Raw genomic sequence first — 57,532 nt, 5'->3', positions numbered from 1 at the left:
GTCGGTGCGCATGGCATACATGCCCGAGTAGTGCATGGCCGCCACTCCCAATCCGGTAATGGTGCCGCCGATTATCAGGGCGAATGCCTCACCGTGCCGGTGCACCACGATCGAAAGTCCCAGCCACACAACGCCGATGGCGATAATCGCGCTGAGCAACGTGATCGGCACATTAAACCGGACAGTACTGTCCTGCACCGAAAAACCCAGCATCGCAATGAAATGCATAACCCAGATTCCGGTCCCGCCCAGCGCCACTGCCCCGGTGACGACCCATCCACCGTGGGACCCATTGCGCGCTCGCACCATACAGCGCAGCGCCAGCAACGACCCGACGACCGACATGACATAGGCCAGCACCGGAGTGAGCCAGCCATAGGTGAAGTGATCGATGTCCAGCATGCGGACTCCTTGCCAGAAAGCATTCGACTCGACGGTTCACCGGTGACGCGCCGAACACTAGCCACGAATGTCGAGGCAGTAAATTTGCCGTAGCACAGTCCGGAAAAATTAGCTGAGTTTGCTGGGCCGCATGCTCGCAGGTAGCGGAGCCCGGCGCGACCGGTCCGCTCCGCGCACGTCCGAGTATGCGGCCCTTGACATCTAGCAGCTTCCCCGCAAACTCACCAGGGCCGAAAGTCCTCCCGCATCCCGAAATTCGATGACGGATACACCGACCTATTCAAATCCACAGGCGCAGTTGTGGATTGCAAACGCCAGCTGATACGGTTCCGCACCCGTCGGGAGGAAATCACAAATCGAGGGGATGAATTTGACCTACCAAAATGCGCCGGGACAGCCGTATCCGATTCCGCCGCAGCGGAAGAAGCGCAAGATCTGGCCGTGGATTCTGAGCGCACCGTGACCATTCGATACGAGGTCACCGGCAGCGCCGACCAGGGCGACACCATCAAGCCGTCGATCACGTACTCGACCGGCGAAGCCACCACGTCGCAGGACACTTCGGCCGTCCTGCCCTGGACCAAGGACGTCACCCTGACCGGCCTGCTCAAGCTGGCCAGTCTCACCGCGCAGGCGGGTGACAGCGACGGCGCCACCGTCACCTGCCGAATTCTGCAGGGCGACAAGGTGCTCAACGAGAACACCGCCACCGGCGGCGGTTCGATCGCCGACTGCACGGCCGATCTCAGCAATATCGCCGGCCTCACCAACTGATCCAGGCCGGAAAACGAAATTACGGGGTGGTCCGAAAAGGACCACCCCGTAATTTATTTCAGCGAACTATTCCGTCCGGAAATTACCAGCCGCGCTCCGCGAGCCGGTGCGGCTGCGGGATTTCCTCGACATTGATGCCGACCATGGCCTCACCCAGGCCACGGGAAACCTTCGCCAGCACATCCGGGTCATCGTAGAAAGTGGTGGCCTTGACAATGGCGGCCGCACGCTCCGCCGGGTTGCCGGACTTGAAGATGCCGGAACCGACGAACACACCCTCGGCGCCCAGCTGCATCATCATGGCGGCGTCGGCGGGAGTCGCGATGCCACCCGCGGTGAAGAGCACGACCGGCAGCTTGCCGGTCTCGGCGATCTCGACGACCAGATCGTAGGGCGCCTGCAGCTCCTTGGCGGCCACGTACAGCTCGTCCTTGGGCAGCGAGGTCAGGCGGCGGATCTCGTCGCGGATCTTGCGCATGTGGGTGGTGGCGTTGGAGACGTCGCCGGTGCCGGCCTCGCCCTTGGAGCGAATCATGGCCGCGCCCTCGGTGATCCGGCGCAGGGCCTCACCCAGGTTGGTGGCGCCACACACGAACGGGACGGTGAAGGCGAACTTGTCGATGTGGTTCGAGTAGTCGGCCGGGGTCAGCACCTCGGACTCGTCGATGTAATCGACGCCCAGCGACTGCAGGATCTGCGCCTCGACGAAGTGGCCGATGCGGGCCTTCGCCATGACGGGGATGGAGACCGCGCTGATGATGCCGTCGATCATGTCCGGATCCGACATGCGGGACACGCCGCCCTGGGCGCGGATATCGGCGGGCACCCGCTCGAGGGCCATGACGGCGACCGCGCCGGCATCCTCGGCGATCTTGGCCTGGTCCGGCGTGACGACATCCATGATCACACCGCCCTTCAGCATCTCGGCCATGCCGCGCTTCACGCGGGCGGTGCCGATGGTGGGGGTGGTGTCGGGCGTGGTCACGGCAAACTCCTGTGTCATGAGGGCCAATCGGATCGCATCTGGTCTCCGCGGATCACCGCGTGAGGAACACCCCGATTCTAGGCGTCCAGATGAGGCCGATAGATAGCCAGTCGGACACGACTGGACTGCTCACCCGACCGGCGGTGGCCGGGGTCACAACCGGTCGGGCTATTGCGGGGCAATCCCCTGGTCGGAGAGCCGGAACTCCATGCTGACCGGAATCAGGCCCACCCCGAGCGCCTCCCGCAACCGGCCGACGGCTTCGCCGAGAATGCGCCGGCGCAGCGCGGTGATATCGGCTCCGGCCGCCGCGGTCACGATCACGTGCAACTCGGGCGCACGTCCAGGACCCGACAGCACCGCCGACGCCGAGCTCACTTCCGGATAACCCTCGATATCCGTGGCCACCGCATCCGCCGCCATGGCCGAGGACATCATCGTGGTCCCCGCCGCATCCGACGCGGACAACTCCCACCCCACCGCTCGCGGCAGGCGGAACCATTGCGCCGCCACCCACCGCAGGCACAGCAGCCCGATCACGATCGCGCCGGCGACGATCACGACCAGCACCCAACTCGGCGGCGCCCCCGTACCCGGGACCAGCCGATCCCCCGATTCCACACCGGGTACCCGGCCGCCGTGCGCGGCCACCGCATACCCGCCCGCGGCCAGCAGCAACAGACCCACCAACGCGAGCAGCGCGCGATTCAACCGCGCCGGCCGATTCGACGAAATCCCCATCACTGACCGCCCTTCCGCACCGCCCGCACTCGCGTCCGTACTTCTGGTCCCGCCACTCCGATCCGTGCCAATGCCTGCGATACCGCCTCCCCCACAACCACTTCCGCCGACCGCACCTCGGCCGTGGTGGACTCGACGGCGATCGTCGGATGCACGGATGTCGCTTTGACTCGAATATTCTTGCGGCCCAATCTGATTCGCCGGGAATCGATACCGGGCAATGCATTCACCTCATGAACCAGGGTGGAGCGCACGCTGCGGCGCGTGACGCCCGCGGCGGTGCCGTCGAGTTCAGCCAAAGGGACCACTACGGGCCGGCCGGGCAGCAGGGCGAGAACCAGCAGGATCAGGCCCACCACGATTGCCACCACGCCCGCGGCGAGTACCGCGCCATCGGTCCACCAGGTGTCATGGAGGCGGGTCGCCACACTGTCGTAGGACACCAATTGCCTGTCCCCGGTGAGCTTCTGGATCAGCGAGATCACCGTGAGCAGGCATACCGCGAACAGCGCCACGGCCACCAGCACGGCCGGGACGGCGCGGCGCGGGCGGCGGATCATCGCACCCTCGGCGCGGATCGGGCTGCGGCCGTGCGGGATTCGTGGACCAGCGCCGTCACGACGATGTCCACCGCGGTCACCGATACTCCGGCCAGTTCGCTCGCGCGGCCGATCAGGTGGCGGCGGCAGTCCTCGGTGACCCGGGCCACCGGGAGCGGATAGCGGATCGGCATCCGTACCCGCAGCACCGCGTGCTCCCCCGACACATCGGCCTGCACGGTGATATCCGGTTCCACACCGTCCACCTCGCGCGCCGCCTGCGCGGCGATCCGGCGCACCGCGCGTTCACTGACCGTGGTCCGGCCCGGCGGCTCGGCGAGCGAACCGGCAAGCCGCGCGGTCGAACCCGTAGGTCCGGCGGCTTGCCCTGCGGGTCCGGCGACATGCCCGGTGGGTCCGGACGCGATTCCCGTATGCCCCGCAGCCGCTTCCGAAGGCTCGGCGGCCGGAGCCGGAGGGGGCGGGGCGGAGGTCACCGCCGGCCCCGATCACGCGCCGAGCGCACCATTCCGGACAGGTCGAGTGCTCCGTCGAGCCAGCGGCCGATGAGCAGCCCCAGCCCGGCGAACACCAGCACGATGGCGAAGGCGCTCAAACCGCCGAAGGCGGCGGCGAAGCCGAGCGCGATGCCGATGGCGAGACAGATCGATGTGGCGTTCAACTGCGACTCCTCTGCTCGGCGATGCGGCTACTGGACGCGGGTCCCCGCGGCGGGCTGCGGGTCGTCGTCCTCGGCGATGTAGACATCGTTGACATTGATGTTCACCTCGACCACCTCGAGGCCGGTCATCTGCTCGATGGCGGCGATGACGCTGCGGCGGATGGTGCGCGCCAATTCGGCGATGGCGACGCCGTATTCGACGACGATCTCCAGGTCGACGGCGGCCTGCGTCTCGCCCACCTCGACCGAAACGCCCTGTCCCACACTGGCGGACGCACCGGGGATGCGGTCGCGGATCGCGCCGAAGGCGCGGGCGGTGCCACCGCCCAGGTCGTGCACGCCGCGCACATTGCGCGCCGCCAGACCCGCGATCTTCTGCACCACGATGTCGGAGATGGTGGTGGAGCCCTGTTCGCTGTGCAGGGCGCCGGTGCGGGCCGAACCATTACGGGCGGAACCGGATTCGGTGGTCTGCTCGGCCGTTGCCTTGCCGGTTTCGGCCTTGGCGGAATCGGTCGCTGTCATGATTTTCCTCCTGAATCCTTTGTGCTGGGCCTTGTTTCTGTGTCCTCTTCGAGGGCGCCGACACCGAGTTCGGTGACGACCAGTCGTACCGTCGCGCCCGCCCACGCCGTGCCCGAGAGCACCGGCGCCACCGCGGTGGCCACCCGTTCCAGGAGCGGGCGCAGCGGCAATTCGGTTGCGATGACCCGGATTTCGACCAGGTTCGACCCGAGCTCGATCGCGGTGCCGCGGACGGGTTTCGGCAGCCACGACACATCGGTGAGCGAGGCGGCGGGCACTACGCCGTCGACCTCGGCCACCGCGGCGGCCAAGCGGTCGAGCAGGTCTCCGTTATCGCTCATCGGGCCCCCGGTTCCATATCCACGATGGTCACCGAGACCTCGTCGACGACCACACCGGTCCGGTCCCGCACGATATCGATCACCGCGCGCTGCACGGCGGCGCCGACCAGCGCGGCGGATTGGTCCGCGCCGATCGCGAGTTCCAGCTGCACGCCCAGCGCACCGGCCGGTTCGCGGCGCACGCGCACGCCCTCGGTGGTCGCCGTCTCGTAGCCGGACCACAGTTGTTTGCCGGCGCGGCTGAGTCCGGCGACCAGGCCGCGTAACCCCGGTTCGACCCGCACGACCCCGGCGACCCGGGTCGCGGCCCAGGCGGCGACACCGGCGACCACCGCATCGGCGACGACGAGTTCGGTGCGGGCGGCGGGCGGGGTCACCGGCCTCCTTCCTGATAAACGTCCACGATCGCGATGTCCAGTCGTCCGACCAGTAGACCGGTCCGCGCCGACGCGGCGGCGGTGACACGCTCACGCACCTGCGGAACGAGACCGGGCACGCCCGCGCTGTCGACGCGCACCGCGATGGTCATATTGATGTGCACGATGCTCTCGCCGTCCGGCCCGGTGCCGACGACCTGCATGCGGCAGCGCCGCGCGCGCACCCCCGGCACGGAGTCGGCGGCGAAGCGCAGCACCACGGCGGCGGCCTGCTCGCTGACCGACACCACGCCGGGATGCGGCGTCACGAGTTCCAATGTGGCGCCGCGCCGCAGCTCGGCGCGCACCGCGGACATGATGCGGCCGAACAGGTCCGGCGGCACCGGATCGGGTTCGTCGATGAGTTCCTGCGTCGCGGAACGCAAGCCGAGCAGGCTCTCCCGGGCGGTGCGGCAGTGCGGGCAGCTCGTCTCGTGGGCGTCGCCGTTGCCGTTCTCGACGACGTCCAGGCGTTCCCAGACCCGTTCCACGCCGCGGCCACAGGGCAGGAGGTAGTCCTCTTCGGTGTCGGTCACCGCCATGGCTGCATCACCTCCGCCAATTGCACTCGGGCCCGCGCGATACGGCCACGCACCTGGGTGGCGTTCGCGCCGACGATCTCGCCGATCTCCTCGTAGGAGCGGCCGTGTACCTCCCGCAGCAGCCAGCAGGCGCGCTGTTCGGCGGTGAGTTGCTGCAGCGCGGCGGTGAGCGCCTCGAGCTGGCTGTGCAGCTGAGCGGCGTGCTCGGGCTGGGTGTCGGCGCGCGGGGATTCGGTGGTGTCCGGATCCAGTTCGGCCGCGGGCTGCCGCTTGCGGAGCGCGTTCAGGCAGAGATTGGTGGTGATCCGGTACAGCCAGCCCGCGAAGGCGTCGTCGTCCTGTAGTTGGGCGATCCGCCGCCATGCGGTCAGGAAGACGTCCTGGACGATGTCCTCGGCCTCGGCGGTATCGGCCAGCATCCGTGCTGCCAGCCGATACATCGCGCCTTGATAGCGCAACACCAACTGCTCGTAGGCCCGGACATCCCCGTCGCGCACGCGGCCGGCGAGTGTCGCATCGTCGGGCGCGGTCGCGAGGGCTGCATCGGACACGGCCACAGCACCTCCTCATCGCTACATACGGTTCGACACCGATTCGCGGAGATCGTCACGCAGCATTATGGGTGACGGTTGTCTCAGAAGTTGCTATGGCCCGGTGACGCCCGGCTAGCCGTCCTTGCCGATCACGAACATGGTCGCCCAGTACTCGGCGGCGGACGGACCCAGGTACGGCATGAGAAAGTCGTACAGAATGTAAGACACGAAATCCTTCACCTCTCCACACACGGCCCGCCACTTACTTTGCGCGGCAAACCTTCCCAGGACCCTAGCGAAGAATTCGCCGGAGATCACCGGGACGACAAGATCGCTATACCCCGAAGTTGCCGGTGCTACACCCGATAGACGTAGCGACTGGTCGGCACCAGGTCCAGATTCAAGTGCGCCCCGAACCGCACCACGCTCTCCATCAGGCGAGTGACGCGGCGCTGCAACTCCTCCTCGTCCCCGCCACTGCCGTAGAACGCGTGCGCACTGCTCATGGCCGCCATCGGGAACAACTCCTCCACCAGCGCATCCACCCGCTTGCCCGGAGTTATGGCCTCCACCACCGTGTTCTGCACATACCCGAACGTGTCCTGCGTTTCGATGGCGACGGGCGTATGCAGCACATGCCAGTTGTGCAGCCACTGCTCCCGCGTCAGGTCCTCGGGAATCCGCAATACCGCGATATTCGCCAGCGCATCCGTCCGCACCCCGTCCGCGACCTCCGGCGGCACGATCGGCCGCCGCTCATCGACGATCCACCCGTTCACCTCATCGGCAACGGCGGCCAGCGCGGCCGTCACCGGCGCATGCTCCCCCTCGGTGCGCACGCTCACGATCGCGGAGATCGGCTCGTCATACGTGCTGTGCCGCACCTGCGCCGCCGCGACGTCCGCGTCCCGGACATTCACCTGCACCTCGAACACACCCAGCCCGGCGAGCTCCTTGTGCAGTTCCACCCCCCGCAGCCGCTCGTCCAGCCCCTCGCCCCACAACGCGTACATCAACTTCATAGCCGTATTTCCTAGCCGCAGATCACCATTGACCGCCCCACGGTAACCGGGCAATCGACCAGGAATACCCGCTTTCACAAGCCCGGTCCCGCCCATCGGACCCCGACCAGGGCACGATGTTGGTCATGACGCACTTCGCGGTCACCGTATGCCTCCCCGGCACACTGACGGAGGACGAACTGGACGCAGGTCTGGGCGCCACACTCGCGCGATACGACATCGAACGTGAAGTCGAGCCCTACATCGAATACACGCGCGAAGAACTGATCGCGCTGGGTCGTCGATCCAGCGCCTGGGGCGGACCGCCGGAGCGAGCGATATGGACCGACGAGCAGGTCTATGACCACTGGATCAAACAGTACGACACCGATGAAATCGGGCCCGGTGGGGAGGTTTACACGACCTCCAACCCGGAAGGGCAATGGGATTACTGGAGTATTGGCGGCATCTTCAACCCATTCTGGAAAGTACGCGGCACACCCGAGTCTGGTCCGCTGCCCACTGATACTGCACAACTCCGCGACATCATCCGTGAATCCCTCACGTCCACCTACGCGGTCATCGATCTCGACGGCGAATGGCACCAGCGCCGCGGAGGCCAATGGAATGCTGTGGCGGACCCAGCAGAGGTCGAGGAGTGGCGACAGACCTATGAGCACATCATCGACATGCTCCCGGCTGATTCCTGGCTGGTCCAGATCGACTGCCACCGCTGAATAATTTCGAGCGGGCAATTTCAGCGCCGCCCGAGCTCCGTTTGCGGGGGCGCGCGGACGTTCATTCCCCGGATGACCGATCAGCCTGATGTACATGCATATCGCCATCAGTAACGGCATAGATCGTGCCGCTACCGCGAGCAGCATTGTTCTGCTGGACTGTGGAGCCGGAATCTTCTCCAGCAGAGGGTACTTCGGCGGGTTGGTCTGCAGTCGCATAATTCTCGACCTTGTTGTGGCTACCGCCGACGACGGGACCATATGCGCCACCTTCGATATGGATGCTGATCCGATCGCCCTTGTCGTTCACGGTGTTTCCCTTCGTTTGTGAACGATTCAACGTACGCGAGTGTAGGGGACCGCTGCTGCCCTCCCATGTCCCGACTATGCCGTGCTCGGACGCTGATTCCACTGCCTGACGGATCGCATCAATGACATGCGGTGCGGCAGCGACAGCCGCGACGGCGACCACAACCCCGATCACGGCCTTCATAAACGCCGCCAGCCCGGCTGTTCCAGCCGCAGCGCTCGCTCCCGCGCCCCCCGCACCGGCCCCCGCCATTCCTCCTCCGCTGCCGGCGGCTACTGGTGCGCTACCTACATGCGCGCTACCGGTAGCCGTAGCTGGATTCGCTGCCATATGGACAGCCGCCGGGGAAACGGTTGGTGACGTGACCGGTACGGTGTAATGCGGAAGTTGCAGGGAAACCGTCGGCGGCCCTGAGTGCGCTGGGACCAAAGCAGTCATGTGTGAGCTCGCAGCGTGCACTGTAGCCGGGTGATGTGCTGGAGCTGCAATCTGTGTCGGATCACCGGTGGTAGGTATCGCACCAATCCCGTTATGCGACAGGGGTGGTGTTACCGGTTGCCCAGCTGGCAAATACCGTTGGGCGTTGATCGCTGTTGTTGCGGCGTGCTGTTGGCCCAGTTCCAACCAACGCGCCGCGGCCTCGGCCAGCAGCGCGGCAGCGATGACCCGCCGTCCGGTCACCATATTGCGAACACCTTCTTCATGCATGAAATACGTTGCTGCAGAGCGATCCCCAGCCTGCTCGGCAGCGAGCCAGCCTCGACCGAGAAGCCGACCCCACATCCCGAATCGCCGCGCGCGAGCCATAGCCGGTGAACTCGCACGAGCCACAGTGACCGCCAACCGTGGCTCGCCAGCACGCTGAGCCAGTTCAACGACCTTTTCCAGAGCGGAACCTGCGGCCGCGACGTCGTCGGGTGCGGTGTTCCTACGTTGAACCCACTGTGTGAAGTAGGCACACAATCCGGCGATCGGGTAGGCGTCTGAATCACTGAACACCGCAGCGATATCCGCAACGCTGCGGTAGCCGTGTTCGGTGGACTCGACGAGCCCAAGTCGAACAAGACGCTCACACTGTGCCACCGAATCCTTGCGATCAGACAGCGCCCCGATATGAGATGGCGACAACTCGGCACCCTCGAGCGTCGCCAGCAAAGCCAGAATCTTCTTCGAGACATCCGGAAGTCGTCCGACCAACAACGGCACGAGCTCGCTGACCTGGCTGGGCTTGGGTAGTTCTCCACGCTGGCTGGGCTGAGCCGCAATCGCGGCTGCGCGTTTGAGTAGCAATGGCCTGCCGTCTGCGGCCTTCCAGAGTTCCTCGGCCCCGCTGTTGTCAGCGTCCGATAACGGCTGGGTGCGATTGCCGGTCAGAAGTTTCAGGCCCGAAGCCAGATCCAGTCCCTCGAGCTCTATCACCGTGACGCCATCGAGCATCGACCGTTCCCGGGCAGCGAAGATGAAGGTCGCATCGGGCACCGAGTCGATGAGTTCACGCATCTGTTCGAGCGACAGGCTCACATCGTCGACGTAGACGCTCACGCGTACGCCTGTCATCAGCCGGCGCAACTCGGTCTGCATCGGCAGATAGGGATGACCGGTCGTGTCGTAGCACGCCTCGAAGATCTGCTGGGCCAGATCGCTGGCCTCTCCCGAGGCAGCACTCACAAACACCACACCATCGGGACCTGGTGCGAACGTCCGCGCCGCATATCGCAGCAATGCGCTCTTGCCGACACCCACCGGACCACATAGCTGCACCGCGCCACCCGCTCGGGTCGCCTCGGCCAGTGCCGCGAGCTCGGTCGCACGGCCAAGTGGTGTGGGCTGGCGCGACGGAAGCAACTCAACGTGCTCATAACGCGCAGGACGTGGCTTGTCACCCGGCATCAGGACACTGACCGATGATGCCTCCGCCCTGATAATGACATTCTGATTCCCTGCGACGACCGGGCCGGTTGCATCGCCGTGAACCTCAATCTGATATTGACTCCCCCGAGCCCTGTCGGCCGACTCTTGTTGTTCGGCAGTATTATCCGGGTCGCTCATGACTGATACTGCTTTCCCCATATGGAATTGGCGGACTGCTGATTTCCGGTCCGCGAATGGCTATCTCAGTGACGATAGATCCGCCTTCGCGGGGTGATGCCGTCGAAAGATTGGATTCCCCCTCCTGTTGCACTTCCGTGCTAGCCGTTGAAAGCTATGCGGTTCAACAGCCCCATATCTTCGATCCGGATGCTGCGGTATCCCGTGGATATCGCGCCCGATTCACGAAGGCCGCGCAGGGCCTTGTGTACCGTCGGCTCGGCAGCGCCTGACAGGGTGGCCAGCTCTGGCTGTGTCAGCGGCCAGCGGATCACCGCACCTGCGCCGACGGGCTCGCCATACGTCATCGCGATCTGATGCAGTACCCGGGCCAGTCGTGTCGCGACGTCGCAGCCGGTGAAGTCGATACGGCGGCTGTTGGCGACGCGCAACTTGGTCACGATCGCCTCGTTGACCGCCAACGCGATCGCCGGTTCGCGCCGCAGACAATCCAGGAAGTCGGCCCGAGTGACCGTTCGCGCCACAAGTGGGCCACAGGTAGTGACCGTCGCCGATCGGGGCCGTCCGTCCACACCGGCGAACTCACCCACCAAATCGCCACCCATCCGCACAGCCAACAGGGCCTCACGCCCGTCATTCGTGTGACCTGTCGCCTTGACTACACCATCTAGCAGGATCAGTACGAAGGTGCTCTCCTCCGACTCCCGCATGAGGACACGATCGGCCGGGAACCACACCCGCACCCCCAACGTCAGCATCCGCTCGCGCAAAGACAGGGAGAGTCCACCGAGCAAACTCGAAGCGGGCCAAGCCCATTCGTCACGCGGTTGTCGACCACCCGAGCCCAGCCCCCCGGCGTTCATACACATAAGTCTATTCCCGAGTACCCGGCCGACAGATCGAATCCCGAATCTTCTCTTTCTACGAGGTGCAGCTCGCGAATCGGCGCGATAGTGGTGTGACGAGGACGGGACAGCCCACCGTGGCCGTCGGATCGGGGAGGTCACATGGATCAACAGAAGCAATACCGGGCGTTGCTGGCCGTCGACATCGAAGCATCAGCAGGACGCGGGAACCAGGCGCTCCAGGTAATCCGCGAAGGGCTTTTCAACGCACTACGAGAGTCGTTGCGGCACAGTGAGATCGACTGGGATTCCTGCACACGTCACGATCTTGGCGATGGGCTACGGGTGATCGCGCCCGCCGGCACCTTGAAATCGCAGATGATTCATCCCCTGCTACACGAGCTATCCGTGCGCCTGCGCGCCCACAATCAGCTAGCGGCGGCGCTGGCCCAGATCCGTGTCCGCGTGGCATTACACGCCGGCGAGGTAAGCCTTGACGGGGATGGCCAGGCCACCGGACAGCCACTCGAAGTACTGGCCCGGCTACTGGATGCGACACCGGTCCGCATGGCCCTGACGCAGTCACCGCAGACAGTCACCTCCGTTGCTGTGTTGTCACAACACTTTTTCGCAGACACCGTCGGTCATGGATATCCCGGAATCGACGGCGATGCCTTCCATCGCGTTCCGATCCACGTGAAGAAATACACGGCAGATGCGTGGCTATACCTGCCAGATCCAGCCTTTGCGCTGCCGCCAACGCTGAGCACACCAGACGACGAGAGGCCGATGACGCCGACGCGGCCGCCATCCAACTCGCCGGATGACGCGTTGCGCCAGAACCGTTCGACGATGAACAACAAGGCGTCCGGCCACGGAATCATCTACGCGACGCAGAACGGCACACTCAACATCAACCCTGATGACAGGACATGAAGGAATCGGCATGGAATCCGAACTGAACGTACTCGCCGAGGCCGGGGCAGTTGCGCTGGTCAAAGCCATGGCCACCGATCTGTGGCCGCGAACCAGACAGGCCATCATTACTTTGTTTCGCCACAGCGGCCATGACGCAAAGGACGTCGAGGCCCATCTCGACGACCATGCCGCCCTTCTGCAGCATGCAGCCGATCCCGACATGATTCGCCAGGAATTGGTACGGGCTTGGATTCCAGAGTTGCTACAAGTCCTGCGAACTGACCCCAACCAGCAAGAAGCACTTGCCCGTCTGGCTGACGAGATCCCTGAAGTGGTCGTCCAGCGCATAGGCCATAACGTCGACCGTTCGAAGCTCGAACAGCTCAACACCGCCCACGACCACGGGACCATCTTCGCCGTGCAAGGCGGCGACCAGCACGCGTACCCGACAGCTACACAACCTCCGGAACACCCCCAAAAGTGACGCCAGTGCCTGGCATGCAGGGCCGTGAATCACCCAGTCATCATGACCTTCCTCAATCGGAATCAGCTGGGAAAGCTAGACTTTCGCGTGTCTGACGCAACTCTCGGCTTCCGCACGCTCAACTGCCGCAGGCCCGCTCCCTGCTGCTGCGGGCCAAGGAACAGGCAGTTCAGCGGCAGGGCGCCGAACCCGTCCGGACCGATATCACGCGGCTGCGGGTGATCGAACTACACACCCTGACACCGACTTTCGCCGTCCTCGTTTTAGCCGACGCACGCAACGATAACTGGCAGGCTGGCGGCTGGGCACCGTCATCAATCTGCCGCCCGCTATCTCGCTGATCAACGTCGACTGTCGCATCCGATCGTGGTCAGTCCCAGCGGTCGAGGGTGTAGCGGGTGCGGATATTGCCGGCGGTGACGCGGAAGGTGTGGTCCATCGACCCGCCTTTGGAGACCAGCAGGCCGCAGACCTCCGCTTCGTCCTTGCCGGCGATTACGGCTTCGGTGGTGTGGGCCTCGAGGGTTTTGCGGATCTCGTGGAGGTCGCTGCGGAGGAATTCGGGGAAGAACCCGGCGCCGCTGGTGTAGCGGGTGTCCTGCGCGCCGGAGAGGGCGAAGAGGACGCTCTGTTCGCGGGCCGTGCGGTCGTCTTCGATGTACCAGGTGGCGGGGTGCGGGATCACGGCGGTGACGTCGCGGAATTCGCCGGGTCGCAGGCCCCAGCGGTCGGGGGCGGAACCGTTGACATAGACGTACCAGGTGACGGGGTTGCGCTTGGCGGGAGTGTCCCACTGGATGATGGGCGGGGCATCGGGGTTCGCGGCGGTGACCATGGCGCCGTAGCCGGCGTCGCGGGCGGGGACCTCGTATTCGATGCGCTCCGCGGAGGGGATTACCGTGCGGCGGAACTTCTCCCAGGTGATCACCACGGGAGGTGCGTCGGAATCGATTGCGGCGCGGCGCTTCTCGGCGGGGACGAGGTGGGCGAAGACGCCGGTGGAGCGCGGGGCGTCCGGGACGCGGGGCACCCACATCGGGTGCACGTCGGTCAGTTTCGCGAAGCGGCGTTCCAGGGCGCCGGCCGCGCGCAGTTCGCCGATGACCTTTTCGGCGCGGGCGATCATGGCGGCCGTGGGGGCGGCGGTCGGGCGGCGGTACTGCAGCGGGTTCATCTTCTCGGCGAAGCGCTGCTTGACGGTCTCGTGCGGGAGGCCCTCGGCGAGGTCACTGAGCAGGGTGCCGATCATGCCGCTCTTGATGTGGCAGTAGCCGGCCGGGGCGGTGGCCGCGGCGAGCCAGACGAGGTTGTCGCGCTGCCGCTGTGCGGCCTCGCCGCGACCGTGGACCTTGTCGATCGCGCGATGCAGTTCCAGCAGCCAGGTGCCCGCACCGAGGATGGCGTCCGAGCGGTACAGCTGCTCGGTACGCAGCAGGGCCACGGCCTTTTCCACGATGGGGCGCGGGAATTCGGCGAGTGCGCGCCCGAGGGTTCCCGGTCCGCATTACGCGCGGCGACAAACTGCGAGGTGGTCAGGATCGGCGACGGGGTGTGCACTATGCCCTCGGGCGGCGTGAGCGCGAGGTGCGTCCACGAACCGCGTTCGGGGCGGCCCCATTCCGTGGCGTCCGAGCGGAACACCGAGGCGATGGCGGCGCGCTCGACATGGGCGGCCAGTGCGGCCGCGGCCTGCTCGTAGCCGGGCGGCATGCCGGCGGCCGACCAGATCGCGGAGGCGGTCTTCCCGTCCGGGCCGACGACCACCAGCCCGCCGTAGCGGTGCACGAAGATCCGGCAGGTGCCGCAGACGTTCTCGGCGGCGAGCGCCGGTGTCAGGCCATCGAGAAAGACGTCGAACAGTCCCGCGGTGTCCACGGTGAACAGTGCCGCGTCCGCCCCTGCCGCCGACTCGAATCGCCGGCGTACCGCCGCGAGAAACTCGTCGTATCGGTCGTCGACAGGCTGCGCGCCCATCACCTGCTGCGTCGCCATGGTCCGTCCCCTCTTCGTTCCGCTGCGCGATAGGCCGACACTAATGCCCGATCCACCAGGATTTCGCGTGCTTTTCCGATACCGCTCAGCGGATGGAACGCACTTCCGGGTCGGCATCCGCGTCGGCCGCGGCAATGGCCTCCGGCAGCAGCTGATCCAAGTGATAGGGGTACACGGTTTCACCCGCGTGGTCCAGGTGGGCGATATCGGTGGGGGTGCACCACTGGTTGCCGATGATGGAACGCCGCTCGATGAAATCGAGACTGCCCGGCTCGGGCGTGAAATTCTTTGCGCGCAAGGCGAAGAACAGTTCCTCGGAGCGGATGAGTTCACCGTTGAAGGGGAACACCGCGACCCGGCGCCACAGCGGGCCACGCAGCGCCGAGGAGTCGGCGGCATAGCCGGTTTCCTCGTAGAGTTCGCGAATCGCGGCCTCGCGCAGGGTTTCCCCGGTTTCGATGCCGCCGCCGATGGTGAACCAGAACGGCACGTCGGGGATCTGCGGATCCACCCCGCGCAGCAGCAGGACCCGGTCCTGCTCGTCGAGCAGCACGATGCGCGCCGAGGTGCGGACGGTATCCACATCCAGCCCCGTCGACGCGGCCGCCGTTGCGCGCTCGGCGATTTCGAAATACGTGGGCAGCGGCGCGGTACCGCCGAGGTGCAGCCAGCGGACCGGTCGGCGCGTACGCAGGGCGAGGGTGTCGCGCACCGCGTCATTGTGGAAGCGGCGCGCGATCAGCACGCGCGCCTCGGCATCGGCCAGCTCGGCCACCAATTGCGGTGGCAGCAGCGCCGAATCCACGGCCGACAGCGCACCCGCGAGCTGGTTCTCGACCGTTTCGCGGTCCCGCCAGTTGGCGCGTTCGGCGCGATCGGCCAGCGCGGCGAGGCGGCGCGCCTGCTCCACCAGCTGTGGATCGTCGAGCCCGTGCAGGATGGTGGCCACCGCGCGCGCGACCACCGCGCGCCGGTCCAGCGCCGCGTCCAGGGCGAGCCGCGCCTGGTCACTGCGCACGTGCAGCCGGTCGAGTCGGTTCGCGGTGGTGTAGGCCCACACGCCCGCGGTGATGAGGACGGCCGCGATGAGCGCGAGAACCAGAATGGTGGTCGCGGAGAAAGTGATCATCCGGCGGTCCTGACGCGCATATCGCCGACCGTGACGGTCTCGTAGACGCGCAGGATCTGCTCCGCCACCACCGGCCAGTCGTATTCGCCGACAACCTGATCGGCGGTGCGGATGAATTCCTCGCGCCGCTCGGTATCGGTGAGCACGGTGTCCAGCGCCTGCGCCAGGCGCGCGGAATCACCGACCGGCACCAGCAGGCCCGCGGTCCCGTCACGCAGTACCCGCCGGAAGGCGTCGAGATCGCTGGCGACCACCGCGGTTCCGGCCGCCATGGCTTCCACCAGCACGATGCCGAAGCTCTCGCCGCCGGTATTGGGCGCGCAGTACACGTCGGCGCTGCGCATGGCGGACGCCTTCTCGGCATCGGAGACCTGCCCGAGGAACCGCAGGTGCTTCGCGTGCTCGCCGGCCTCGCGGATCAGCCGTTCCTCGTCGCCGCGGCCGACGATGAGCACCTCGATATCGGGATGCTTGCGCACCAATGCCGGTAGCGCGCCGAGCAAGACGGCCATGCCCTTGCGCGGTTCGTCGTAGCGGCCCAGGAACAGCACCGATTTACCGGCCCGCGGATACCCGGCCAGCAGCGGCGCGTGCGCGAAGGCGGGCACGTCCACCCCGTTCGGGATCTCCACCGCGTCGCCGCCGAGCGCCTCCACCTGCCAGCGCCGCGCCAGTTCGCTCACCGCGATGCGCCCGCTGATCTTCTCGTGGTACGGCCGCAGGACGCCCTGGAAAGTGCTGAGCACCAGCGATTTCGTGGTCGAGGTATGGAAGGTCGCCACAATCGGCCCTTCCGCGATTTTGAGGGCCAGCATGGAGAGACTCGGCGCGTTCGGCTCGTGGATGTGCAGCACGTCGAAGTCGTTCTCCGCGATCCACCGCCGGATACGGGTATAGGCGGTGGGCCCGAAGGAGAGTCGCGCCACCGATCCGTTGTAGGGAATCGCCACGGCCTTACCCGCGGAAACCACGAAGTCCGGCAAGGGTGTGTCGTCGGCGGCCGGGGCGAGCACGCTCACCTTGTGGCCGCGTTCGATGAGTACCTGCGCGAGCTCGACGACATGAGCCTGCACCCCGCCCGGGACATCGAACGAGTACGGGCAGACCATGCCGATTCTCATAGCGCGCCGTCTCCCCTGAACCCCTCGGTTCCGATGTCCGCCACCGGTTCCCGATACCCCAATGTCTGCTGCGCCGCCGCGATGCGAGCACGTCGCTCCGGCGACAAATCACTTTCCCACAGTGGCTGCAACATGTGCCAGTCGGCCGGGTGCGCGGCGATATTGGCGGCGAAGACATCCGCCAGCGCCTGGGTGGCGGACTGCACGCCGCCGGACGTGTCGAGGGCCGCGAAAACCTCCATGCCCCACTCCTCCCGGCCCTGCTCGTCGACCGTGAACCAGCAGTGCACGGGCAGCATGGCCGCGCCGGTGTCGATGGCCAGTTTGGCGGCGCCGGCCGGTAGCCAGGTGCGCTCGCCGAAGAAGTTCACCGGCACGCCCTTACCGGTGAGGTCACGCTCCCCCATCAGGCAGACGACCTTGTTGTCCCGCAGCCGATCCGCCAGCTGCGGGAACGGCGGCTGCTCACCGCCGGTGAGCGGAAAGACCTCGAAGCCGAGGCTTTCCCGGTAGGCCATGAAACGCTCGTACAGCGCTTCCGGCTTCAGGCGTTCCGCGACCGTCGCGAAGGTGCCGTTGTTCTGGACCAGCCAGACTCCGGCCATATCCCAGTTGCCCGAATGCGGCAGCACCAGAATTGCCCCGCGCCCTTCTTCGAGCGCCTTGAACAAATGCTCCTTACCGGCGACCTGCAGCGACTTCCCCAGCGCCACATGGTCCATGGACGGCAGCCGGAACGCCTCCCGCCAGTAACGGGCGTAGGAACGGACGCTGTCGCGGATCAGGCTATCCGGCACCGCTTCCGGCGTCGTACCGAGCACGCGGGCGAGGTTGCGCCGCAACTGATTCGGCTCCCCGCTGTGCGCGGCCTTGTTGGCTCGCTTGGCGAAGACATCCGCACCGCGGTCGAAGCCCTTGCGCACCAGGCCTTCCGGCAGTGCGCGGACCAGCCGCCACCCGGCCGCGTACGCCTTGTCGGTCATCGCGGACGTGAAATCGGTGCTCACTGCTGCGGTTCCTCCGGAGCCTTCGCCACCGTGGCGAGGATGTCGCGGGCGCCGGGCGAATTCCGCACCGCCAGCGCCCGCTGGAAAACGGTGATGATGCTGAGCACGGCCAGTGCGTACATGGCGGCATACACCGCGTACGACAGCCAGTTGATGCCGAAATAGCCGCCGATACCGGTGAATCCGGCGCCGACGAGCACGATGACCAGCCGGTCCGGCCGCTCGATCAGCCCGCCGTCGGCCGACAGCCCACTGGCCTCCGCACGCGCCTTGATGTAGGAGATGACCTGCGAGGTGATCAGCACGACCAGCGTCGCGAACAGCAGATACTTCGAGTTCTCGTGGTAGACGGCCCACCACGCCAGGCTCGCGAAGATGGCGCCGTCGGCCACCCGATCACAACTGGCGTCGAGTACCGCACCGTATTTGGTGCCGCCGCCGCGGGCCCGCGCCATCGCGCCGTCCAGCATATCGAACATGACGAACAGCCAGATCACCATGGTTCCCCAGAACAGGTGACCGGTCGGGAAGAGCGTCACCGCCGCCGCGATCGAGGCGGTGGTGCCGATGAGCGTCACCGCGTCGGGCGTCAGCCCGGTGCTCACCAGCGCTTTGCCCAGCGGCGCAGTCGCCTTGGCGAACGTTTCGCGACCGAAGAAGCTCAGCACGCCGCGCAGAATCCTTTCAGGCGTGCCCGGGGGCGCTCCGTGGTTACGCAGGCTTCCGCCTCCGCGCCCTGACCGCTCACGCCGGGTCCTTTCATGCGTCAGCTTCCTTCCATGCCTCCGCCAGCAGCGCGCGCGTTTCCCGCAACAACTGCGGCATCACTTTGACGCCGCCGACGACGGTAATGAAATTCGCGTCTCCACTCCAGCGCGGCACGATATGTTGATGCAGGTGATCGGCAAGTGAACCACCGGCGACACCGCCGAGATTCAGGCCGACATTGAATCCCTCGGGCCGCGAGACCCTTTTCATGACTCGAATGGCCTGCTGCGTGAACGCCATCAATTCGGCGCTCTCCTGCGGAGTCAGGTCTTCGAGATTGGCCACGCGGCGATAAGGCACCACCATGGTGTGGCCGGGGTTGTAGGGGTACAGGTTCAGCACCGCGTAGACCCATTCGCCGCGCGCGAGGATCAGGCCGTCCTCGTCCGACATCTGCGGGATATCGGTGAAGGGATGCCCGGTCTTCTTGGGCACGTCGGCCACCGGCTCGTCGGCCTCGCCGATGATGTAGGACATCCGGTACGGCGTCCACAGTCGCTGCAGCCGGTCCGGGTCCCCCGCACCGCGGTCGATGATGGTCTCCCGCGGCGCCGAATCCTGTTGCGTCATCCTGTTACCTCCGGGCGTGATTGGGGGCACTCCATGGTTACGCAGGCTGCCGCCTCCGTGCCCTGACCACTCACGCCGCCCCGTTCGTCTTCTCGATGAGTTCCGCGGTGGGCGAGGCGTTCTCGCGCCGCTGCACCCAATCCACCACGGTGGCAACGGCTTCGGCGACGGGAATACCGTTGACCTGGGTGCCGTCCCGGAAGCGGAAGGACACCGCGCCGTTCTCCACATCGCGCGCGCCGGCCAGCAGCATGAACGGCACCTTCAGCGCGGTGTGGTTGAAGATCTTCTTCTGCATGCGGTCGTCGCTGCGGTCCACGTCGGCGCGAATGCCGTTGTCCCGCAACTGTTCGATGACACCGTCGAGATGCTCGGCGAAGGCCTCGGCGACCGGGATGCCCACCACCTGCACCGGCGACAGCCAGGCCGGGAACGCGCCCGCGTAATGCTCGGTGAGCACACCGAAGAACCGCTCGATGGAACCGAACAGCGCGCGGTGGATCATGACCGGGCGGTGCTTGGCGCCGTCCGCGCCGGTGTACTCCAGCTCGAATCGCTCGGGCAGGTTGAAGTCCAGCTGGATGGTCGACATCTGCCAGGTGCGGCCGAGCGCGTCCTTGGCCTGCACGGAGATCTTCGGGCCGTAGAAGGCCGCGCCGCCCGGATCCGGCACCAGGTCCAGGCCGGAGTCGGTGGCCACCTTGCGCAGGGTCTCGGTGGCTTCCTCCCACAGCTCGTCCGAACCCACGAACTTCTTCGGGTCCTTGGTGGAGAGCTCGAGGTAGAAGTCGTCGAGGCCGTAGTCGCGCAGCAGCGAGAGCACGAACTGCAGCGTGGAGGTGAGCTCCGCGTGCATCTGCTCCTTGGTGCAGTAGATGTGCGCGTCGTCCTGGGTCATGCCGCGCACGCGGGTCAGGCCGTGGATCACGCCGGACTTCTCGTAGCGGTACACCGAGCCGAACTCGAACATGCGCAGCGGCAGTTCCCGGTACGACCGGCCGCGGGACCGGAAGATCAGGTTGTGCATCGGGCAGTTCATCGGCTTGACGTAGTAGTCCTGGCCGGGCTTGCGGACCGTGCCGTCCTCGTTGAGTTCGGCGTCCAGGTGCATGGCCGGGAACATGCCGTCCCGGTACCAGTCCAGGTGGCCGGAGACCTCGAAGAGGTGGCCCTTGGTGATGTGCGGGGTATTGACGAACTCGTAGCCCGCGGCGGTGTGCCGGCGGCGCGAGTAGTCCTCGAGTTCCTTGCGGATGATGCCGCCCTTGGGGTGGAACACCGGCAGGCCCGAGCCCAGCTCGTCGGGGAAGGAGAACAGGTCCAGTTCCAGGCCGAGCTTGCGGTGATCGCGCTTCTCGGCCTCTTCGAGCAGGTGCAGGTACTCGTCCTGGGCCTCGGTGGATTCCCACGCGGTGCCGTAGATGCGCTGCAGGTCCTCGCGGCTCTGGTCGCCGCGCCAGTAGGCGGCGGACGAGCGGGTCAGCTTGAACGCCGGAATGTACTTGGTGGTCGGGATGTGCGGGCCGCGGCAGAGGTCGCCCCACAGCTTCTCGCCGGTGCGCGGGTCCAGGTTGTCGTAGATGGTCAGCTCTTTGCCGCCGACCTCCATGACCTCCGGATCGTCGATGCCCGACTTGTCGCCGATGAGTTCCAGCTTGAACGGCTCCTTGGCCAGTTCGACCCGGGCCTCCTCGACCTCGACCACCCGGCGCGAAAACCGCTGCGCGCCTTTGATGATCTTCTTCATCCGGGATTCCAGCTTGGCCAGATCCTCGGGGGTGAAGGGGCGCTCGACCTGGAAGTCGTAGTAGAAGCCGTCCTTGATGAACGGGCCGATGCCCAGCTTGGCCTCGGGGAACTCCTGCTGCACGGCCTGCGCCAGCACGTGCGCGGCGGAATGCCGGATCACATTGCGGCCGTCCGGGGAATCCGCGGTGACCGCTTCGACCTCGGCATCGGTGTCGGGAATCCAGGACAGATCCCGGAGGTTGCCCTCGGCATCCCGCACGACGATGACGGCATCCGCGCCCTTGCTGGGCAGATCCGCCTCGCGCACCGCGGAACCCGCCGTAGTCCCGGCAGGCACCCGGACGAGGGCGGCTGGGGTCTGCGGGGGTGAGGTGGTCACGGCTGCGCGCTCCTTGGCATTCATGGGCGGAGGTGTGGACCCGCCCGGCTTCACGCTCGCGCTGTTCGCGAACGTATTGTTTCGGCGCGCACCATGCTATCGGCAGGCCACCGGCCACGTGCTTCGTGGTGCGGTCAGCCGCGGGCAGCGAGCTCGGCCAGCAGTGTTTCCCGTTGGGCAGCGGGTCGTTTGGGACAGCTGGTGCACATCTCGCAACCCGGCACCTCGAAGACCAGGCAGCAGGAGATGCGCCGCACGAAGGTACGGCCACCGATATCGGTGAACCGCGGCACCGGCATCCGGCCCGCCACATCCCGGGCCAGCCGGGCGCCCGCCTCCTCGGCCCCGATGTCCAGGGCCCGGTTGCCGATGGCGTCGGCCACGATCGCCCACAGCGACGCCACGCCCGCCCCGGACACCTCGGCGACCACCGGGATGACCCGGGAGAGGGTATGCCGCAGCGCATTACCCATCGCGGTGTTCGCGCAGCACTGCTCGTCCTCGGCGGCGGCGTGCAGCTCGTCGAGCGGTGTGGCGCCCAGCGCCACGGTGTACTCGTGCGGGCGCGGCAGCACCTTCTCGACGCCACCGTCGGGCCTTATCTCCAGCGAAATGTGCTCGAGCGCCGGATCGAAAGCGGGCCGCCCCGCGGCATAGGCGCCGACGATGGGTTCGACCAGCGAGGACGCAGCCATGCACCACCACAGGGTCCCGGATACCCGGGAGTCCCCGGTTCCCCAGGAAATTCCCATATCGGCAATGCGTTCGCTCAGCCATTGGGTCCGCAACATTTCCGCTCCGGGCACCACCGACATCGAAACCGCAGGCTGCGCAACCATTCCCATCCGACTCCGATCGATTCGCGCGAATACGAGCACACCCTATTCCGCCCCCAGTTTCTTCCCCCGCAGGCGCGCCCGCAAGACCGTCCGGCCCCGCATGCGCTCGTTCAGGCGAAGAGTGTGGCCGATGCGGGTATTTTTCGGATATGGCAACCGAGAGCAGCCCGACCACCGCGGACCTGCTGGTGATTTTCGGTATCACCGGAGACCTGGCTCGAAAAATGACATTCCGCTCCTTGTATCTACTCGAGCGGCGCGGGCTGCTCGATTGCCGGATCATCGGTGTGGCCGGGCGTCCGCTGACGGACGCGGCGCTGGTCGAGACCGCCCGCACCTCGATCGAGGGGACCGGGGAGAAGATCGACGAGGAGATCTTCGACCGATTCGCCGCCCGGCTGTCCTATCTGAACGGCGATGTCCAGGGCCCTGACCTGTACCAGAAGCTGGCCGAGAAGGCGGGTAAGTACCGGCAGGCCCTCTATTACCTGGAGATGCCGCCGTCGCTCTTCGGTCCGATCGTCGAGCAGCTCGCGGCGGCGAATCTGCTGGAGAACGCGCGGGTCGCGCTCGAGAAGCCCTTCGGCAATGACCTGCCCTCGGCCCAGGCCCTGAACACGCGGCTGCACAAGGTGATTCAGGAGGATCAGCTGCTGCGCGTCGATCACTTCCTGGGCAAGGAACCGGTCATCGAGCTGGAGTACGTGCGGTTCGCCAATCTGCTGCTCGCCCAGGTGTGGGACCGCGCGAGCGTGTCCTGCATCCAGATCACCATGGCCGAGAACTTCGGCGTCGAGGACCGCGGCAAGTTCTACGATCCGGTCGGCGCGCTGCGCGATGTGGTGCAGAACCATCTGCTGCAGGTGCTGGCGCTGGTCACCATGGAACCGCTGGCCGGCGGTCTCGGCGACGAACTGCGCGACAAGAAGGCCGAGGTGCTGCGGGCGATCCGGCCGGTCGATCCGAAGCATTGCGTGCGCGGCCAGTACAACGGCTACCTCGACGTGCCCGGCGTCGCCGCGGGCTCGGACACCGAATCCTTCGTCGCCATGCGGCTGGAGATCGACAACTGGCGCTGGTCGGGCGTGCCCGTCTTCCTGCGCGCCGGTAAGGCCATGGCCGAGACCGTCACCGAGATCCGGCTGATCCTGCACCGCACCCCGCGCCTGGCCTTCGCGGACGCGCCCACGAAGATCGCGCCCAATCAGATCGTGATTCGCATCGACCCGACTCCGGGCCTGCGGCTGCAGATCGCGGCCCACGACGAAAAGGGCTGGCGCAGTATCGATCTGGACACCCTGTTCCGCGACGACTTCGGCGCCCTCGCGACGCCCTACGAGAAGGTGCTGGAGGCGGGGCTCACCGGGGACAGCCGGTTCTTCGCCCGCGAGGACGCCGTAGAGGAGACCTGGCGCATCGTGCAACCGCTGCTCGACGCGCCGCCGCCGGTCACCGGTTACGCGCGCGGCTCCTGGGGGCCGAGCACGACCGCCCTCACCGCGGGGTTCCACGGCTGGCAGGAACCCTGGCTGGACAGCAACGATTAGACCCGACGCGCCGCGGATGGGCTGTGCCCGTCCGCGCGCCGGAGTACCGTCGATTCGGTGTTGGGTCTCCCGGACAAAATTCGCGGCTGTCTGTTCGATCTCGATGGCGTGCTGACCCGGACGGCCACCGTCCACGCAGCCGCCTGGAAGGAGATGTTCGACGCCTTCCTGAAGCAACGCGCCGAGCAGACACACACGGCCTTCGTGCCGTTCGACAAGGTCGACGACTACGACACCTATGTCGACGGCAAACCGCGCGCCGACGGGACGCGATCGTTCCTGGCATCGCGCGGCATCGAACTGCCCGAGGGCACCGCCTCCGACACCCCCGACATGAACACCGTCGAGGGACTCGGCTTGCGCAAGAACGACATCGTGCTGCGGATGATCCGCCAGGACGGCGTCGAGCCCTACGAGGGTTCGATGCGATACGTGCGCGCGGTCCGCGATGCCGGGCTCGGGCGGGCCGTGGTGTCTTCCAGCACCAATTGCCAGGATGTGTTGGTAGCGGCCGGATTCGACGGTCTCTTCGACGCACGCATCGACGGCATCGTCGCCCAGCGGCAGCATCTGCACGGAAAACCCGCGCCCGACACCTATCTCGCCGGCGCCCGCGCGCTCGGGCTCGAACCGGCCGAATGCGCGGTGTACGAGGATGCCCTCGCGGGCGTGGAATCCGGCCGGGCCGGCGGTTTCGGATTGGTCGTCGGCGTGGACCGGGTCGGGCAGGCCGATGCGCTGCGCGCGCACGGCGCCGATGTGGTCGTCACCGATCTCGCGGAATTGTTCGGCCGATGATCAAGCATCCGGGCTTCGTGGTCGAACCGTGGTCCATCCGTGCGGAAACCACGGATCTCAGCGTGATCGCACAGGTCGAATCGGTGTTCGCCCTGTCCAACGGCCATATCGGCTGGCGCGCGAACCTGGACGAGGGTGAGCCCAACGGGCTGCCCGGCTCCTATCTGAACGGGGTCTGGGAATCCGCCGTCCTGCCCTACGCCGAGGGCGGTTACGGGTATCCGGAATCCGGGCAGACGGTCATCGACGTCACCAACGGCAAGTTGATCCGGCTGCTGGTCGACGACGAGCCGTTCGACATCCGCTACGGCCAATTGCATTCCCATGGACGGGAACTCGATATGCGCGCGGGCGTACTGCGCCGCAGCAGCGAGTGGACCTCGCCGACCGGGCGCACCGTCCGGGTCACCTCGGAGCGGCTGGTGTCGCTCACCCAGCGCGCGGTGGCCGCGGTCTCCTACGAGGTCGAGGTGCTGGACGGCCCGGCCCGGGTGGTCCTGCAATCCGAGCTGGTCGCCAATGAGCAGCTGCCGGATTCGGACGGCGATCCGCGCAGCGCCTCGCATCTGGACGCGTGCCTGGAGTCGGAAGCGCACTCCTGCCACGACAATTGGGCCGAACTCATCCACCGCACCACCGGCAGCGGCCTGCGGATCGGCTGCGCCATGGATCATGTGCTGAGCGATCCGACCGTGAAGCAGGAATCGGAGAGTTATCCGGATCTGGCCCGGGTCACGGTGACCGCGGATCTCGTTCCGGGACAACCGCTCCGGCTGGTCAAGTTCGTCTCCTACGGCTGGTCGGCGACGCGGTCGCTGCCGGGCGTGCGCGCCCAGGTCGCGGCCGCGCTGTCCGCGGCGATCGAATCCGGCTGGGACGGACTGGTCGCCGAGCAGCGCGCCTACCTGGACAATTTCTGGGACTGCGCCGATGTGCAGGTCGAGGGCGATGCCGAGATCCAGCAGGCCGTTCGCTTCGCACTGTTCCATGTGCTGCAGGCGGGCGCCCGTGCCGAGGGCAAGGCGATTCCGGCCAAGGGCCTGACCGGACCCGGCTACAACGGCCACACCTTTTGGGACAGTGAGACTTTCGTCCTGCCGGTCCTCACCTACACCGTGCCGGAGGCGGCGGCGCACGCCCTGCGCTGGCGGCACTCCACGCTCCCGGCGGCCCTGGAACGGGCGAGCCAGCTGGGGTTGCAGGGCGCGGCCTTCCCGTGGCGAACCATTGCGGGACAGGAGTGTTCGAGTTACTGGCCCGCCGGTACCGCGGCCTTCCACATCGGCGCGGACATCGCCGATGCCGTCGTCCGCTACATCCGCGTCACCGGTGACGAAAAGTTCGAGCGCACCATCGGATTGGATCTGCTGGTCCACACCGCCCGCCTGTGGCGGTCGCTCGGCCACCATGACGGCGCGGGCCGGTTCCGCATCGACGGCGTCACCGGACCCGACGAATACAGCGCCGTGGCCGACAACAACGTCTACACCAACCTGATGGCGCAGCAGAACTTGCGCGCCGCCGCCGACACCGCCCACCTCTACCCCGAACGCGCCCGTGAACTGGGCGTCGACGAGGAGGAGATGGCCGGCTGGCGCGATGCGGCCGAGGCGATCTACATCCCCTACGACGAAAAGATCGGCGTCCACCCCCAGGCCGAAGGCTTCACCACGCACCAGGATTGGGATTTCGAGCACACCCCGGCCGACAAATACCCACTGCTGCTGCACTTCCCGTATTTCGACCTGTACCGCAAGAAGGTCGTCAAACAGGCCGATCTGGTGATGGCCATGTATCTGCGCGGCGATGCCTTCACCAGCGCCGACAAGGCCCGCAACTTCGACTACTACGAGCGCATCACCGTGCGTGATTCGTCGCTGTCGGCGTGCATCCAATCGGTGCTGGCCGCCGAGGTCGGCCATCTCGGCCTGGCGCACGACTATCTCGGCGAGGCCGCCCTGATGGATCTCGACGATCTCGAGCACAACACCCGCGACGGGCTGCACATCGCCTCGCTCGCCGGTACCTGGATCGCGCTGGTCGCCGGGCTCGGCGGCATGCGGCATCACGAGGACAAATCGATCTCCTTCGCGCCGCGACTGCCGGAGGACATCACCCGCCTGGCCTTCAAGGTCTCGGTCCGCGGTCAGCGGCTCTGCGTCGAGATCGATCATCAGCGCGCGAGGTACTCCCTCGCCAATGGTGACGGCCTGGACATCCTGCACCACGGCCGATCCGCCCGGGTCACCACTGGCGACCCGGTAGAGCTCCCGATCCCCCTCATCCCGGTACTGCCCGCGCCGGCGCAACCCGCCGGCCGCGCACCCGCGCACCGTCACAGCGTCGGCACCAACTGATCGCTCCGTGACTTCGGCGGGGGCCGAAGTGTTCTCGCCTTAGCGTCGAGTCATGACCGAAACAACCTGGAGCATCCCGTCCGCGAGCCTGCGGAAGACGACCATCGAGCCGTCCATCCTCTACTTCGGCACCCCGGTTGCCTTGATCTGCACCCAGGACCCCGACGGCTCGACCAATATCGGCCCCATGTCCTCGGCGTGGGCGCTGGGCAAGACGGTCGTCATGGGCTGGGCCACCAAGGCCTGGACCCTCGACAACCTGGCCCGCACCGGCGAATGCACCATCAACCTGGCCTCCGCCGAACTCATGGACAATGTGGAACGCCTGGCCCCACTGACCGGTCGCAACCCGGTGCCCGCCGCCGTCGCCGACACCTTCCGCTACGAACCCGACAAGTTCACCGCCGCCGGACTGACCATGGAATCCTCGGAAACCGTTGTCCCGCCGCGCATCCGCGAATACCGCCTGCAACTCGAGGCGGAAGTAACCGCCATCCACTCCCCCGCCGGCCCCGACGCCAACCAGTTCCGCATCGTCGAAACCCACGTCCGCCGAGTCCACGCCGACCCCGCAATGGTCATCGACGGCACCGACCACATCGACCCCGCCGAGTGGAACCCCCTCCTCTACGTCTTCCGCCACTACTTCACCACCGGCCCCCGCCTCGGAAAAACCTTCCGCGCCAACGACAATGCGCACTGACGCGGGCCCCGGGCGGGGTCCGCGCCAGTGCGCATCGGTTATCGCTAGTGCAGCGCCTCGGCCAGGGCCGAGCGGCGGGCCTCCGAGATCTCGGAGATGCCGTCGTGGGTCACTTCCAGGACCCGGGCGGAGCCGATGTCGAAGAAGAGGCCGCTGACGGTGAGGCCGCGGTCCAGGATGGCCTGGCGCACCACGGGGTGGAAGCGCAGGGTGTCCAGTTGGATTGCGACGTTGACCATGCTGAGCTGGTCGGCGTGGCCGAAGCCGGATTCGGCGGCGGCGCGGGCGACCGGGTGGCCCTCATGGAAGGCTTCCAGGCTGGGGTGGCCGTTGGCGAGCCAATTGTCCAGGCTGGGGCCGGTAGTGCCGCCGGCGAGCAGGGCTTTCATTGCGCCGCAGGAGGAGTGACCGCACACCACGACGTGGTCGACCTGAAGGGCGTCGATGGCGAAGGCCAGGGAGGCTTCCATCGAGGTGTCGCGGCCGTTGGCGGGCACCAGGTTTCCGACATTGCGGATGGTGAACAGGTCACCGGGGCCGCTGTTGGTGATGACGTTCGGCACGATCCGCGAGTCCGCACAGGTGATGAACAGGGAGTGCGGGTTCTGGCTGTCGCGCAGTTCGTCGAGGTGCGGGCGCACCACATGGGCGTTGCGGCGGTGGTATTCGGCGACGCCGGAGGTGACCGGGTGGTTGTCGCCGTCGCCGCGCCACGGGCTGAGCACGTCGTCGAGCGGGCCGCGGGCGCGTCCGCGCTTGGGCGGGGCGGTCACGGCATCCGCCATCTCGGCGGTGCCGAGTTCGACGAATTCGACAGTGCCACCGGTGCTTTCGTGCTGTTTCGCCCAATCCTGGATGGATTCGTAGGCGGCGTGGTCGAGGAAGTCCACACTCATCTCGACCAGTACCTCGGTGCCGACGGGCACCTTCGCCAGTTCCGACGACAGCTTCGGCAGCGCCAGGAAGGTGGCGGTGCCCTCCACGCTGACCAGCCAGCGGTCGGTGCCCGCGACCGGGGTCGCCGAGACCGCCACCCGGACCACGCGCCACAGCAGTAGCGCGAAGGCCAACAGCAGGCCGATGAGCACGCCTTCCAGCAGGTTCAGGAACACCACGCCGAGCACGGTCACGCCGTAGACCAGCAGGTCGCCGGTGCGGCGGGCGAGGCGGATGTGCGCGAGTTTCACCAGCTGGATGCCGATGACGATGAGCAGTCCGGCCAGCGCCGACTTCGGAATCTGCTGGACCAGCCCGGCCAGGGCGACCGAGAAGACCAGGATCCAGATGCCGTGCAGTAGCGCGGAGGCACGGGTCTTGGCGCCCGCCTGGACGTTCGTGGCGCTGCGCACGATGACGCCGGTGACCGGCAGGCCGCCGATCAGGCCGGAGGTGGCGTTGGCGACGCCCTGCGCGACCAGTTCGCGGTCGAAGTTGGTGCGCGGGCCGGTGTGCATCTTGTCCACGGCGACCGCGGAGAGCAGGCTCTCCACGCTCGCGATCAGCGCGATGGTGAGGGCGGCGAGCAGCACCGCGCCCCAGCCTCCGCTGGGAATCTCGGGCAGGCCGATGGCGTCGAAGATGGAGCCGCTCAGCGCGATTCGCACCGGATCGCCCGGAATGACCATCGCCAGCAGGGTGGCGACGACGATGGCGACCAGCGGGCCGGGCAGCATCTTCACCTTGCCGGGCACATACTTCCAGCTCAGCATGATGGCGATGACCACCGCGCCGATGAAGAAGTCGTCGCCGTGCAGGTTCAGGATCTGGTTGGGCAGTTCCTCCAGGTTCTCCCACGCGGAGCTGTGCGAGGATCCGCCGAGCAGGACATGGATCTGCTGCAGCGCGATGGTGATGCCGATGCCGGCGAGCATGGCGTGCACCACGACGGGTGCGATGGCCAGCGCGGCGCGGGCGATGCGGCTGAGACCGAAGATGATCTGCAGGCCACCGGCGAGCACGGTGATGAAACAGGCTGTCTTCCAGCCGAATTGGTTGATGGTCTCGGCGACCACCACGGTGAGGCCGGCGGCGGGCCCGCTGACCTGCAGGGGTGATCCACCGATCAGGCCCACCACCACGCCGCCGACGACGGCCGCGATGAGTCCGGCCGCGATGGGCGCGCCGGAGGCCACCGCAATGCCGAGTGACAACGGCAGTGCGACGAGGAAAACCACGATGGATGCGGGGAGGTCGTAACGCAGGTTCTCGAACTTGCCGAGCTGGCGACCTGGCGGTGAATCGGTGTCGACGGACATATCGCTCCTTCTCCGAGCGCTGCGGGCACCGGAGGAGATCATGTTCAGGGGGCATCGAAGAACGTTGTGGACAGCACTGGCCACACACTCACCGGACTTGAGTAATGACAGGCTAAAAGTAAAGACTTAGCAAAGCCTGAGAAAACCGCTCCCCTTGTGTAAAAGGAGCGTGAACCGTTCCTACTCGGTGAGCGGTAGTCGATCTCGCTCGATTGCGGTCCGAACGGTCTTGGCCGCGGTCAGGTGGTGTTTACTGCCGGACCACTCCAGCCGCCCATCGGGGCTGGGGGTGAGACAGGACTTGTCACCTGCCACACGCTGCACTCGGTCCGAGACGGTCGCCACGCTCGAGGGTTGGCCCAGCACACTCCGCTGTGCGTGACGGGGACCGCTCGAGTGACGCGACAGCTTCATACCGAGGCCGCGCCTACCGATCGCCACGGCCGCCCCATGATGAGCAGTAACCGTGCAACCGGGAGTCTTCGTCTGATTCTGCAAGGGTGGGCGCCAATGCCGGCTTCCCGCCTTACTTGTGTAGGCCGGATCCACCGCCACCACGGCGATGCCGCGGTGTGCGGCCATGCTGCGCAGGCGTTCACGGAACTTGCCGGTGGGTATGCCCGCGACGGTACGACGGAACCGTTTGCCGCGCCGCCCGCGGCCCATCGTTTCTCGACCCGTGGCGCGGAGATCGGCGAAGTCGAGATTTTCGATCACAATCGCGGCACAACCCGAATATTCGGCCTCGTCCAGCAAGGCCGTGATGGCTGCCCGCAGACGCCCGTCCTGTCGAGATGCCGAAAAACCCTGTGCTGCAATCAGGATGGCGCCGGGCTCACCGACCGGGTTTCCAGAGCTGTCGAGTACACATGTCGCCAGATGCCCGCAATTGAGATCCACACCCAGCACGCGCCCGGAACGAACAGTACCGAGTGGAACCGGCAGAACGGGCGCCATACTCCATGAGGCGTCGAGGTACCAGCGGTGACGGGCCGCGTCGTAACTGATGTCGTAACGCACGGCACGGTTGTTTTCGACCCGATCACGCCACTCCGAGTGCCGATGATGAAATGCGACCGCTGTGGCAATGTTCAAGTGGGTGCCGAGCCGATCGGCCAGCGCTGCAGGAACCTTGATCCGGAGGCGTCCGGTCGCCGATGTGACGCGGATGGTTTCGTTTCCACCGGACTTGCCGGTTTCTCCGTCGGCGGTCAAGAACATGCGCGCCGCATCCCATTCTCGGCGCCATTCATTCTCCGACAGGCCCGCCTGTGCGAGGTGGTTGCGTTTGCGCCACAACCGTTTCCCGCCGACAACAATCCTCGCGTGGGCGTCGGCCAGATCACGTCGGGCCCGTTCGGACCGCTCGCGCAGTACAGCCAGACGCCGAGTCTTTGCGAAGCGTTCGGCAGCGTTCCGGTAGCCGATGATCTTGCCGTCACGTTCGTTCGGCTGGAGAGCGCAGCGCGCCTCGAGGATCGCCATCGCCGATTCCATCCCGCGCACATGCGTATCCACGGCACGCATACCCGACTGGTATTGATCTTCCACCGTTCGGGTGATCGCCCCGGCCCACCGCGACGAAGTCGCGGCGGTCAGTACACGTTTACGTTCAGTTCGGTATGCGGCCTGTTGTTTACGGTTCAGCGAACCTCGCCCGACACGTGCGGCGAGCTCCTGCCGATAGAGCCCGCCGTTGAAATTACCTATCTCGCAGAGTGTTCGGGCCTCAGCGGGGGTGAGATGCAGCCGGGTGCGGATACGCACCCCCGCCGATGCAGCAACGACGTGCGGCGACTGGCGCCTGGCCTTCTCCACGGACATCAGTCTACGAACTCGAACATATGTTCGTGTCGAATTCCGAAAACTATTGCAGTCTATCGGGATCCAGCACCCCCGAGCCGAGGTTCAGCAGGCCGGTAGAGCCTCGATCGGTCGCGCGATGTCGTCGATCTCCGCTATGGCATCGACTGTCACCTCCACCACCCGGGCGGTCGCGATGTCGAAGAACAGGCCGGAGAGCACTACTCCGCGTTCCTCCACGCCGCGGCGGACCACCGGGTGGGCGGACAGGGTTTCCAGTTGGACGGCCACGTTCACCATGCCGAGTTGGTCGATGGTGGCGAAGCCGGCTGCGGCGGCGGCTTCGGCTACCGGGTGGCCGTGGCGGAAGCGGTCCAGGCTCGGGCGGGCGTGGGCGAGCCAGTGGTCCAGGTCGGAGCCGGTTACCAGTTCGGAGTGGAGGGCTTCCATTGCGCCGCAACCGGAGTGGCCGCAGACCACTACCGAGCGCACATCGAGTTTGTCGAGCGCGTAGATGAGGGCGGCCTCCATGGAGGAGTCCTTGCGCCCGGCGGGGATCAGGTTGCCGATATTGCGGACGGTGAACAGGTCGCCGGGGCCGCTGCTGGTGATGATGTTCGGCACGATGCGGGAGTCCGCGCAGGTGACGAAGAGCGAATCGGGTTCCTGACCGTGCCGCAGGACGTCCATGTGCGGGCGCATGACGTGTTTGTGGCCGCGATGGTAGGCGGCCACGCCCGCTACGACGGGGTCGGTGTGGGCGGTGCGGCGCCAGGGGCTCAGCGCCTCGTTGAGCATGTGCCGTGACGGTCCGCGCACCGGCCTGCCGTCGGCGGCGTCGGCCATGCGGGCCGCGCCCATTTCCACGAATTCGACTGTGCCGCCGTCCTCCCGGTGCTGGTGCACCCATTCCTGGATGGCGTCGTAGGCGGCGTGATCGAGGAAGTCGACGGTGAGTTCGAGGGTGACGTCCGCGCCGGGCGGCACCTTCGCGAGTTCGGCGGTGAGCTTGGGCAGGGCCAGGAAGGTGAAACTGCCGTCCACGCTCACCCGCCAGCCGCGCCCGGCGACGGGTTCGGCGGTGACGCTGACCCGCACCACCCGCCACAGCAGCAGCGCGAAGGCGAGCGCGAGCCCGACCAGCATGCCCAGCAGCAGGTTCCAGAACACCACCACGAATACCGTTGCGGCATAGACGAACAGGTCGCCGCTGCGCTGCGCCCGGCGGATATGGGCGAGCTTGATGAGTTGTATGCCTACAACAATGAGCAGGCCGGCGAGCGCCGCCTTGGGGATCTGGCGGACGACCTCGACCAGCGCCACCGAGAACAGCAGGATCCACAGGCCGTGCAGCATGGTCGAGGCCCGGGTGCGCGCCCCGGCCTTCACATTGGTGATGCTGCGGACGATGACCGCCGCCACCGGGAGCCCGCCGATCAGGCCGGAGACCATGTTGGCCGCGCCCTGCCCGATCAGTTCCCGGTCCAGATCCGTTCGGCGCGTGGCGTTCTCGCGCCGCATCCGGTCGACCGCCACGGCCGATAGTAGAGTCTCCACGCTGGCGATGAGCGCGATGGTGACGGCCATGAGCGCCACCGTGGCCCAGCCGCCGTGCGGCAGTTGCGGGAAGCGGAGTTCGTCGAGCAGTGTGCCGTTCAGCGTGATGTGCTCGACGGTGACCGGCAGCACGTAGGTCAGCCCGGTCGCGACCACCACGGCCACCAGCGGCGCGGGGATGCGACGGACCGCGGCGGGCATGCGCCGCCAGCCGACCAGGATGGCGATGACCAGCAGGCCGATGAAGAGATCACCCAGGTGGACCGAGGCGAGCTGATGCGGCAGGCCGGTGATCGAATCCCAGGACGAGCTGAGCGATTTGCCGCCCATCAGCACGTGCACCTGTTGCAGGGCGATGACCACGCCGATCCCGGCCAGCATGGCGTGCACCACCACCGGAGCGATGGCCAGTGCGCCGCGCGCGATGCGGCTGAGCCCGAACAGGATCTGCAGACCGCCGGCCAGCATGGTGATGAAACAGGTGGCGGCCCAGCCGAATTGGTTGATGGCCTCGGCGACCACCACGGTCAGGCTGGCCGTCGGGCCGCTGACCTGGAGGGTGGACCCGCCGAAGAGTCCGGCGATCGTGCCGCCCACGACGGCGGCGATCAAGCCGGCGGCGACGGGTGCGCCCGCGGCGACCGCGATGCCGATGGACAAAGGTAAAGAAACCAGGAACACCACCAGGGAGGCGGGGAGGTCGTGGCGTATCAGGTCCGGGAACCTGGACGACATCCGTGGCGGCCGTTCGGTGTCGGTGGACATATTTCTCCTTCGCCGGACCGGCTGCGCAGCCCGGTTCATCGGTCAACATGTGCTGGCATCGAATGCTGGTCGAGCTGGTGAGAGACCGCCGGTAATCGTAAAGACAAGGCAAAGAACCCGAAAAGGGTTTGCGGCGATTGGGGTGAACCGGGACCGAACTGTGACCTAGCTCACCACCGGGTCTGCTCGGCGCGCACCACAGCGGCTTTGGCCCTTTCACCCCCGCGTTGACTGCGGGTTTGCGAGAATTCCTAGAGTGTCCGACAACGCGTGGGGCGTTCGTTCGACGATCAGCGCGGCGCTGCTGACCGACTTCGCGGAGAGCCGCGATATGTCCAGGGCGGCCGCGCTGTCCGGTACCGGGATCACCGAATCGCGGCTGGCCGATCCGGATGTCGAGATCGCCGTCGAATGCGAATTCCGCATCATCCGCAATATCCTCGCCCACGCCGCCAATGAGCCCGGTCTCGGCCTGCTGACCGGTTTCACGGTGCATCTGCCCATGCTGGGCAGCCTGGGCATCGCCCTGAGCACCTGCTCGACGGTGCATCAGATGGCGGAGATCTGGTCCCGCTACGCCCGCATCTCGCTGGCCTACGCGCACTACCGCCTCGAGGACGCCGGGCAGCGGGTCTACTTGCATCTCGATGTGAGCGAGGTGCCGCCGGATGTGCGCCGCTTCGCGCTGGAACGCGATCTCGCCATGCTGCGCACCGTGCAGCGCGAACTGCTGCGCTGGGATGTCCCCGTCCAGCGGCTGGAGACCGATCTGGAACGCCATCCGGTGTACGAGGCGGTCGGCACCCTGCTCGGCATCAGCGATATCGCCTTCGAAAGACAAGGCACCCTACTGGTATTCGAAGCGGCCGACCTGGAACGCCCCGTCCCGCAAGCGCATCCGCTGCTACGGCAGCAGCACGAGCAGATGTGCGCCGACATCATCCAGCGCCGCCGCGAACGCGTCGGCCTGAGCGGTCAGGTCCGCGAGCAGTTGGTCCGCCGCGGCGGCCTCACCGATCAGGCCGATATCGCCGCCACCCTCAATATGAGCGTCCGCACCCTGCGCCGCCGACTCGCCGAGGAAGGCACCAACTTCCGCGAACTCAGCACCGAGACCACCGGCATGCTCGCCGAGGAACTCCTCGCCAAGGGCTGCACCGTCGACACCGTCGCCGAACGCCTCGGTTACTCCAGCGTCTCCGCCTTCGCGGTGGCCTTCCGCTCCTGGAAGGGCAAGCCCCCGGGCCGTTTCGCCCGCGAGAACTACAGCGCCCGCCGCACCGCCGCCGTCTGACGAGCGGACGCGCTCGACACGGCCGCTGTCCTTGCGCATTCGGGCACACCGGACGCCGGGTTCGCTTAGCGTGGGGACGTCGATGTCGAGATAGGGGTCTTGATGCGTGCCGGAATGCTGAGTGTGCCCGAGCTGGTTCGGCAGGTCGAGGCGGGGGAGCTCGACACGGTGCTGGTCGCCATGACCGATATGCAGGGGCGGTTACAGGGGAAACGGTGTTCGGCACGGTACTTCGTGGAAGAGGTGCTGAATCACGCCACCGAGGCGTGCAATTACCTGCTGGCCGTGGATGTCGAGATGACCACGGTCGAGGGCTACGAGATGTCCTCGTGGGATACCGGATACGGGGATTTCGTACTGCGCCCGGATCTCGCCACGCTGCGGCCGGTGCCGTGGTGGCCCGGGACCGCGCTGGTGCTCTGCGACGTGGAGCAGGTGGATCCGGCGGGGACGCCGGTGGCGGCGTCACCGCGGCAGGTGCTGCGCGCCCAGCTCGATCGGCTGGCCGCGCACGGGCTGCACGCCTATGTCGGCACCGAGCTGGAGTTCCTGGTCTTCGACGACAGTTACGAGGACGCCTTCCGTGGCGGCTACCGCGATCTGCGCCCCGCCAATCAGTACAACGTCGACTATTCGATGCTGGGCACGGCCCGCATCGAGCCGCTGCTGCGCCGCATCCGCAATGAAATGTCCGGTGCGGGACTGTATGTCGAGTCCGCGAAGGGCGAATGCAATCCGGGGCAGCACGAGATCGCGTTCCGCTACGACGAGGCGCTGATCACCTGCGACAACCACAGCATCTACAAGACCGGCGCGAAGGAGATCGCCGCCCAGGACGGACGCAGCATCACCTTCATGGCCAAATACAATGAGCGCGAGGGCAATTCGTGCCACATCCACATCAGCCTGCGCAATGACGAGGGGCAGCCGGTCTTCGCCGGCAACGATGCCGGCGGCACCGCGGCGATCTTCCGCCACTTCATCGCCGGGCAACTGGACTGCCTGCAGGAGCTGACCTACTTCCTGGCCCCGAACATCAACTCCTACAAGCGCTTCCAGGCGGGTAGCTTCGCCCCGACCGCGGTGGCGTGGGGTCGCGACAACCGGACCTGTGCGCTGCGGGTGGTCGGGCACGGCCCGTCGCTGCGGCTGGAGAACCGGGTGCCGGGCGGGGATGTGAACCCGTATCTCGCCGTCGCCGCCACCATCGCGGCCGGCCTGCACGGCATCGAGCACCGGCTGCCGCTGGAACCGGAGTTCCACGGCAATGCCTATCGCTCCCAGCGCCCGCGGGTGCCGCGCACCTTGCGCGAGGCCGCGCAGTTGCTCGGCGACAGTAAGGTGGCGAAGGCGGCCTTCGGTGAGCAGGTCGTGCGGCACTACCGGAACGCGGCACAGGTCGAGCTCGATGCCTACGATGCCGCGGTGACCGACTGGGAGCGGGTCCGTGGCTTCGAACGACTCTGAGCGGCAACGCCGGCCGGTGATCGGCCTGCCCACCTATTCCGAGCGCACCCGCTTCGGGGTGTGGGATGTGGACAGTGCGGTGCTGCCGCGCAGCTATGTCGATATGACGGTCCGCGCCGGGGGTATCCCGGTGCTGCTCCCGCCCACCGGGGTCGCGCCCGCCGAGGTGATCGACCGCCTGGACGGCCTGGTCCTGACCGGCGGCGCCGATCTGGAACCGGCCCGCTACGGCGCCGAACCACATGCCACCACCCGCACCCGGGCGGACCGGGACGAATTCGAGTTCACCCTCTTCGACCTCGCCCGCTCCGCGGATATGCCGGTGCTGGCCGTCTGCCGCGGCCTGCAACTGGTGAACGTCGCACTGGGCGGCACACTGCTGCAACATCTTCCGGACGTCCTGGGTCACACCGACCACGCCCGCTCCCCGGGCGCCTTCGGCGTGACCACCGTCCGCACCCGGCCCGACAGCCGGGTGGCCGCCATCGCCGGCCCGGAGGTGAAGGCGCACTGCCACCACCATCAAGCGATCGACACCCTCGCACCGCAACTCACCGCGACCGCGCACGCCGCCGACGGCACCATCGAGGCCGTGGAGACGCAAACCGGCCCGTTCCTGCTGGGCGTGCAATGGCATCCGGAGGAGAACACCATCGACGACCGGCTCATGCGAGCCCTGGTCGAACAAGCCGTGGAGTACGGAAGGGAGCGCAACCGGTGACAGCGACAGAGGTCGTCAACCCCGCGACGGAGCAGGTGGTGGCCAGTATCGAGGGGGCCGACGAGGCCGCCACCGATGCCGCCATCGCCCGGGCGCAGCGAGCGCTGCCGGGCTGGCGGGCGCTGGCTCCCGGTGATCGGGCACGGTTGCTGCGGCGCTTCGCGGAGGCCGTGGACGCCGATCTGGAGCATCTGGCCGAGCTGGAGGTGCGCAATGCCGGTCATACGGTGGGCAATGCCCGGTGGGAGGCGGGCAATGTCCGTGATGTGCTGCATTACAGCGCGGGGTTGCCGGAACGGTTGCTGGGCAATCAGATTCCGGTCGCGGGTGGCGTCGACATCACGTTTCACGAGCCGCTGGGCGTGGTCGGGATCATCGTGCCGTGGAACTTTCCGATGCCGATCGCGGCATGGGGTTTCGGGCCGGCGCTGGCGGCCGGGAACACGGTGGTGCTGAAGCCCGCGGAACTCACGCCGTTGACGGCGATCCGGCTGGGTGAGCTGGCGCTGGATGCCGGTCTGCCGGAACACGTTTTCCAGGTGATTCCGGGTCGCGGGTCGGTGGTGGGCGCGCGTTTCGTCACCCATCCGGCGGTGCGCAAGGTGGTGTTCACCGGTTCCACCGAGGTGGGCCGGCAGATCATGGCGGGGTGTGCCGAGCAGGTCAAGCGGGTCACGCTCGAATTGGGCGGTAAGAGCGCCAATATCGTGTTCGCGGACGCGGATCTCGAGAAGGCCGCCGCCACCGCGCCCTACGGTGTCTTCGACAATGCCGGCCAGGACTGCTGCGCGCGGTCCCGGATCCTGGTGCAGCGCAGCGTCTTCGACCGGTTCCTGGAGCTCCTCGAACCCGCGGTGCAGGGTGTGAAGGTGGGCGATCCGGCCGACGAGTCCACCGAGATGGGGCCGCTCATCTCCGCGGCGCATCGCGAGCGGGTGGCCGGATTCCTGGAGCCGTCGACGAAGATCGCGTTCACCGGCACCCGGCGCGAGGGTCCCGGATTCTGGTTCCCGCCGACGGTCGTACTGCCCTCCGGCCCCGAGGACCGGGTGCTGACCGAGGAGGTGTTCGGTCCGGTGGTGGCGGTGCTGCCGTTCGACGACGAGGCCGATGCGCTGCGCATCGCCAATGCCACCGAGTACGGCCTGTCCGGCTCCATCTGGACCTCCGATGTGGGCCGCGCGCTGCGGGTGGCGCGCGGGGTCGAGGCCGGGAACCTGTCGGTGAATTCGCATTCCTCCGTGCGGTATTGGACGCCGTTCGGCGGGTACAAGCAGTCCGGCCTGGGCCGTGAGCTCGGCCCGGATGCGGCCCGCGCGTTCACCGAGCTCAAGAACGTCTTCATCGCCACGGAGTAGTTCCCCCGTCATCGGAGTAAAGGAGATACGTTGCAGCGCTTACAGGATCGAGTCGCGGTGGTCACCGGTGGTGGCAGTGGCATCGGACTCGCCACCGTCCGGCGCTTCGCCCAGGAGGGTGCGAAGGTTGTCGTCGCCGATATCGACGCCGGCTCGGGTGAGGCGGCGGCCGCCGAGGTGGGCGGCCTGTACGTGAAGGTCGATGTCACCGACGAGGCCCAGGTGCGGGCGATGTTCCAGACGGCGGTCGACACCTACGGCGGGCTCGATATCGCCTTCAACAATGCGGGAATCTCACCGCCGGAGGACGATTCGATCCTCACCACCGGTCTCGAGGCGTGGCGGCGCGTGCAGGAGGTGAACCTGACCTCGGTGTACCTGTGCAGCAAGTACGCCATCGAGCACATGCTGGTGCGCGGTAAGGGTTCGGTGATCAATACCGCCTCGTTCGTGGCGGTGATGGGCGCGGCGACCTCGCAGATCTCGTACACGGCGTCCAAGGGCGGCGTGCTGGCCATGAGCCGCGAGCTGGGTGTGCAGTTCGCGCGGCAGGGCATTCGCGTGAACGCGCTGTGCCCGGGACCGGTGAACACTCCCCTGCTGCAGGAACTGTTCGCCAAGGATCCGGAGCGCGCGGCCCGCCGCCTGGTGCACATTCCCACCGGGCGTTTCGCGGAGCCGGAGGAAATCGCCGCTGCCGTAGCGTTTCTCGCCAGCGACGACGCCTCCTTCATCACGGCTTCGCAGTTCCTGGTGGACGGCGGTATCGCGGGGGCGTACGTCACGCCCCTGGATTGATCGTCACGCGACCGGCATGACCCCGGCGGCCACGTTCTGCGCCGGGCCGGCGATCCAGTAGCCGTAGCGGGCGGCGGTGTCGGCGAAGCGGGCGAAGTCCTGTGCGGTGGGCTGCAGGTCCGCCTCGCGCATGGGTCTGCCCGCTTCGCGCATGAACCGGCCCAGCTTGTTCGTCGCGACAATGAGGACTTCCGCGGGGGCGTCGGCGGTATTGCGCCAGGCGTGCGCCGCCGCGCCGCCCATGTGCAGGTAGTCGCCGGCCTCGGCGTGCAGCCACTCCGGTATCTCGTCGGAGTCGCCCGCCGGATAGCGCAGGACCTCGACCGCACCGGCCACGACCATGAACCCTTCGGTGTCCGAATGACTGTGCAGCGGAACGAATCCGGCGGGCGGCACCACACCCCGCATGACGCAGAAGTCATTGCCGGTGTCGTCCGGGTCGGTCATGAACTCGATGGTCGGGCCCAGCAGATCGATGAGGACGCCGGTGGTGGGATTTCTGTCGATGCTCATGCCTGTCAGCGTCGGCGCGTGGGCGACGCGAGGGAAGCTGCTGCGTGCGACGCCATGGATTCCTCCACAAGGTCGGCCGCACCGCAGGATCCCGCCGTCTTCGACCGCCCGTTCGGCATTTTCGATAAAGATCCGCTTGATTCTTGGGGAACACGCGGTCCGGACGTCCTGTTGTTCTCCGATATGACTCTCGGAGTGACGCTCGCCCAGACGAATGCGGTCAACTACGTCGACGACACCGTGGAGCAATCGCGCTCGGCCGCGAATCACGGCGTGAAATCGGTCTGGTTCGGACAGCGAATGGACTACGACTCACCGCTGCTCGCCGCGATCGTCGGGCGCGAGGTGCCCGGGCTGCAGGTCGGCACCTCCGCGATCCCGATCGTCGGCCGTCATCCGCTACTGGTGTCGTCCCAGGCGCAGACCGCGCAGGCCGCCACCCACGGCCGCTACCATCTCGGTCTCGCCCTCGGATCGGCTTTCGCCGCACAGGCTTTCGGGTTGCCATTCGACCGGCCGATCGCCCGGCTGCGCGAATTCCTCACCGGTCTGCGGGAATTGCTGGACACCGGCACCGCCGATTTCCACGGTGATCTGCTCACCGTCACGCCCCCGTGGCCGGCGGCGGTCGCCGGCGCCCAGCCGCGGGTCCCCGTGCTGGTGGCCGCGATGGGCCCGCAGGCGCTGCGGGTGTCCGGTGAGCTCGCGGACGGCATTCTGCCCTTCCTGGCGGGACCGAAGGCGCTGAGCGAGCACATCGTCCCGCCGCTCACCGCCGCGGCCGCCACCCCGCAGCGCATCGTGGCCTTCGTGCCGGGCGTGGTCACCGCCGAGGTCGAGGCCGCGCGGGCCAAGGCGGCCGAGCAGCTGGCGTTCTACGAGCAGGTGCCCTCCTACCGTCGCGTCCTCGACCTCGAAGGGGCCGGGCGGGCAGCGGATGTGGCGATCATCGGCGACGAGGAGACGGTGGCGGCCGGCATCCAGCGCTACTACGACGCCGGCGCCACCGAGGTCGTGCTCAGTGCCACGGATCTGGCGGGCGCCGCCGATCAGATCCGGACCTGGAAGCTGGTCGGCGAACTCTCACGGTGAGCCGGTTTCCACCGGCTCCGCGCCCACGAAGCGTTTGGGGCCGGTGAACCAGCGGCGGGCGGAGACGAGCCACCACACGGTAATGCCGCCCACCACCACGACCAAGGCTATCGGCGCGTAATTGACTGCGTTCCAAGTGAATCCGTCCACCCACGGATAGCCGTGATCGTCGGTGGGCAGGATGAACAGCAGGCTGATGAACACGACCCAGATCAGCGAGATGATCCCGATCGGGCGGTACCAGCGGCCGAGTTGCCAAGGGCCGGTGCGGAATCGGCTGCCGTATAACTGCCGCAGCAGGATCGGGATGCCGTAGGCGATGTAGAGCCCGATGGTGGCGACCGAGGTGGCGGCGGCGTAGGCCGTCGGGGCGTCGGCGGCGGGCACCAGCATGGACGGGATGAGCAGGATGAACGCGAACACCGAGATGAACAGGACCGCGTTCACCGGCACCCGGCGCGCCGACAGTTTCGACCACAGCCGCGAGCCGGGCACCGCGCCGTCGCGGGCGAAGGCGAACAGCATGCGGGAGGCGGCCGTGACCGAGGCGTAGCCGCAGAACAATTGGGCGACCGCCGCGATGACGAGCAGCAGTCCGGACCAGAACGAGTTCAGCGAGTTCTGCAGGATGTAGATGACCGGGTAGCCGCTGTTCTTGTTCGGATCCAGCGCGTCGTCGAGATTGGGGATCGCGAAGGTCACCGCCATGATCAGCAGATACCCGGCGATGGCCGACACCACGATGGTGTTGATGATCCCCTTGGCCGCCATCCGCGCGGCGTCGCGCGTCTCCTCGGACATGTGCGCCGAGGCGTCGTACCCGGTGAACGTGTACTGCGCGTGCAGCAGTCCGAGCAGGAAGCTGACCGCGATGCCGCCGAAGCCGATGGCGCTGTTGTCGACGGTCTTGGTGAAGACGAACTGGACGCTCTGATGGTGGTGCGCGCCGATGCCGAGCACCAGCACGAAGATGGCCACACCCACCACATGCCACCAGGCGGACACATTGTTGATCACCGCCGACAGGTGCGGCCCGATGATGTTCAGCACCGCGTGCAGCACCAGAATGCCCGCGAACACCTCGAAGATGGCATTGCGGTCCGTCCCGATGTGGATGTCGAGCACGTTCAGCACCACGGTGGTGAAGATCGCCGCGCCGTAATCGATTGCCGCCGTGACCGCGATCTGCCCGACCAGGTTGAACCACCCGGTGAACCAGCCCCAGACCGGCCCGCCCAGCTCCGAGGCCCACCAGTACAGTCCGCCGGAAGTCGGGTAGGCCGAAGCCAATTCGGCCATGGCCAGCCCGACGAAGAGCACCATGACCGAGACCAGCGGCCAGCCCCACGCCATGGTGATGGGCCCGCCGTTCGCCAATCCGATTCCGTAACTGGCCAATCCGCCGGTCAGAATGGAGACGATGGTGAAGCTGATGGCGAAGTTCGAGAACCCCGACCACGAACGGGCCAGCTCCTGTTTGTAGCCGAGTTCGGCCAGACGCCGTTCGTCATCGGATTGGGGCCGGGTTTCGGTCATGGCTCGCTCCCGAGTGAAAAGGCCGCCCACACACGGCGTTTGCCAGAAGATCAGTGTGAGCTACTCCCCCGTTCACTCGCAGCCCAATGAACGAACTGACCAGGATTCTCGAGGGCCGCGACTCGAACGGAACCACCGCCGCGGCGGTCAGCGGGCGATCGCGGCGATATTGCCGATCATGGTGGGCCACACCGCCCGCGGGAACGCGCCGTGGCCGACGCCCGGCAGGGTGACCAGCCGCGCGCCCGGAATCGCCGCGGCGGTGGCGATGCCGCCCCTGATCCGGATCATCGGATCGACGTCCCCGTGCAGCACCACGGCGGGCACCGACACGTTCCGCAGTGCCGCGGTCCGGTCGGGTGCGGCGAGCATGGCGGCCTGCTGCCGCAGCTTGCCGTCGGGGTCGTAGGCGCGTTCGTAACTGCGCGCGCCGGTTTCGGTGAGCCACGGAATATCGAGTGGGTAATCGGCTTCGGGCGTGCCGATGAGCCGGTACACCTCGATCATCTGCCGCCCGGCCTCCTCGGCCGAGTGCAGCGGCTGCTGCATCAGGCCCGCCATCTTCATATTGGTGCGGAGGGTGGCGCGGCCGATGCGCGCCGACGGCGAGGACATGATCGACACCAGCGAGCGCACGCGGCGCGGATTCTCGATGGCCATGGTCTGCGCGATCATGCCGCCCAGTGAGCCGCCGACGACATTGACTGTTCCCCAGCCCATATCGTCCATGACCGCGAAGACATCGGCGGCCATATCGCCGAGCGAGTACCGAGCCGCCCTGCGGGGCCGCACGATCATGTCGAACAGCGCGGGCGCGCCCAGGTGCTCGAGGTGCGAGGACAGTCCGGCATCCCGGTTGTCCATGCGCACGACCTGAAATCCCTGCCGCACCAGGTCATTGCAGAAGTCGTCGTGCCACACCAGCATCTGCATGCCGAGTCCCATGATCAGCAGCAGCGGCCGGCCCGAGCCGGGTCCGAACACCTCGTAGGCGAGCTGAACGTCCCCGTGGTGGGCGGTGCGAATGGTGGTCGGATCGCTCATGGCGTCCTCCTGGATGAATCGGACTGTCTGCGAAGCGGTTCGAGAACAAGCGTAATCCAGAATCGTTCTCATGTGAACAGTTCTCTGGGGATCAGTTCTCCAATGAACATTCTTCCGGCTACCGGTACGGTATGACGATGCGAGGTGCGAGCGACCACTACAGCGAGTTCGGCTACTACATCCACCGCGTGGTCGCCCTGATAGACCGCCAGGGCGATGCCATGTTCCGCCGCGAACTGGGTCTCGGCCTGGCCCAGTTCAACCTGCTGCGCTTCCTCGAAGCCAGCCCCGAGGTCCCCTCCCAGCAGCAACTCGCCGACCGTCTCGGCATCGCCAAGAGCGCGGTCAGCCGCCAGATCGATATCGCCCGCCGCAGCGGCTGGATAGATGTGGCCGTCTCCGAGAGTTCCCGCCGGCAGCACACGCTCACCCTCACGCCCACCGGTCGCGAACTGCTCGGCCGCGCCAAGACTCTCATCGAGGACTCCGAGATCACCGGCTTCGGCGATCTCCCCGAGGCCGATGCCGAAGCCACCGTGCGCACCCTGAAAGCACTGCACGAGAAGCTGACTGCACAGCCCTAGTCTTCGACGTCATTGACGCCCGCGGTGCCCCGGCCGATGATCGATCGGGGCGCACTGTTGAGCGCGCCAGTGAATCCAGGAGATCTACCATGATTCGAAAAATCGCTGCTACCACCATCATTGCCGCCGCATTGGCCGGCGCCGGTACCGGTATCGCGTCGGCCGCCACCCCTGGTCCGGCGCCGCAGCCCGTCACTCCGGTCGCCGCCGGGCAGACCCAGGCCCTGGTCGGGGAGCAGATCGGCACAGCTGTCGGGACCGTCGCGGGTGCCGTGGTCGGCGCGGTCGCGGGCGGCGCCATCGTCTGCGCGGTCACCGCGCCCATCTGCCCGGCCGCGATCATTGTCGGCGTGGGCGTCGGCGGGGTCACCGGTGGCGTGGTCGGCGGCGCCCTCGGGTCGGGGGTCGGCGGCGCGATCGGCGCGCAGTTCCCCGGCTGATCCGGATCGGCAACCGGAAAGCCGCCCCGCCAAGGACGGGCGGCTTTCTGTTGTTCCGGTGAACTTCGTGTGCTCCGGTTGCGGGGGATTCGTTTGCCGGGTATGTATGAGCCGCGGTCCGCCGTCGCGAGCGGGGGCCGAATCGACTTACGCAGGCCGTGATTCAGTGCGGTGCTCGCTGTGTGACCAGACCACGGATGGATGGGTGATCGGGAGCTATGGCGCTCGAGTTCGGCAGGACCAGCAAGCGGACCGCACTCGACGGGTTGCTGGGGGCGACCGGTGGGGCCCCTTTGTCGGGCGAGCCGGGGCATCTCGGCGGCGAGCAGGCTCGAGGATGTCGAGCATATGGTGATCTCGATGCAGGGAACCGGTACCGGCAGTGCCCAGGAGCGTCTTTCAGCCACGAATGCTCCTCCTTCGCCTCGGCGAGCTGACGCGCCCGCTCGGGATAGCCGATCCATGCACCGCGCTCTCGATACATACGCCGTTGCGCCAGTGCGGTATTCCATACCGCACGGCAGTTGCCGCCAACCTGTTCGGCGTACTCGGCTTGTGCAGCGGTGAAGTCGAGGCGATACTTGCGTCCAGTCAGCAATACCCCACCGCCTCTCCTACTGCTCGACACGACCTTTCACGACTTCTCATGGCACGCCACCGAAGCAACGAATCCGCGAACGCATGTTCGAATATACAGTGTGGCGCTGTCCATACCACGCGAATTCATGCACTCGCCCACAACTGAATGCCCTGGGCGCCAGAGAACCTCACCACGGGCGGCGGATCGACTAGGCGGGGGATCGGCTACGGCGACGCCTACGCTATAGCCGTCCTTGCGCCCAATCGCTTCCTTTTCGAGGCGGCGGGCGCTCGCGATGCTGCGGCGCGAGGGGCGGCGGAGGTCGAAGGTTCCGCTGACACACCGGTCATCACCGTGACCGTGCGCAATTCGGGCACCGAGCAGGCGTCCTTCACGGTTGAGGGCGGCGCCATTTGCACCGTCGCACCCGGTGTGGCACCGGACATCACCCCCGCTGCGTCCGACGGCTGGTGCGGACCTCACCTTGACGTCGGCGAACGCCGCAGGCCGGCGGCGTCGTTTCACCGGTCAGCTGGAGAACGGGAAACCCAGCCGCACCGCGTGACCGATCAGGCGTTGCGCCGCAGATGGAAATCGCGCTCGTCGGGTGCCGCGAGCATGGTTTCCATGGTGTGGCGGTCGAACGGCAGCAGGTCGATATTGCCGCCCTCGGTGAAGTACCAGGAGTTGCAGCCGGTGTTCCACACGGTCGGGCCGAGGGCTTCGGCGACCTCGGCCTCGAACCGGCCGGTGGCTTCCTCGGTGACCTCGACGGTGTCGAATTCCCCTGCCTGCCAACGTTGGATCCACGCGGTGATGTACCGGGCGGTGACCTCGGCGGCATGGTGCAGCGGAATGGACCCGGTGGGCGAGTTGGGGCCCAGCACGGTGAACAGGTTGGGGAAGCCCGGGATCGCGGTCATCCGGTAGGCCCGCGGCCCCTTCGCCCAGGCCTCGTCGATCGAGATCCCTTCGCGGCCCGTCATATTCATCGGCCGCATGTAGTCGTGCGCCCGGAATCCCGTGGCGAAGACGATGACATCGACCTCGTGATCGCGGCCGTCGCGAGTACGGATACCGGTCGGAGTCACCGTCTCGATGCCGGTGGTGACCAGTTCGGAATTGCGGGCGCGCAAAGCGCGGTAGTAGCTGGCGGACAGCACCTGCCGCTTGCACAGCGGCTGGTAGTCGGGCGTGAGCTGTTCCCGCATTTCCGGATTGCGGATCTGCGCCCGCAGGCTCACCCGCGCGTACTCCTGCACCACGCGCCGGCGCCAGCTGGGCCGGGTGACGACATCGGTGAACAGCTTCGCGCCGGCCATACCGGCCTGGTACAGCGCCTTGTTGACCTGTGGCAGCTTCTCCAGCACCGCGCCGACCAGCGCGGGTTGCGGCAGATTCATGGGCGCCCAGATCACCCATTGCGGGCTGCGCACGAAGTGGGTGATCCGCTCCGCCTTCCGCTGCAGCGCCGAAACCACCTGGACGCCAGTGGATCCGGTGCCGATGACCGCGATGCGGCGGCCTTCGGTGGGCACGCTGTCGTCCCAGCGGGCGGTGTGCAGTACCTGCCCGGTGAAATCTCCCAGGCCGGGCAGGTCGGGCATGGCCGGGTGGTGCAGCACGCCGGTCGCGGCGATCACGAAGTCCGCCTCGTGGACGACGCCGTCGCCGGTCTCGACCCGCCAGCCGGATCCGGTGAATTCGGCCGCGACCACCTCGGAGTCGAAGCGCAGGTGCGGGCCCAGCTCGAAGCGCCCGGCCACGTCGGCGAGGTAGCGCTGGATCTCCGGTCCGGGCGCGAACACCTGCGACCAGTCCGGCTTGGGCGCGAATCCGAACTGGTACAGCTGCGAGGGCACGTCACAGGTCAGGCCCGGGTAGCGATTCCAGTACCACACCCCGCCCACATCGGATCCCTTCTCCAGGATCACGAAGTTGTGGAATCCATTGCGCTGCAAGGTGACCGCGGTGGCGATTCCGGACACCCCGGCTCCGATGATCACAATGCGCGGGTCCCGGCCCATGCCCAACCTCCTCGTTGGATACCTGCAGTATTCGAATACCGAAGGTATTTCAACGTCAGGAGCATGTCAATGACGCCTGGTCAGGGACCTTTCCCGAAAGGATCGCGCGCAGTCCCGCGGTGAACCGCTGGTCACGGTCCCCGGTCATGGTCGCGACGATGTCGCCCGAGTTCTCGGGCCGCGGATAGTTGCTCGCGGAGATGCTCTGTACGAGGGTCTCCCACTCCCCCGAGCTCTCCAGCTCCAGATATGCCTGTTCCTCGATGACGAAACCCGTGATGTAGGAACGCAATACCAATGCGATCTCGCCGACGTCGAACTGCGGCAGGGTGACGGCCCGCAGCAGGGCCCAGAGGGTGGCCGAGACCCGCAAGGTCGCGGCGGAGGGCGAATAGGAACCCGCCACGATGCGGCCACCGTCCCGGAAGCGGAGCATGGCCGCGCGGATGCGCTCACAGCAGGCGATCACCTGATCGACATCGCGATCGGCCGGATCGAGATCGGACAGCTGGACCGCGGCGAACACCGTATCGGCCATTGCCCGCTGCAGGTCCCGCCGGTCACGCAGATGCTTGTACAGCGCCCCCGACGACACCTCCGCCGTCACCGCCAACCGGCGCATGGTCAGCGCGTCGAGACCGTTCTCCGCGACGAATTCATGAGCGATGTCCGCCAGCCGTTCCCGCGTGAGTCCACGTTTGGTCATCGCTTCCGGTCCACTCCTCTGTGACTCCGCAGGTACCCGCACATGCGCGAAAGGTGGCGTCGGCCGGCCGCAGACGCTGCGACCGGCCGACTCCGTGCACTACACCAGCGTCATGCCCCCGACCGCGGCCTTGGCCTCGATGGCGGCGATGATGCGCGGCCGCAGTTCCGCGGCACTGACGACGGCGTCGGCGGACCCGACCTCGACCGCGCGCTGAATGCTGTGCACGCGATCGAATTCGGCGGCCACCTCGGCCAGCTTCTCGGTGCGGACCGTGGAACGCAGTTCGTCGAGTTCCGCGGGCAGCGTGGCCCGGTCCGGGCCGGAGGCGGCCGCGGCCCGCGCCTGCAGGTCACGCACGCGCGGATCCTTCGCGGTCCGGGCGTCCACCTCGGCGGCGAAGACCACCGCGGCGGCCGGCGCGCCACCCAGCACCGAGGCGAAGGAACCCTCCACCGCGAGTACGGTCATGGCCGGGTTCAGCGCCTTCGAGAACACGACGAACGCGCCGCCGTGGTACCGCGACAGCACCACGAACACGATGGGCCCGCGGAAATTCACGATGGCCCGGCCGATCTCGGCGCCGTACTCCAGCTGCAGTTTCCGCAGCGACTCCGGTGAACCGTCGAAGCCCGACAGGTTCGCCAGCACCACCAGCGGGCGATTGCCGCTGGCCGCATTGATCGCGCGGGCCGCCTTCTTCGACGACTGCGGGAAGAGCGTGCCCGCGGTGTAGGTGTCCGGGCCGTCGGTGGGAGGGAAACCGCGGCGCGGCACCGGACGCGACTCGATGCCCAAGGCGCACACCGGGATTCCGCCCAGGTGCAGGTCCTGTACCACCGCGGTGTCCGCATCGGCCATGCCCGCCCAGCGTTCCAGCGCGGGATGATCCTGATCGGCGAGCGCCCGCATGACCGAGCGGATGTCGAACGGCTTCTTCCGGTCGGGATTGGCTGTGGCGGAGAAGATTTCGCCGACGGTGGCGAAATCGCTGTCCGCCATGGTGTGCGGGTAGTTGCGGATATCACGGTCGATCGGGTCCGCGGTGGCGATACGACGCGGTCCCGGCTCGCCGGGGGCGATGTAGGTGTGCTCGTAGTAGGCCATGACGATATCGCGGGCCGCGGTCAGGTTCGGCGCCCAGTACTGGGCCTGACCGTTCGGTCCCATGACGCGTTCGTAGCCGCCGATACCGAAGTTGTCCTCGGCCGAGACACCGCCGGAGAAGTCGAGCGCGCCCTTACCGGTGAGCACCATGGCCGACTCCGGCATCATCACGAGAATGCCCTTGGTGTGCATGAGCATGGTCGCTTCGGCATTCCAGTACGGCTGCGCGCCGACATTGATGCCCGCGACGACAATATTGATCTCGCCGCCGTCCTGGGTGAATTCGACGATGCGCTTGAGCGCGGCCGCCACCCAGTCCATGTTCTCGGTACCCGATTCCATGGAGATGCGCGCACCGGCCGAGAGGGCGTACCACTCCAGCGGAACCTGCAGCCGCTCCGCGAGATCCAGTGCGGCGATGATGCGGCGGCATTCGGGTTCCGACAGCGCGCCCAGGGATTTCGTGGGATCGCCCAGCAGGACAACGCGTTTGACGCCTTGTGGGTGCCGTTTGGTCGGCGTGCTGACGACACCGGCGACGATGGCGGCGGAGTTGCGGCCCTTCGGGCGGTCGACGGGGATCAGCGCGTGGTTCTCGTCGAGGTCGTATTCGGCGAAATCGCCCAGCAGGCCGGTCAATTCGTACGGGTAGACCGTATTGCGGAGGCTGGCGCGCAGCACCTTCAGGCGGTAGTCGTCGAGCGGCTCGATCGGTTCCTCGGCCGAATCCCCGATGGACAGGGTGGTACCGCCGGTGGCGTCGAAGCGGATGCGCAGGGCGGTCTTGCGCAGTTCCCCGGTGCGGCTGTTGCGCTGGCGTCCGATGAAGACCATTTCCTCCAGGCCCGCGCCGCCGGCGGTCTGGAGCATGCGCTTGGCGAGCGTGTCCAGTTCCGCGCGGGTGATGCCGCTCGGCGGCCACACGTAGACGACGATCCGGTTGGTATTGAACCGCTTTGCCGTGGGCCGCTGCGACTGCGCGCGGCGGATGGAGTCGAGGCAGGTCGCCAGGACGATCTCGGCGGTCGGCAGGGCCACCAGGCGGCCGTCCAGATCGCGCAGTTCGGTCAGGTCCCGCACCTGTGCGAAGGCGACGAGCCGGTCATCGGAGGGATTGTCCTTGGCGACCGCGCGGAACAGATGCACCTCGTCGTCGTCCGAGGAGGAGACCCGGGTGAGATCGAACTTGCTCAGCCGCTCGAACTGCATGCGCTGCGCGATATACGGGTGCAGGCCGCGGATCAGGCGCTCCTCCACGAAGCCGGATTCCGTGTTGCGGAAGGTGAAGTGATGGTGCATCACCTCGCCCTTGCTGCCCGCGACGGCCACCGTGATCCGGTTGATGCGATCCGGCAGCGGCACCGAGGTCAGCACCTCCTGCAGGGCGGCGGCCATGGCGTCGAGATCGGCGGGCTGCTGTTCCCAGCGCAGGTAGATGTCGACATCGACGGCGTGGTCCCCGGTGACGAGGTCGGCCAGGCCGTGCAGGGCACTGCCCAGCGCGTCGAAACCGGTTGCGCAGGAGATCATCCGGGAGCCGTCGCGCTCGGCGCTGAAGAACGTGCAGCCGTCGATCTGGCTGGCCCGCAGGCCGGTGAGACCCTTGTTGCCGTAGTAGCGGCGGGTCAGCACCTCCAGCAGCACCGCGCTGTTGAGATTGCGCCGTTCCAGGCGCTGGCCGAGCAGCCGCACCAGTGGTTCGGTGCTGCGGACCATTTCGGCGATCCGCTCGTCACGGTCCACAGCCTCCGGCTGACTGTCCAAGTGCCGCAGGTGTTTACGGACGTCGGTGTAGGTGCGGGCGCGGTTGCGCAGCAGCAGCGGCATACCGAACCAGGCGTAGGCGACACCGCGGGCGAGATCGGCGATGATCGGGAAACGCAGCGGCGTCGCGGCGATCAGCCGTTCCAGGGCCAGACCCAAGGGTTCGCGCAGGGTGTGGTCGGGCATCGGGTCGAGCAGCCACTCCCGCAGCAGGGTGACGATCAAGGCCGCGTTCGCCTGTGAACGCTGCTGCGCCAGGAAGATCCGGAACACCGCGGCTTCCAGCTCCGGTGAGCGGTCCAGATCCGAGACTCCGTAGTGCGCGAGGGCCTTGGCCAGCTTGGTCTGGAAGGTGGCCGGCAGGCCCGCCCGGTCGACATCGAGGGACTGCAGGTAGACGTGGAAATACTCACGGGGACTGTGGATATGGCCACTGCCGTGATCGTCGGCCGGGCGATTGTGGGTGAGCGCGGCGAGATCGGTGAAGGTGTCGATGAGTTCGAGTTCCGCGGCCGGGGTGCGGCGGCGGCCCTGCCCGCTCAATTCCTTGCGCGCGGCGAGATAGTCGTCGATGACACGGCGTTCGTCGGCGGGATCGACGTCGTAGCCCAGCAGCAGGGCGCGGAGGTCCTCGCGGCCCTGCTGTTCGCGCTGCGCCGCGGGGACCGCGTCGGGGAGGGCGGGCAGGTCCAGTTCGACGGCCGGCGCGGGCGCTGCCGCCTCGGCCTCGTCGTCGGTGGCGAGCGGCTCCAATCGCAGCAGCGGCGAACCGGTTTCGACCTGGGTGCCCACGGTGACGAGGCATTCCTTCAGGCGGGCGGCGAACGGTGCGCGCAGCACCGTCTCCATCTTCATGCTCTCCAGGACCAGCACGGGTGCGCCCGCCGCGACCTCGGCGCCGGGCGCGAGCGGCGTCGCGACGACCAGGGCCGGGGCGGGCGCGCGGACCACGCCGCCGTCGTCGCGGTTGACGCGGTGGGTGACGCCGTCCACCTCGACCAGGTGGGTGGTGCCGAAAGTGCCGGTGAGCAGCCGGTATCGGGTGCCGTTGACAATGATCTGACCGGTATTGCGGTCGAAACGGTCGAGTTCGATGGCGGCGGTGCGGGTTTCGTCGCCGGACTCGATGACGACCCGGAAGCGATTGGCGCCGACCCGGGCGACGCGCACGCGGTAGGCGACGCCGCGCAGCTGCAGATCCAGCGGGCGGCCGCTGTCGTGCTGCACCTGGGGACGCCCGCCGGACGCGGTCGTGAGCAGCCGATGTTCCTCGGCGCGTTCGTCTTCCTCGTAGGTTTCGATGGCGGCGACGGCCAGGGCGACCGCGGAGTGCCGGTGCTGGATGAGCCGGCCCTCGCCGCGGACCCGGTCGATCCAGCCGGTGTCGGCGCTGGCGTCGATGATCTCGGGCTGGTCGAGCAGGTCGAGCACGAAGCTCTTGTTGGTGACGCCGCCCTCGATGACCACCGTGGTCTGGGTCATGGCCTGCCGCAGCCGGCCGAGCGCCTCGGTGCGATCGCGGCCGTAGGCAATGATCTTCGCGATCATGGAGTCGAAATCGGCTGCGATGGTGTCGCCTTCACCGACGCCGGTGTCCACCCGGATGCCGGGGCCGGCGGGCAGGGTCAGCCGCGCGATGCGGCCGGGGGCGGGCGCGAAATCGCGATCGGGATCCTCGGCATTGAGCCGGGCCTCGACGGCATGGCCGCGCTCGACGGGCGGCTCGCCCTGCAGCTTGTTGCCGGAGGCCACCGACAGCTGGGCCTTGACCAGGTCGAAGCCGGTGGTGCACTCGGTGATCGGATGTTCCACCTGCAGGCGGGTGTTCACCTCGAGGAAGGCGAACTGGCGGTCACCGGGGTGGTACAGGAACTCGACCGTGGCGGCGCCGCAGTAGTCCACCGCGAGGGCCAAGCGCTCCGCGGACGCCTTCAATTCGGCGGCCTGCTCGGCGTCCAGCACCGGCGACGCGGACTCCTCGATGATCTTCTGATTGCGGCGCTGCACCGAGCAGTCGCGGACGCCGAGCGCCCAGGCGGTGCCCTGCCCGTCCGCGATGACCTGGACCTCGACGTGCCGGGCGCCGGTGACGAGGCGTTCCAGGAAGACGACGCCGCTGCCGAAGGCGCGCGCGGCCTCCTGGCTGGTGCGCTCGTAGGCGTCCTCGAGCTCGGCGCGGCTGGTGATGACGCGGATACCGCGTCCGCCGCCGCCGGCCGTGGCCTTCAGCATGAGCGGGTAGCCGATCTCCGACGCGGCGGCGATTGCGGCGTCCAGGGTTTCGACCTCGCCCCGGCTCCACGGCGCGACCGGTACGCCCACCTTCTCGGCGAGCAGCTTGGCGCCGATCTTGTCGCCGAGGGTGCGCATGGCTTCGGCACCGGGCCCGACGAAGGTGATGCCGATGCGCTCGCAGAGTTCCGCGAACGCCGGGTCCTCGGCGACGAATCCCCAGCCCACCCAGGCGGCATCACATTCGGTCGCGACGAGGGCTTCCTCGAGCAGGTTCAGGTTCAGGTAGGGCCGCGCGGCGGCGGGACCTAGGTTGTAGGCGATATCGGCGTGACGCACGAACGCGGCAGCGCTGTCCACATCGGTGTAGAGAGCGACTATCTCGATGGGTAACGCCGTTTCCGCGGCAAGTTCCCTGACCGCGCGGATGAGCCGCATGGCGGCCTCTCCACGATTGACGATTCCGATCCGACTGAACACTTAGCGGGTCCTTCTCTCCGAGATGTGGCCATGTAACCCTGGTGAGCATTGTTCACCAGCCACCCGCGAAATCAACCCCTAATAGCCGGTAACCTCGGTTCCCCTAAGCGCGCTCACAGGAAAGTGGTCTCTTTCGCGAGGCCGAGGGCGGTATCGCCGCCGGTGATGATCGGCTGACAGTTGCCGTATCCGACACCACCGCCCACCGGATCGGTGATCCGCACGACCGTGTCGCGGATCTGATGCAGGCGGCGCGCATTCTCGTACGTGGAACAGTCGGCAATCCGCTCACCGTCCAGATGCGTACCGGGGCCTCGCCATTCGCCGTGATATTGCCAGTCCTCCGGAGTGATTTCGGTACGCGCGCCGTCGATTTCGACCCAGCCGGAGGCGACGCCGATCTGGTGATAGCGCACCAGATCCGCGGAGACGCGGTAACCGGCGCGCATCTGGGTGCGGTCCTCCAGATGCGCGGGAGTGCCGCGGTGAAGGTCCAGTCGAATGCGATCGGCTGAATATCATTGGGCTCCAGTAGCGGGCAGCAGTGGGTCGATCGATTCACTCATGAATCGGGCTTACCGGGCGGCGGCGGAACCGGTCCACAGCGATCCCGCTGAACGGTCGGATCGCCGCGCGATCTACGCTGATTTCGCGCCATCGATCGATTTTGCGAGCTCGCAGACCACATCCGAGAGCATGCGATTGCAGGGAGCGAATCATGACGGCGGGCACTTCGACCATCACCTCGGCCATCGGCGGACTCGACCGGATCCGGGGCGAACTCGCGGACTTCTACCGTGACCTGCATATGCATCCCGAGCTCTCGGGGGCCGAGCATCGCACCGCGGAGAAGGTCGCCGATCAGGTCGGGGCGCTCGGTTATCAGGTCACCACGGGTGTGGGCGGGACGGGTGTGGTCGCCATGCTGGCCAATGGGAACGGCCCGACGGTGCTGCTGCGCGCCGATTTCGACGCACTGCCCATCACCGAGACGACCGGGCTGCCCTACGCGTCCCGCAACGACGGGGTCATGCATGCCTGCGGGCATGATATGCACGCCACCTGCCTGCTCGGGGCGCTGCAGTTGCTGGCCGGTGCCCGCTCGACCTGGTCGGGCACCATCATGGCGGTATTCCAGCCGGCCGAGGAGACCGGGCGGGGCGCGCAGGGCATGGTCGACGACAAGCTGTTCGAGCGGTTCGGCAAACCGGATATCGTGCTCGCTCAGCACACGGCGCCGTTTCCCGTCGGGCTGATCGCCGGGCATCCCGGTGTCGCGGCGGCGGCCACCGACGCGCTGCGCGTCACGCTGCACGGCCACGGCGGGCACGGCTCACGGCCGGAGGTCACCGTCGATCCGGTCGTGATGGCGGCGGCCACCGTCATGCGATTGCAGACCATCGTGTCGCGGGAGATCGCCGCCAATGATGCCGCGGTGGTGACGGTGGGCTCGATGCGGGCGGGCACCAAGGACAACATCATTCCGGATGATGCGGAGCTGCAATTGAATATCCGCACCTATACACCCGAAGTGCGCCAGCGGGTGTTGTCGGCTGTGGACCGCATCGTCAAGGGTGAAGCGGCGGCCGCGGGTGCTGTTCGGGCTCCGGAGATCTCGGTGATCGACACCTTTCCGGTCATGAACAACGACCCCGACGCCCTGCAGCGGACCTTGACCGCCATCGGCGAAATCCTCGGCCCCGACCATGTTTTCGATCCGGGGCGGATCACCGGCAGCGAGGATGCGGGCATCTTCGCTACGAGTGCCGGTGTGCCCCTGTGCTATTGGATGTTCGGTGTCCTGTCTCTGGCGCAGTTCGGCGGCACCGATCCGGTCCAGATCGTCCGGGACGTCCTGAGCGGCCGGATAGACCCCAAATCCGTTCCCGGCCCGCATACCGCGAAGTACTTCCCCGACGTGGACCCGAGCATCACCGCGGGTGTCACCGCCATGGTCACGGCCGCCCTCACCTGGCTCGGTTCCGCGGCGCCTATGGCGTGAGCGCGATTCTGCCGAACACCTCGCCGGCTTCCATCTTCCGGTGGGCCAGGACGGCCTGATCCAGGGAAAACACCTCGTGCACAACCGCTTCCAGCTCACCGTTGCTCGCGGCGGCGAACAGGTCGGCGGTCGCGGCGCTTCTGTCGGCCATGGATACGGTGTCGGCGCTGAAGCTGGCGAAGGACAGCGACTTCCGGAAGCCCGCGACCATGGCCGAGCCGAAGTCCGCGGGTGGCATGCCCGCCATCACGCCGGCGACCACCATGCGGCCGTTCGGCTCGAGCCTGCTCAGGAAGAACGGCAGCTCCGGACCGGCGACGATGTCGATGATCACGTCGTAGCCGGTCGGCGTTTCCTCGGTGCTCCGGCCGGTTCGGTCCAGGACCTGGGTCGCACCGAGTTTGCGCAGGCGGGCGCCGCGCTCGGCCGACGAGGTCGTGACGGCGACCGCACTTGCCCCGCCACGCGCGGCGAGCTGGACCGCCATCACGCCGATGCCGCCGGCCGCGCCGCGCACCAGCACCGATTCGCCGGGCGCGAAATGCGCATGGCGCAAAGCGAAATGGGCCACCATGCCGGAGTTGCCGAGCGTCACCGCGTCGACGGCCGACAGGTTCGCCGGGAGGGGGACGAGTGTCTCGGCCGCGGCGAGGGCGCGTTCGGCATAACCGCCGGTCTCCCCGGTGAAGCCCCACACCCGGCGACCGATCCACTTGGTGTCCACGCCCGGACCGACCTCGGTGACGGTGCCCGCGATCTCGCTGCCGAGGATGTGGCCCGGCGTGATTCCGAAGGCGCTCAGCGCGCCGCTGCGGATCAGGGTGTCGAGGCCGCCGACGCCGATCGCCTCGGTGGCGATCAGCGCCTGCCCGGCGGCCGGAGTGGGGTCCGGAAGATCGACGACCGCAAGGGTTTCCGGACCTCCGAACGTCTGGACCATTACTGCCTGCATTGGTGTCTCCGTGTTCTGCTCGATCGGGACCGACCCTTCGGACCGTAACGGACGCCCCCGTCCGTTTAGCTAAAGTGAGAGCGGTGACCACCCGTTTGCCTCACTCCCAGCGCTCCGACGCCCGCGACAACCGCGAACGCATCCTCGACGCGGCGCGCGCGGTCTTCGTCACCGACGGCCTGGAGGTGCCCCTCCGGCAGATCGCCCGCCGCGCCGAGGTCGGCCCCGCCACCCTCTACCGCCACTTCCCCACCAAGGAAGCCCTGATCGCCGAGGCCTTCACCGACCAGATGCACGCCTGCCACTCGATAGTCGAGGCAGGCCTCGCCGAACCCGATGCGTGGCAGGGCTTCTGCCACGCCATCGAGCAACTCTGCGAACTCCAGGCCCGCGACCACGGCTTCACCGCGGCCTTCATGTCCACGTTCCCGCGCGCCGTGGACTTCGCCACCATCCGCACCGACTCGCTCACCGCCGCGGCCGAGTTGATCCGCCGCGCGAAGGCGACCGGCAACCTCCGCCCCGACGTAGTCCTCGACGACCTGATCCTGATGATCATGGCCAACAACGGCATCCAGGCGCCCACCCTCGCAGCCCGAATCGCCGCCTCCCGCCGCTTCGCCGCGCTCATGATCCAGGCGTTCCGGACCTCTTCCCCCACACCGTTTCCGC

52 protein-coding genes (2 of these 52 running past the window's edge) are annotated in these 57,532 nt (G+C 67.1%); 18 read left to right on the top strand and 34 right to left on the bottom strand.

The window, feature by feature from the left end; genetic code table 11:
- A protein-coding gene (locus ACH438_RS04630) for an MHYT domain-containing protein (protein ID WP_397001211.1) crosses the window boundary here: on the bottom strand, nt 1–402 show its start. Its footprint begins 564 nt before the window's first position; the window shows 402 of its 966 coding nt (coding positions 1–402); the start codon lies at nt 400–402; its stop codon lies beyond the left edge, outside the window.
- 441 nt (nt 403–843) lie between these two features.
- On the opposite strand from ACH438_RS04630, the gene ACH438_RS04625 reads away from it, so the two are divergent.
- Nucleotides 844–1,176, top strand: a complete 333-nt coding sequence (locus ACH438_RS04625) for an MmpS family transport accessory protein (protein WP_397001209.1) — start codon at nt 844–846, stop codon at nt 1,174–1,176.
- Between the two features lie 82 nt (nt 1,177–1,258).
- Here the strand turns inward: ACH438_RS04625 and pdxS are convergent, their stop codons facing one another.
- The 11 genes from pdxS to ACH438_RS04570 all read right to left on the bottom strand — a co-directional run bounded on the left by pdxS (nt 1,259) and on the right by ACH438_RS04570 (nt 7,502).
- Complete coding sequence (pdxS, locus tag ACH438_RS04620; RefSeq protein ID WP_397001207.1) at nt 1,259–2,161, bottom strand: pyridoxal 5'-phosphate synthase lyase subunit PdxS; 903 nt, start codon at nt 2,159–2,161, stop codon at nt 1,259–1,261.
- Nucleotides 2,162–2,329: 168 nt separating this feature from the next.
- Entirely contained in the window at nt 2,330–2,902 is a 573-nt protein-coding gene (locus tag ACH438_RS04615; RefSeq protein WP_397001205.1) for an alkaline shock response membrane anchor protein AmaP, read from the bottom strand.
- Nucleotides 2,902–3,462 (bottom strand): DUF6286 domain-containing protein, encoded by a 561-nt coding sequence (locus tag ACH438_RS04610; protein ID WP_397001203.1) that lies wholly within the window; start codon nt 3,460–3,462, stop codon nt 2,902–2,904. Before ACH438_RS04610 ends, ACH438_RS04615 begins: the two co-directional genes overlap by 1 nt.
- Nucleotides 3,459–3,938: a hypothetical protein gene (locus ACH438_RS04605; RefSeq protein WP_397001201.1), complete on the bottom strand. Its 480-nt coding sequence runs from the start codon at nt 3,936–3,938 to the stop codon at nt 3,459–3,461. Before ACH438_RS04605 ends, ACH438_RS04610 begins: the two co-directional genes overlap by 4 nt.
- Nucleotides 3,935–4,123: a hypothetical protein gene (locus tag ACH438_RS04600; protein WP_397001199.1), complete on the bottom strand. Its 189-nt coding sequence runs from the start codon at nt 4,121–4,123 to the stop codon at nt 3,935–3,937. Before ACH438_RS04600 ends, ACH438_RS04605 begins: the two co-directional genes overlap by 4 nt.
- Before the next feature lie 27 nt (nt 4,124–4,150).
- Nucleotides 4,151–4,648, bottom strand: a complete 498-nt coding sequence (locus ACH438_RS04595) for an Asp23/Gls24 family envelope stress response protein (RefSeq protein WP_397001197.1) — start codon at nt 4,646–4,648, stop codon at nt 4,151–4,153.
- Nucleotides 4,645–4,989: a hypothetical protein gene (locus tag ACH438_RS04590; protein WP_397001195.1), complete on the bottom strand. Its 345-nt coding sequence runs from the start codon at nt 4,987–4,989 to the stop codon at nt 4,645–4,647. The genes ACH438_RS04595 and ACH438_RS04590 overlap by 4 nt, the downstream gene beginning before the upstream one ends.
- Nucleotides 4,986–5,366, bottom strand: coding sequence for an Asp23/Gls24 family envelope stress response protein (locus tag ACH438_RS04585; RefSeq protein ID WP_397001193.1), 381 nt, complete (start codon nt 5,364–5,366; stop codon nt 4,986–4,988). The genes ACH438_RS04590 and ACH438_RS04585 overlap by 4 nt, the downstream gene beginning before the upstream one ends.
- Nucleotides 5,363–5,947: an anti-sigma factor family protein gene (locus ACH438_RS04580; protein ID WP_397001191.1), complete on the bottom strand. Its 585-nt coding sequence runs from the start codon at nt 5,945–5,947 to the stop codon at nt 5,363–5,365. The genes ACH438_RS04585 and ACH438_RS04580 overlap by 4 nt, the downstream gene beginning before the upstream one ends.
- Entirely contained in the window at nt 5,938–6,498 is a 561-nt protein-coding gene (locus ACH438_RS04575) for an RNA polymerase sigma factor (protein WP_397001189.1), read from the bottom strand. Before ACH438_RS04575 ends, ACH438_RS04580 begins: the two co-directional genes overlap by 10 nt.
- A gap of 338 nt (nt 6,499–6,836) precedes the next feature.
- Entirely contained in the window at nt 6,837–7,502 is a 666-nt protein-coding gene (locus ACH438_RS04570) for a hypothetical protein (protein WP_397001187.1), read from the bottom strand.
- Between the two features lie 125 nt (nt 7,503–7,627).
- On the opposite strand from ACH438_RS04570, the gene ACH438_RS04565 reads away from it, so the two are divergent.
- On the top strand, nt 7,628–8,218 hold the full coding sequence (locus tag ACH438_RS04565; RefSeq protein ID WP_397001185.1) for a hypothetical protein: 591 nt from the start codon (nt 7,628–7,630) through the stop codon (nt 8,216–8,218).
- 61 nt (nt 8,219–8,279) lie between these two features.
- Here the strand turns inward: ACH438_RS04565 and ACH438_RS04560 are convergent, their stop codons facing one another.
- Both ACH438_RS04560 and ACH438_RS04555 read right to left on the bottom strand, forming a co-directional pair.
- Nucleotides 8,280–10,577: an ATP-binding protein gene (locus tag ACH438_RS04560; RefSeq protein ID WP_397001183.1), complete on the bottom strand. Its 2,298-nt coding sequence runs from the start codon at nt 10,575–10,577 to the stop codon at nt 8,280–8,282.
- A 140-nt stretch (nt 10,578–10,717) separates the two neighbouring features.
- The gene (locus ACH438_RS04555; protein ID WP_397001181.1) at nt 10,718–11,440 is read right to left on the bottom strand and encodes a Crp/Fnr family transcriptional regulator; all 723 of its coding nucleotides are present in this window, start codon (nt 11,438–11,440) and stop codon (nt 10,718–10,720) included.
- 144 nt (nt 11,441–11,584) lie between these two features.
- Between ACH438_RS04555 and ACH438_RS04550 the strand changes: the two genes are divergently transcribed.
- Complete coding sequence (locus tag ACH438_RS04550; protein ID WP_397001179.1) at nt 11,585–12,358, top strand: hypothetical protein; 774 nt, start codon at nt 11,585–11,587, stop codon at nt 12,356–12,358.
- Nucleotides 12,359–12,368: 10 nt separating this feature from the next.
- Nucleotides 12,369–12,824 (top strand): hypothetical protein, encoded by a 456-nt coding sequence (locus tag ACH438_RS04545; RefSeq protein ID WP_397001177.1) that lies wholly within the window; start codon nt 12,369–12,371, stop codon nt 12,822–12,824.
- A gap of 370 nt (nt 12,825–13,194) precedes the next feature.
- Here the strand turns inward: ACH438_RS04545 and ACH438_RS04540 are convergent, their stop codons facing one another.
- The 8 genes from ACH438_RS04540 to ACH438_RS04505 form a co-directional block, all read right to left on the bottom strand.
- Nucleotides 13,195–14,265: a hypothetical protein gene (locus ACH438_RS04540; RefSeq protein ID WP_397001175.1), complete on the bottom strand. Its 1,071-nt coding sequence runs from the start codon at nt 14,263–14,265 to the stop codon at nt 13,195–13,197.
- Between the two features lie 636 nt (nt 14,266–14,901).
- Complete coding sequence (locus ACH438_RS04535; RefSeq protein WP_397002278.1) at nt 14,902–15,942, bottom strand: NUDIX domain-containing protein; 1,041 nt, start codon at nt 15,940–15,942, stop codon at nt 14,902–14,904.
- Entirely contained in the window at nt 15,942–17,066 is a 1,125-nt protein-coding gene (locus tag ACH438_RS04530; protein ID WP_397001173.1) for a glycosyltransferase family 4 protein, read from the bottom strand. Before ACH438_RS04530 ends, ACH438_RS04535 begins: the two co-directional genes overlap by 1 nt.
- Complete coding sequence (locus tag ACH438_RS04525) at nt 17,063–18,073, bottom strand: phosphatidylinositol mannoside acyltransferase (protein WP_397001171.1); 1,011 nt, start codon at nt 18,071–18,073, stop codon at nt 17,063–17,065. Before ACH438_RS04525 ends, ACH438_RS04530 begins: the two co-directional genes overlap by 4 nt.
- Nucleotides 18,070–18,741 carry a phosphatidylinositol phosphate synthase gene (pgsA, locus tag ACH438_RS04520; protein WP_397001169.1) on the bottom strand — a complete coding sequence of 224 codons (672 nt, stop codon included), beginning with the start codon at nt 18,739–18,741 and terminating at the stop codon, nt 18,070–18,072. The genes ACH438_RS04525 and pgsA overlap by 4 nt, the downstream gene beginning before the upstream one ends.
- A gap of 91 nt (nt 18,742–18,832) precedes the next feature.
- A complete protein-coding gene (locus ACH438_RS04515) occupies nt 18,833–19,411 on the bottom strand; it encodes an HIT family protein (RefSeq protein WP_397001167.1) in 579 nt (192 codons plus the stop codon).
- 70 nt (nt 19,412–19,481) lie between these two features.
- On the bottom strand, nt 19,482–21,563 hold the full coding sequence (gene thrS / locus ACH438_RS04510; RefSeq protein ID WP_397001165.1) for a threonine--tRNA ligase: 2,082 nt from the start codon (nt 21,561–21,563) through the stop codon (nt 19,482–19,484).
- A 110-nt stretch (nt 21,564–21,673) separates the two neighbouring features.
- On the bottom strand, nt 21,674–22,330 hold the full coding sequence (locus tag ACH438_RS04505; RefSeq protein WP_397001163.1) for a (2Fe-2S)-binding protein: 657 nt from the start codon (nt 22,328–22,330) through the stop codon (nt 21,674–21,676).
- Nucleotides 22,331–22,527: 197 nt separating this feature from the next.
- Between ACH438_RS04505 and ACH438_RS04500 the strand changes: the two genes are divergently transcribed.
- The 4 genes from ACH438_RS04500 to ACH438_RS04485 are packed head-to-tail and all read left to right on the top strand — an operon-like array spanning nt 22,528 to nt 27,783.
- Nucleotides 22,528–23,925 (top strand): glucose-6-phosphate dehydrogenase, encoded by a 1,398-nt coding sequence (locus ACH438_RS04500; protein ID WP_397001161.1) that lies wholly within the window; start codon nt 22,528–22,530, stop codon nt 23,923–23,925.
- 57 nt (nt 23,926–23,982) lie between these two features.
- Nucleotides 23,983–24,723 (top strand): HAD family hydrolase, encoded by a 741-nt coding sequence (locus tag ACH438_RS04495; protein WP_397001159.1) that lies wholly within the window; start codon nt 23,983–23,985, stop codon nt 24,721–24,723.
- A complete protein-coding gene (locus tag ACH438_RS04490) occupies nt 24,720–27,080 on the top strand; it encodes a glycoside hydrolase family 65 protein (RefSeq protein WP_397001157.1) in 2,361 nt (786 codons plus the stop codon). The genes ACH438_RS04495 and ACH438_RS04490 overlap by 4 nt, the downstream gene beginning before the upstream one ends.
- 52 nt (nt 27,081–27,132) lie before the next feature.
- Entirely contained in the window at nt 27,133–27,783 is a 651-nt protein-coding gene (locus ACH438_RS04485; protein WP_397001155.1) for a flavin reductase family protein, read from the top strand.
- Nucleotides 27,784–27,827: 44 nt separating this feature from the next.
- On the opposite strand, the gene ACH438_RS04480 is transcribed toward ACH438_RS04485, so the two are convergent.
- The 3 genes from ACH438_RS04480 to ACH438_RS04470 form a co-directional block, all read right to left on the bottom strand.
- Nucleotides 27,828–30,038, bottom strand: a complete 2,211-nt coding sequence (locus ACH438_RS04480; RefSeq protein WP_397001153.1) for a SulP family inorganic anion transporter — start codon at nt 30,036–30,038, stop codon at nt 27,828–27,830.
- A 180-nt stretch (nt 30,039–30,218) separates the two neighbouring features.
- Nucleotides 30,219–31,856 (bottom strand): hypothetical protein, encoded by a 1,638-nt coding sequence (locus ACH438_RS04475; RefSeq protein WP_397001151.1) that lies wholly within the window; start codon nt 31,854–31,856, stop codon nt 30,219–30,221.
- Nucleotides 31,857–31,946: 90 nt separating this feature from the next.
- Entirely contained in the window at nt 31,947–34,163 is a 2,217-nt protein-coding gene (locus ACH438_RS04470) for a solute carrier family 23 protein (RefSeq protein WP_397001149.1), read from the bottom strand.
- A 256-nt stretch (nt 34,164–34,419) separates the two neighbouring features.
- On the opposite strand from ACH438_RS04470, the gene ACH438_RS04465 reads away from it, so the two are divergent.
- From ACH438_RS04465 to ACH438_RS04445, 5 genes are all read left to right on the top strand, one after another.
- Complete coding sequence (locus tag ACH438_RS04465) at nt 34,420–35,457, top strand: AraC family transcriptional regulator ligand-binding domain-containing protein (RefSeq protein ID WP_397001147.1); 1,038 nt, start codon at nt 34,420–34,422, stop codon at nt 35,455–35,457.
- A 102-nt stretch (nt 35,458–35,559) separates the two neighbouring features.
- On the top strand, nt 35,560–36,924 hold the full coding sequence (locus tag ACH438_RS04460) for a glutamine synthetase family protein (RefSeq protein WP_397001145.1): 1,365 nt from the start codon (nt 35,560–35,562) through the stop codon (nt 36,922–36,924).
- Nucleotides 36,905–37,645 carry a gamma-glutamyl-gamma-aminobutyrate hydrolase family protein gene (locus ACH438_RS04455; RefSeq protein WP_397001143.1) on the top strand — a complete coding sequence of 247 codons (741 nt, stop codon included), beginning with the start codon at nt 36,905–36,907 and terminating at the stop codon, nt 37,643–37,645. The genes ACH438_RS04460 and ACH438_RS04455 overlap by 20 nt, the downstream gene beginning before the upstream one ends.
- Nucleotides 37,642–39,003: an aldehyde dehydrogenase family protein gene (locus ACH438_RS04450; RefSeq protein ID WP_397001141.1), complete on the top strand. Its 1,362-nt coding sequence runs from the start codon at nt 37,642–37,644 to the stop codon at nt 39,001–39,003. The genes ACH438_RS04455 and ACH438_RS04450 overlap by 4 nt, the downstream gene beginning before the upstream one ends.
- A gap of 30 nt (nt 39,004–39,033) precedes the next feature.
- Nucleotides 39,034–39,801, top strand: a complete 768-nt coding sequence (locus ACH438_RS04445; RefSeq protein ID WP_397001139.1) for a 3-oxoacyl-ACP reductase — start codon at nt 39,034–39,036, stop codon at nt 39,799–39,801.
- 3 nt (nt 39,802–39,804) lie between these two features.
- On the opposite strand, the gene ACH438_RS04440 is transcribed toward ACH438_RS04445, so the two are convergent.
- A complete protein-coding gene (locus tag ACH438_RS04440) occupies nt 39,805–40,314 on the bottom strand; it encodes a cupin domain-containing protein (RefSeq protein ID WP_397001137.1) in 510 nt (169 codons plus the stop codon).
- Nucleotides 40,315–40,497: 183 nt separating this feature from the next.
- Between ACH438_RS04440 and ACH438_RS04435 the strand changes: the two genes are divergently transcribed.
- On the top strand, nt 40,498–41,406 hold the full coding sequence (locus tag ACH438_RS04435) for a TIGR03564 family F420-dependent LLM class oxidoreductase (RefSeq protein WP_397001135.1): 909 nt from the start codon (nt 40,498–40,500) through the stop codon (nt 41,404–41,406).
- Here ACH438_RS04435 and ACH438_RS04430 read toward each other — a convergent pair.
- Together ACH438_RS04430 and ACH438_RS04425 are read right to left on the bottom strand one after the other, a co-directional pair.
- Complete coding sequence (locus ACH438_RS04430; RefSeq protein WP_397001133.1) at nt 41,398–42,942, bottom strand: amino acid permease; 1,545 nt, start codon at nt 42,940–42,942, stop codon at nt 41,398–41,400. The two genes, ACH438_RS04435 and ACH438_RS04430, sit on opposite strands and share 9 nt — an antisense overlap.
- Nucleotides 42,943–43,089: 147 nt before the next feature.
- The gene (locus tag ACH438_RS04425) at nt 43,090–43,986 is read right to left on the bottom strand and encodes an alpha/beta fold hydrolase (protein ID WP_397001131.1); all 897 of its coding nucleotides are present in this window, start codon (nt 43,984–43,986) and stop codon (nt 43,090–43,092) included.
- A gap of 137 nt (nt 43,987–44,123) precedes the next feature.
- On the opposite strand from ACH438_RS04425, the gene ACH438_RS04420 reads away from it, so the two are divergent.
- Together ACH438_RS04420 and ACH438_RS04415 are read left to right on the top strand one after the other, a co-directional pair.
- Nucleotides 44,124–44,570, top strand: a complete 447-nt coding sequence (locus ACH438_RS04420) for a MarR family winged helix-turn-helix transcriptional regulator (RefSeq protein ID WP_397001129.1) — start codon at nt 44,124–44,126, stop codon at nt 44,568–44,570.
- An 89-nt stretch (nt 44,571–44,659) separates the two neighbouring features.
- Entirely contained in the window at nt 44,660–45,010 is a 351-nt protein-coding gene (locus ACH438_RS04415; protein WP_397001127.1) for a hypothetical protein, read from the top strand.
- 163 nt (nt 45,011–45,173) lie between these two features.
- Here ACH438_RS04415 and ACH438_RS04410 read toward each other — a convergent pair whose 3' ends face one another.
- The 5 genes from ACH438_RS04410 to ACH438_RS04390 all read right to left on the bottom strand — a co-directional run bounded on the left by ACH438_RS04410 (nt 45,174) and on the right by ACH438_RS04390 (nt 54,355).
- Complete coding sequence (locus ACH438_RS04410) at nt 45,174–45,638, bottom strand: helix-turn-helix domain-containing protein (RefSeq protein ID WP_397001125.1); 465 nt, start codon at nt 45,636–45,638, stop codon at nt 45,174–45,176.
- A gap of 521 nt (nt 45,639–46,159) precedes the next feature.
- Nucleotides 46,160–47,617, bottom strand: coding sequence for a flavin-containing monooxygenase (locus tag ACH438_RS04405; protein WP_397001123.1), 1,458 nt, complete (start codon nt 47,615–47,617; stop codon nt 46,160–46,162).
- A gap of 55 nt (nt 47,618–47,672) precedes the next feature.
- Entirely contained in the window at nt 47,673–48,323 is a 651-nt protein-coding gene (locus ACH438_RS04400) for a TetR/AcrR family transcriptional regulator (RefSeq protein WP_397001121.1), read from the bottom strand.
- A gap of 99 nt (nt 48,324–48,422) precedes the next feature.
- Nucleotides 48,423–53,906, bottom strand: coding sequence for a carboxyl transferase domain-containing protein (locus ACH438_RS04395; RefSeq protein WP_397001119.1), 5,484 nt, complete (start codon nt 53,904–53,906; stop codon nt 48,423–48,425).
- A gap of 113 nt (nt 53,907–54,019) precedes the next feature.
- Nucleotides 54,020–54,355, bottom strand: coding sequence for a hypothetical protein (locus ACH438_RS04390; protein ID WP_397001117.1), 336 nt, complete (start codon nt 54,353–54,355; stop codon nt 54,020–54,022).
- A 269-nt stretch (nt 54,356–54,624) separates the two neighbouring features.
- Between ACH438_RS04390 and ACH438_RS04385 the strand changes: the two genes are divergently transcribed.
- Complete coding sequence (locus ACH438_RS04385; protein WP_397001115.1) at nt 54,625–55,908, top strand: amidohydrolase; 1,284 nt, start codon at nt 54,625–54,627, stop codon at nt 55,906–55,908.
- Here the strand turns inward: ACH438_RS04385 and ACH438_RS04380 are convergent.
- A complete protein-coding gene (locus ACH438_RS04380; RefSeq protein WP_397001113.1) occupies nt 55,898–56,860 on the bottom strand; it encodes a zinc-binding dehydrogenase in 963 nt (320 codons plus the stop codon). The genes ACH438_RS04385 and ACH438_RS04380 overlap by 11 nt on opposite strands.
- 83 nt (nt 56,861–56,943) lie before the next feature.
- On the opposite strand from ACH438_RS04380, the gene ACH438_RS04375 reads away from it, so the two are divergent.
- Nucleotides 56,944–57,532, top strand: the 5' portion of a protein-coding gene (locus tag ACH438_RS04375; RefSeq protein ID WP_397001111.1) for a TetR/AcrR family transcriptional regulator. 50 nt of this gene lie beyond the right edge of the window; 589 of the gene's 639 nt are visible here — the first part of the coding sequence; the start codon lies at nt 56,944–56,946; its stop codon lies beyond the right edge, outside the window.

It is taken from the genome of Nocardia sp. NPDC020380 (assembly GCF_044386975.1).
Taxonomy (GTDB): Bacteria; Actinomycetota; Actinomycetes; order Mycobacteriales; family Mycobacteriaceae; genus Nocardia.
The sequence above is the reverse complement of the archived record's forward strand: the minus strand, read 5'-3'. Positions and strand labels throughout refer to the sequence as shown.

What these genes read in the sequence shown, in the direction of transcription:
- ACH438_RS04615 (WP_397001205.1), bottom strand. Translation starts at nt 2,902, where the DNA reads ATGGGGATTTCGTCGAATCGGCCGGCGCGGTTGAATCGCGCGCTGCTC.
- ACH438_RS04610 (WP_397001203.1), bottom strand. Translation starts at nt 3,462, where the DNA reads ATGATCCGCCGCCCGCGCCGCGCCGTCCCGGCCGTGCTGGTGGCCGTG.
- ACH438_RS04595 (WP_397001197.1), bottom strand. Translation starts at nt 4,648, where the DNA reads ATGACAGCGACCGATTCCGCCAAGGCCGAAACCGGCAAGGCAACGGCC.
- ACH438_RS04590 (WP_397001195.1), bottom strand. Translation starts at nt 4,989, where the DNA reads ATGAGCGATAACGGAGACCTGCTCGACCGCTTGGCCGCCGCGGTGGCC.
- ACH438_RS04580 (WP_397001191.1), bottom strand. Translation starts at nt 5,947, where the DNA reads ATGGCGGTGACCGACACCGAAGAGGACTACCTCCTGCCCTGTGGCCGC.
- ACH438_RS04570 (WP_397001187.1), bottom strand. Translation starts at nt 7,502, where the DNA reads ATGAAGTTGATGTACGCGTTGTGGGGCGAGGGGCTGGACGAGCGGCTG.
- ACH438_RS04565 (WP_397001185.1), top strand. Translation starts at nt 7,628, where the DNA reads ATGACGCACTTCGCGGTCACCGTATGCCTCCCCGGCACACTGACGGAG.
- ACH438_RS04560 (WP_397001183.1), bottom strand. Translation starts at nt 10,577, where the DNA reads ATGAGCGACCCGGATAATACTGCCGAACAACAAGAGTCGGCCGACAGG.
- ACH438_RS04555 (WP_397001181.1), bottom strand. Translation starts at nt 11,440, where the DNA reads ATGAACGCCGGGGGGCTGGGCTCGGGTGGTCGACAACCGCGTGACGAA.
- ACH438_RS04550 (WP_397001179.1), top strand. Translation starts at nt 11,585, where the DNA reads ATGGATCAACAGAAGCAATACCGGGCGTTGCTGGCCGTCGACATCGAA.
- ACH438_RS04545 (WP_397001177.1), top strand. Translation starts at nt 12,369, where the DNA reads ATGGAATCCGAACTGAACGTACTCGCCGAGGCCGGGGCAGTTGCGCTG.
- ACH438_RS04530 (WP_397001173.1), bottom strand. Translation starts at nt 17,066, where the DNA reads ATGAGAATCGGCATGGTCTGCCCGTACTCGTTCGATGTCCCGGGCGGG.
- ACH438_RS04515 (WP_397001167.1), bottom strand. Translation starts at nt 19,411, where the DNA reads ATGACGCAACAGGATTCGGCGCCGCGGGAGACCATCATCGACCGCGGT.
- thrS (WP_397001165.1), bottom strand. Translation starts at nt 21,563, where the DNA reads ATGAATGCCAAGGAGCGCGCAGCCGTGACCACCTCACCCCCGCAGACC.
- ACH438_RS04505 (WP_397001163.1), bottom strand. Translation starts at nt 22,330, where the DNA reads ATGTTGCGGACCCAATGGCTGAGCGAACGCATTGCCGATATGGGAATT.
- ACH438_RS04500 (WP_397001161.1), top strand. Translation starts at nt 22,528, where the DNA reads ATGGCAACCGAGAGCAGCCCGACCACCGCGGACCTGCTGGTGATTTTC.
- ACH438_RS04490 (WP_397001157.1), top strand. Translation starts at nt 24,720, where the DNA reads ATGATCAAGCATCCGGGCTTCGTGGTCGAACCGTGGTCCATCCGTGCG.
- ACH438_RS04485 (WP_397001155.1), top strand. Translation starts at nt 27,133, where the DNA reads ATGACCGAAACAACCTGGAGCATCCCGTCCGCGAGCCTGCGGAAGACG.
- ACH438_RS04480 (WP_397001153.1), bottom strand. Translation starts at nt 30,038, where the DNA reads ATGTCCGTCGACACCGATTCACCGCCAGGTCGCCAGCTCGGCAAGTTC.
- ACH438_RS04470 (WP_397001149.1), bottom strand. Translation starts at nt 34,163, where the DNA reads ATGTCCACCGACACCGAACGGCCGCCACGGATGTCGTCCAGGTTCCCG.
- ACH438_RS04460 (WP_397001145.1), top strand. Translation starts at nt 35,560, where the DNA reads ATGCGTGCCGGAATGCTGAGTGTGCCCGAGCTGGTTCGGCAGGTCGAG.
- ACH438_RS04440 (WP_397001137.1), bottom strand. Translation starts at nt 40,314, where the DNA reads ATGAGCATCGACAGAAATCCCACCACCGGCGTCCTCATCGATCTGCTG.
- ACH438_RS04435 (WP_397001135.1), top strand. Translation starts at nt 40,498, where the DNA reads ATGACTCTCGGAGTGACGCTCGCCCAGACGAATGCGGTCAACTACGTC.
- ACH438_RS04430 (WP_397001133.1), bottom strand. Translation starts at nt 42,942, where the DNA reads ATGACCGAAACCCGGCCCCAATCCGATGACGAACGGCGTCTGGCCGAA.
- ACH438_RS04425 (WP_397001131.1), bottom strand. Translation starts at nt 43,986, where the DNA reads ATGAGCGATCCGACCACCATTCGCACCGCCCACCACGGGGACGTTCAG.
- ACH438_RS04420 (WP_397001129.1), top strand. Translation starts at nt 44,124, where the DNA reads ATGCGAGGTGCGAGCGACCACTACAGCGAGTTCGGCTACTACATCCAC.
- ACH438_RS04415 (WP_397001127.1), top strand. Translation starts at nt 44,660, where the DNA reads ATGATTCGAAAAATCGCTGCTACCACCATCATTGCCGCCGCATTGGCC.
- ACH438_RS04405 (WP_397001123.1), bottom strand. Translation starts at nt 47,617, where the DNA reads ATGGGCCGGGACCCGCGCATTGTGATCATCGGAGCCGGGGTGTCCGGA.
- ACH438_RS04400 (WP_397001121.1), bottom strand. Translation starts at nt 48,323, where the DNA reads ATGACCAAACGTGGACTCACGCGGGAACGGCTGGCGGACATCGCTCAT.
- ACH438_RS04390 (WP_397001117.1), bottom strand. Translation starts at nt 54,355, where the DNA reads ATGCGCGCCGGTTACCGCGTCTCCGCGGATCTGGTGCGCTATCACCAG.
- ACH438_RS04385 (WP_397001115.1), top strand. Translation starts at nt 54,625, where the DNA reads ATGACGGCGGGCACTTCGACCATCACCTCGGCCATCGGCGGACTCGAC.
- ACH438_RS04380 (WP_397001113.1), bottom strand. Translation starts at nt 56,860, where the DNA reads ATGCAGGCAGTAATGGTCCAGACGTTCGGAGGTCCGGAAACCCTTGCG.